This window comes from Streptomyces sp. NPDC057623, from assembly GCF_042800355.1.
In the GTDB taxonomy this organism is placed as follows: Bacteria; Actinomycetota; Actinomycetes; order Streptomycetales; family Streptomycetaceae; genus Streptomyces.
This window is the reverse complement of sequence record NZ_JBHVGZ010000070.1, coordinates 2750-52750: the sequence shown is the minus strand read 5'-3', so window position 1 is coordinate 52750 and position 50001 is coordinate 2750. Positions and strand designations below refer to the sequence as shown.

The 50001-nt window shown below is 71.4% G+C and carries 44 protein-coding genes and 3 pseudogenes; 33 read left to right on the top strand and 14 right to left on the bottom strand.

All coding sequences use genetic code 11. The annotated features are described in order from the left end of the window. The 10 genes from ACFU95_RS41595 to ACFU95_RS41550 form a co-directional block, all read left to right on the top strand. The coding region (locus ACFU95_RS41595) for an ABC transporter ATP-binding protein (protein ID WP_383839867.1) at window positions 1-129 on the top strand (129 nt) is incomplete at its 5' end. A 46-nt stretch (window positions 130-175) separates the two neighbouring features. After that, the gene (locus tag ACFU95_RS41590; RefSeq protein ID WP_383839859.1) at window positions 176-1033 is read left to right on the top strand and encodes a sugar phosphate isomerase/epimerase family protein; all 858 of its coding nucleotides are present in this window, start codon (window positions 176-178) and stop codon (window positions 1031-1033) included. 149 nt (window positions 1034-1182) lie between these two features. After that, on the top strand, window positions 1183-2151 hold the full coding sequence (gene iolC, locus ACFU95_RS41585) for a 5-dehydro-2-deoxygluconokinase (RefSeq protein ID WP_383839857.1): 969 nt from the start codon (window positions 1183-1185) through the stop codon (window positions 2149-2151). Window positions 2152-2158: 7 nt separating this feature from the next. Beyond that, window positions 2159-3028 (top strand): aldolase, encoded by an 870-nt coding sequence (locus tag ACFU95_RS41580; RefSeq protein WP_383839854.1) that lies wholly within the window; start codon window positions 2159-2161, stop codon window positions 3026-3028. Beyond that, window positions 3025-3930 carry a 5-deoxy-glucuronate isomerase gene (gene iolB, locus ACFU95_RS41575; protein ID WP_383839851.1) on the top strand — a complete coding sequence of 302 codons (906 nt, stop codon included), beginning with the start codon at window positions 3025-3027 and terminating at the stop codon, window positions 3928-3930. Before ACFU95_RS41580 ends, iolB begins: the two co-directional genes overlap by 4 nt. Next, window positions 3930-5813 carry a 3D-(3,5/4)-trihydroxycyclohexane-1,2-dione acylhydrolase (decyclizing) gene (iolD, locus tag ACFU95_RS41570; RefSeq protein WP_383839848.1) on the top strand — a complete coding sequence of 628 codons (1884 nt, stop codon included), beginning with the start codon at window positions 3930-3932 and terminating at the stop codon, window positions 5811-5813. Before iolB ends, iolD begins: the two co-directional genes overlap by 1 nt. Window positions 5814-5826: 13 nt before the next feature. After that, window positions 5827-7317 carry a CoA-acylating methylmalonate-semialdehyde dehydrogenase gene (locus tag ACFU95_RS41565; protein ID WP_383839845.1) on the top strand — a complete coding sequence of 497 codons (1491 nt, stop codon included), beginning with the start codon at window positions 5827-5829 and terminating at the stop codon, window positions 7315-7317. A 34-nt stretch (window positions 7318-7351) separates the two neighbouring features. After that, on the top strand, window positions 7352-8794 hold the full coding sequence (locus ACFU95_RS41560) for a sugar porter family MFS transporter (RefSeq protein WP_383839842.1): 1443 nt from the start codon (window positions 7352-7354) through the stop codon (window positions 8792-8794). 27 nt (window positions 8795-8821) lie between these two features. After that, window positions 8822-10018, top strand: coding sequence for a Gfo/Idh/MocA family protein (locus ACFU95_RS41555; RefSeq protein WP_383839839.1), 1197 nt, complete (start codon window positions 8822-8824; stop codon window positions 10016-10018). 175 nt (window positions 10019-10193) lie between these two features. Continuing rightward, window positions 10194-11207 carry a sugar phosphate isomerase/epimerase family protein gene (locus tag ACFU95_RS41550; protein WP_383839836.1) on the top strand — a complete coding sequence of 338 codons (1014 nt, stop codon included), beginning with the start codon at window positions 10194-10196 and terminating at the stop codon, window positions 11205-11207. A gap of 86 nt (window positions 11208-11293) precedes the next feature. Here the strand turns inward: ACFU95_RS41550 and ACFU95_RS41545 are convergent, their stop codons facing one another. Next, on the bottom strand, window positions 11294-12634 hold the full coding sequence (locus ACFU95_RS41545) for a glycoside hydrolase family 43 protein (protein ID WP_383839864.1): 1341 nt from the start codon (window positions 12632-12634) through the stop codon (window positions 11294-11296). A 267-nt stretch (window positions 12635-12901) separates the two neighbouring features. Between ACFU95_RS41545 and ACFU95_RS41540 the strand changes: the two genes are divergently transcribed. The 4 genes from ACFU95_RS41540 to ACFU95_RS41525 all read left to right on the top strand — a co-directional run bounded on the left by ACFU95_RS41540 (window position 12902) and on the right by ACFU95_RS41525 (window position 16704). Next, window positions 12902-14326: an amidase gene (locus ACFU95_RS41540; RefSeq protein WP_383839833.1), complete on the top strand. Its 1425-nt coding sequence runs from the start codon at window positions 12902-12904 to the stop codon at window positions 14324-14326. 41 nt (window positions 14327-14367) lie between these two features. After that, window positions 14368-14586, top strand: coding sequence for a hypothetical protein (locus ACFU95_RS41535; RefSeq protein WP_383839830.1), 219 nt, complete (start codon window positions 14368-14370; stop codon window positions 14584-14586). Window positions 14587-14720: 134 nt separating this feature from the next. Beyond that, entirely contained in the window at window positions 14721-16190 is a 1470-nt protein-coding gene (locus tag ACFU95_RS41530) for an SPFH domain-containing protein (RefSeq protein WP_383839828.1), read from the top strand. A gap of 43 nt (window positions 16191-16233) precedes the next feature. Beyond that, on the top strand, window positions 16234-16704 hold the full coding sequence (locus tag ACFU95_RS41525) for a type II toxin-antitoxin system PemK/MazF family toxin (RefSeq protein ID WP_383839825.1): 471 nt from the start codon (window positions 16234-16236) through the stop codon (window positions 16702-16704). Here the strand turns inward: ACFU95_RS41525 and ACFU95_RS41520 are convergent. After that, entirely contained in the window at window positions 16689-17513 is an 825-nt protein-coding gene (locus tag ACFU95_RS41520; protein WP_383839822.1) for a TIGR02452 family protein, read from the bottom strand. The two genes, ACFU95_RS41525 and ACFU95_RS41520, sit on opposite strands and share 16 nt — an antisense overlap. Before the next feature lie 297 nt (window positions 17514-17810). Here ACFU95_RS41520 and egtA point away from each other — a divergent pair, with 297 nt between their 5' ends. The 5 genes from egtA to ACFU95_RS41495 all read left to right on the top strand — a co-directional run bounded on the left by egtA (window position 17811) and on the right by ACFU95_RS41495 (window position 22475). Then, on the top strand, window positions 17811-19115 hold the full coding sequence (gene egtA, locus ACFU95_RS41515) for an ergothioneine biosynthesis glutamate--cysteine ligase EgtA (RefSeq protein WP_383839819.1): 1305 nt from the start codon (window positions 17811-17813) through the stop codon (window positions 19113-19115). Next, window positions 19112-20428, top strand: coding sequence for an ergothioneine biosynthesis protein EgtB (gene egtB, locus ACFU95_RS41510; RefSeq protein ID WP_383839816.1), 1317 nt, complete (start codon window positions 19112-19114; stop codon window positions 20426-20428). Before egtA ends, egtB begins: the two co-directional genes overlap by 4 nt. Continuing rightward, the gene (gene egtC / locus ACFU95_RS41505; RefSeq protein ID WP_383839813.1) at window positions 20428-21234 is read left to right on the top strand and encodes an ergothioneine biosynthesis protein EgtC; all 807 of its coding nucleotides are present in this window, start codon (window positions 20428-20430) and stop codon (window positions 21232-21234) included. The genes egtB and egtC overlap by 1 nt, the downstream gene beginning before the upstream one ends. Next, window positions 21231-22193 (top strand): L-histidine N(alpha)-methyltransferase, encoded by a 963-nt coding sequence (egtD, locus tag ACFU95_RS41500; RefSeq protein ID WP_383839810.1) that lies wholly within the window; start codon window positions 21231-21233, stop codon window positions 22191-22193. Before egtC ends, egtD begins: the two co-directional genes overlap by 4 nt. A gap of 66 nt (window positions 22194-22259) precedes the next feature. Continuing rightward, window positions 22260-22475 (top strand): dodecin, encoded by a 216-nt coding sequence (locus tag ACFU95_RS41495; protein ID WP_383839808.1) that lies wholly within the window; start codon window positions 22260-22262, stop codon window positions 22473-22475. A gap of 46 nt (window positions 22476-22521) precedes the next feature. Here the strand turns inward: ACFU95_RS41495 and ACFU95_RS41490 are convergent, their stop codons facing one another. Further along, window positions 22522-23013, bottom strand: a complete 492-nt coding sequence (locus ACFU95_RS41490; protein ID WP_383839805.1) for a hypothetical protein — start codon at window positions 23011-23013, stop codon at window positions 22522-22524. 98 nt (window positions 23014-23111) lie between these two features. Between ACFU95_RS41490 and ACFU95_RS41485 the strand changes: the two genes are divergently transcribed. From ACFU95_RS41485 to ACFU95_RS41455, 7 genes are all read left to right on the top strand, one after another. Next, window positions 23112-24338 (top strand): right-handed parallel beta-helix repeat-containing protein, encoded by a 1227-nt coding sequence (locus tag ACFU95_RS41485; RefSeq protein ID WP_383839802.1) that lies wholly within the window; start codon window positions 23112-23114, stop codon window positions 24336-24338. A gap of 288 nt (window positions 24339-24626) precedes the next feature. Then, window positions 24627-25076, top strand: a complete 450-nt coding sequence (locus ACFU95_RS41480) for a DUF485 domain-containing protein (RefSeq protein ID WP_383839799.1) — start codon at window positions 24627-24629, stop codon at window positions 25074-25076. Window positions 25077-25078: 2 nt separating this feature from the next. Continuing rightward, entirely contained in the window at window positions 25079-26674 is a 1596-nt protein-coding gene (locus ACFU95_RS41475) for a cation acetate symporter (protein ID WP_383839862.1), read from the top strand. A 14-nt stretch (window positions 26675-26688) separates the two neighbouring features. Continuing rightward, the gene (locus ACFU95_RS41470; protein ID WP_383839796.1) at window positions 26689-27096 is read left to right on the top strand and encodes a (2Fe-2S) ferredoxin domain-containing protein; all 408 of its coding nucleotides are present in this window, start codon (window positions 26689-26691) and stop codon (window positions 27094-27096) included. Between the two features lie 85 nt (window positions 27097-27181). After that, window positions 27182-27352, top strand: a complete 171-nt coding sequence (rpmF, locus tag ACFU95_RS41465; protein ID WP_030052879.1) for a 50S ribosomal protein L32 — start codon at window positions 27182-27184, stop codon at window positions 27350-27352. Between the two features lie 6 nt (window positions 27353-27358). Beyond that, the gene (locus tag ACFU95_RS41460) at window positions 27359-28537 is read left to right on the top strand and encodes a GTP-binding protein (RefSeq protein WP_383839793.1); all 1179 of its coding nucleotides are present in this window, start codon (window positions 27359-27361) and stop codon (window positions 28535-28537) included. 60 nt (window positions 28538-28597) lie between these two features. Next, complete coding sequence (locus ACFU95_RS41455; protein WP_383839790.1) at window positions 28598-29596, top strand: LLM class flavin-dependent oxidoreductase; 999 nt, start codon at window positions 28598-28600, stop codon at window positions 29594-29596. A 25-nt stretch (window positions 29597-29621) separates the two neighbouring features. On the opposite strand, the gene ACFU95_RS41450 is transcribed toward ACFU95_RS41455, so the two are convergent. Continuing rightward, window positions 29622-30938 (bottom strand): phytase, encoded by a 1317-nt coding sequence (locus ACFU95_RS41450; RefSeq protein ID WP_383839787.1) that lies wholly within the window; start codon window positions 30936-30938, stop codon window positions 29622-29624. Window positions 30939-31108: 170 nt separating this feature from the next. On the opposite strand from ACFU95_RS41450, the pseudogene ACFU95_RS41445 reads away from it, so the two are divergent. Both ACFU95_RS41445 and ACFU95_RS41440 read left to right on the top strand, forming a co-directional pair. Then, window positions 31109-33468, top strand: a pseudogene (locus tag ACFU95_RS41445) (ATP-binding cassette domain-containing protein). A 157-nt stretch (window positions 33469-33625) separates the two neighbouring features. Then, window positions 33626-34363: a hypothetical protein gene (locus ACFU95_RS41440; protein ID WP_383839784.1), complete on the top strand. Its 738-nt coding sequence runs from the start codon at window positions 33626-33628 to the stop codon at window positions 34361-34363. A 249-nt stretch (window positions 34364-34612) separates the two neighbouring features. Here ACFU95_RS41440 and ACFU95_RS41435 read toward each other — a convergent pair. From ACFU95_RS41435 to ACFU95_RS41415, 5 genes and pseudogenes are all read right to left on the bottom strand, one after another. Continuing rightward, window positions 34613-35233 (bottom strand): annotated as a pseudogene (locus ACFU95_RS41435) (lysophospholipid acyltransferase family protein); the annotation flags it as partial. 13 nt (window positions 35234-35246) lie between these two features. Then, window positions 35247-36017 carry a GNAT family N-acetyltransferase gene (locus ACFU95_RS41430; protein WP_383839781.1) on the bottom strand — a complete coding sequence of 257 codons (771 nt, stop codon included), beginning with the start codon at window positions 36015-36017 and terminating at the stop codon, window positions 35247-35249. A 238-nt stretch (window positions 36018-36255) separates the two neighbouring features. Then, the gene (locus ACFU95_RS41425; protein ID WP_383839778.1) at window positions 36256-37002 is read right to left on the bottom strand and encodes a succinate dehydrogenase/fumarate reductase iron-sulfur subunit; all 747 of its coding nucleotides are present in this window, start codon (window positions 37000-37002) and stop codon (window positions 36256-36258) included. Next, entirely contained in the window at window positions 36999-38948 is a 1950-nt protein-coding gene (locus ACFU95_RS41420; protein WP_383839776.1) for a fumarate reductase/succinate dehydrogenase flavoprotein subunit, read from the bottom strand. Before ACFU95_RS41420 ends, ACFU95_RS41425 begins: the two co-directional genes overlap by 4 nt. 2 nt (window positions 38949-38950) lie before the next feature. Next, window positions 38951-39622: a succinate dehydrogenase gene (locus ACFU95_RS41415; RefSeq protein ID WP_383839773.1), complete on the bottom strand. Its 672-nt coding sequence runs from the start codon at window positions 39620-39622 to the stop codon at window positions 38951-38953. 131 nt (window positions 39623-39753) lie between these two features. Here ACFU95_RS41415 and ACFU95_RS41410 point away from each other — a divergent pair, with 131 nt between their 5' ends. Beyond that, window positions 39754-40638, top strand: a complete 885-nt coding sequence (locus ACFU95_RS41410; RefSeq protein ID WP_383839771.1) for a LysR family transcriptional regulator — start codon at window positions 39754-39756, stop codon at window positions 40636-40638. Window positions 40639-40674: 36 nt separating this feature from the next. On the opposite strand, the gene ACFU95_RS41405 is transcribed toward ACFU95_RS41410, so the two are convergent. From ACFU95_RS41405 to ACFU95_RS41390, 4 genes are all read right to left on the bottom strand, one after another. After that, complete coding sequence (locus ACFU95_RS41405) at window positions 40675-41685, bottom strand: alcohol dehydrogenase catalytic domain-containing protein (RefSeq protein WP_383839768.1); 1011 nt, start codon at window positions 41683-41685, stop codon at window positions 40675-40677. A gap of 205 nt (window positions 41686-41890) precedes the next feature. After that, a complete protein-coding gene (locus ACFU95_RS41400) occupies window positions 41891-44026 on the bottom strand; it encodes a putative bifunctional diguanylate cyclase/phosphodiesterase (protein WP_383839765.1) in 2136 nt (711 codons plus the stop codon). Continuing rightward, window positions 44023-44835, bottom strand: coding sequence for an SAM-dependent methyltransferase (locus tag ACFU95_RS41395; RefSeq protein ID WP_383839762.1), 813 nt, complete (start codon window positions 44833-44835; stop codon window positions 44023-44025). The genes ACFU95_RS41400 and ACFU95_RS41395 overlap by 4 nt, the downstream gene beginning before the upstream one ends. Window positions 44836-45212: 377 nt before the next feature. After that, entirely contained in the window at window positions 45213-46202 is a 990-nt protein-coding gene (locus ACFU95_RS41390; protein ID WP_383839759.1) for an SCO0930 family lipoprotein, read from the bottom strand. A gap of 797 nt (window positions 46203-46999) precedes the next feature. On the opposite strand from ACFU95_RS41390, the gene ACFU95_RS41385 reads away from it, so the two are divergent. The 3 genes from ACFU95_RS41385 (at window position 47000) to ACFU95_RS41375 (ending at window position 48629) form a co-directional block, all read left to right on the top strand. Continuing rightward, window positions 47000-47128 (top strand): hypothetical protein, encoded by a 129-nt coding sequence (locus ACFU95_RS41385; protein WP_383839756.1) that lies wholly within the window; start codon window positions 47000-47002, stop codon window positions 47126-47128. A 24-nt stretch (window positions 47129-47152) separates the two neighbouring features. Then, window positions 47153-47917: a hypothetical protein gene (locus ACFU95_RS41380; RefSeq protein WP_383839753.1), complete on the top strand. Its 765-nt coding sequence runs from the start codon at window positions 47153-47155 to the stop codon at window positions 47915-47917. A gap of 202 nt (window positions 47918-48119) precedes the next feature. After that, entirely contained in the window at window positions 48120-48629 is a 510-nt protein-coding gene (locus tag ACFU95_RS41375; RefSeq protein ID WP_383839750.1) for a hypothetical protein, read from the top strand. 116 nt (window positions 48630-48745) lie between these two features. Here ACFU95_RS41375 and ACFU95_RS41370 read toward each other — a convergent pair whose 3' ends face one another. Then, complete coding sequence (locus tag ACFU95_RS41370; RefSeq protein WP_383839747.1) at window positions 48746-49240, bottom strand: hypothetical protein; 495 nt, start codon at window positions 49238-49240, stop codon at window positions 48746-48748. Window positions 49241-49571: 331 nt separating this feature from the next. Between ACFU95_RS41370 and ACFU95_RS41365 the strand changes: the two are divergent. Next, window positions 49572-50001 (top strand): annotated as a pseudogene (locus tag ACFU95_RS41365) (sortase domain-bontaining protein); the annotation flags it as partial.

The window sequence follows — 50001 nt, the reverse complement described above, 5'->3', positions numbered from 1 at the left end:
GCCGGCGGCACCGAACTGGCCGCGCTCAAGCACGAGCTGAGCCAGGTCCGCGGCGTCGACGTCGAGGAACTCCCCGAAGAGGAAGACCTCACCGCAACCGCGGCGACCGCGGCCGGCCGCTCGGCCTGACCGCAGCACCCGATCCACCTTCTCCTACTGACCGAAGGCATTCCCCATGAAGATCGCCCTCGACCCGTACATGATCCGCGACGTGCCGTTGCTCGAACTGCCGGCCGTGGTGGCCGAGTTGGGATACGAGTGGATCGAGCTCTCCCCCCGGGAGGACTTCATCCCCTTCTTCCGGCACCCACGCGTCGACGACGCGACAGTACGGAAGTTCCGCAAGGCCCTGGACTCGGCGGGTGTCGGCATCTCCTCCCTGCTGCCGCTGTTCCGCTGGTCCGGCCCGGACGAGGACGCCCGCCAGGCCGCCGTACGCTACTGGAAGCGGTCCATCCAGATCGCCGCGGACCTCGGCGTGGACAGCATGATCTCCGAGTTCAACGGCCGCCCCGAGGAGGCGGACCGCAGCGAGGCGCAGTTCTGGAAGTCGTTGGACGAACTGCTCCCGGTCTTCGAGCGCGAGGGCATCAGGCTCACTCTGGAGCCCCACCCGGACGACTTCATCGAGAACGGGTACGACGCGATCAACCTGATCCGGGGCATCAACCACCCCAGCGTCAGCTTCCTCTACTGCGCGCCGCACACCTTCCACATCGGCAACGACGCCCCCGGCATCATCAAGTACGCGGGCGACCTCCTCACCCATGTGCACCTCGCGGACGCCTTCGACCACACCGCGTCGTCCGGTCTGCGGTACATCCTCAACCCGCCCGGCACGACGGCGCGGGTCCACCAGCACCTGGACATCGGCCAGGGCGAGGTCGATTTCGACGAACTCTTCCGTGAACTCGATGCCAACGGCTTCGACGGCACCCTGACCGCCTGCGTCTTCGCGTGGGAGGAGCGCGCCAAGGAGTCGTCCCTGTTCATGCGCGAGAAGATCGCCGAGTATCTGGCGTGCTCGCCCTGACGAGGTATCGCCTCGCACGCGAAAACCCGTCGTAACAACCTATTGACATGACATTTGAGTGGGGGGCATCGTTCTCCATGAGGTGCTTTTAAAGCGCTTTAAGCCCCCCACTCCACACCCGGAGTCTCCGGAGCGAAAGGAAACCAGCAATGCCGTTCGACGTGCTGACCATCGGCCGGGTCGGGGTGGATGTGTACCCGCTCCAGACAGGCGTGGGGCTCGCGGAGGTCACCTCGTTCGGCAAGTACCTCGGCGGCAGCCCGACCAACGTCGCCGTGGCCGCCGCCCGGTACGGGCACTCCGCGGCCGTGATCACCAAGACGGGCCGGGACCCGTTCGGCGCCTTCGTCCGCAACGCCCTGGACGGCTACGGCGTCGACCCCCGTCTCGTCGGGACGTCGGACATCGCGCCGACGCCGGTGACGTTCTGCGAGATCTTCCCGCCGGACGACTTCCCCCTGTACTTCTACCGGCTTCCGAAGGCCCCCGACCTGGACATCCGGCCCGAAGAGCTGGACCTGGACGCGGTACGGGACGCGGCGGTGTTCTGGTTCACCGGCACGGGCCTGAGCGAGGAGCCGAGCCTCTCGGCGACCCTCGCCGCCCTGGCGCACCGGGCGAAGGCGGGCACGACCGTGTTCGACCTGGACTGGCGGCCGATGTTCTGGACCGACCCCTCCGAGGCCCGTACGTACTACGCCGAGGCACTGCAGCACACCACCGTCGCCGTCGGCAACCTCGACGAGTGCGAGGTCGCGACCGGCGAGCGCGCACCCTACGCCGCTGCCAAGGCGCTGCTCGCCGCCGGCGTGGAGCTGGCCGTGGTGAAGCAGGGCCCCATGGGTGTCCTGGCGATGGACCGGGACGGCTCGGTCGCCGAGATCCCGCCGGTGCCGGTGGACGTCGTCAACGGCCTCGGTGCAGGGGACGCGTTCGGCGGGGCGCTGTGCCACGGGCTGCTGTCCGGCTGGGACACCCGCACCACGGTCACCTTCGCCAACGCCGCCGGCGCCATCGTCGCGGGCCGGCTGTCCTGCTCCGACGCGATGCCCACCCAGGCCGAGGTCGAGGACAAGCTCCGCGAGGCGAGCGCCTCCCCCACCGAACGAAAGGCGTGACGACCTGATGTCCGACAACCTGAGCCGGATCGTGTCCGCCCGGGTGGGCGACCCCGGCGCCGTCGCGGCAGCCGCCGCCCGCCGCGTCAAGGCCACCTCGCTGCTCGGCGAGCACGGCAAGGCGATGATCATCGCCGCCGACCACCCCGCCCGCGGCGCCAACGGCGTCGGCGGCGACCCGAACGCCATGGCCGACCGCGGCCGGCTACTCGACCGGCTCTGCGTCGCGCTGGAGCGGCCGGGTGTGACAGGTGTGCTGGGTACGGCCGACATCCTCGAAGATCTGCTGCTGCTCGGTGTCCTGGACGGCAAGAGCGTCTTCGGGTCGATGAACCGCGGTGGTCTCGCGGGCTCGGTCTTCGAGATCGACGACCGCTTCACCGGCTACGACGCCGAGACCCTCGCCGCGATGGGCTTCGACGGCGGCAAGATGCTCACCCGTATCGCCCTGGGCGACGCGGCGACGCCCTCCGTGCTGGAGAACACCGCCCGCGCCGTCGACGAACTGAACGACCGTCAGCTCATCGCCATGGTCGAGCCGTTCCTCTCCGCCTGGCAGGACGGGAAGATCCGCAACGATCTCTCGACGGACGCCGTCATCAAGTCGATCACCATCGCCTCGGGACTGGGCCGCCGTACCGCGTACACCTGGCTGAAGCTGCCGGTCGTCGACGACATGGAGCGCGTCCTCGCCTCCTCCACCCTGCCCGCGCTGCTGCTCGGCGGCGAGGTCAGGGACCCCGACGCCGCCTTCGCCTCCTGGGGCAAGGCCCTGAAGCAACCCACCGCACAGGGCCTGGTCGTCGGCCGCTCCCTGCTCTACCCCTCCAGCGGCGACGTCGCCGGTGCCGTGGACCGGGCGGTGAGCCTGCTGTGACGAACGCGAGCCGCACGAGCAAGTACCACCTCCCGGCGGGGACTTCGGCCGACGGCCCCTACGACCTGCTGGTCACGCCCGAGTCGGCGGGCTGGGGATACTCCGGGCTCAGGATCCTGACCCTGCGGCCCGGGGAGGCGCACGCCCTGTCCACCGGGGAATCCGAGTTCCTGGTCCTGCCGCTGACGGGCTCCTGCACCGTCACCACGGACGGCAGGGTCTTCGAACTCGCCGGCCGGACAGGCGTGTTCGCCTCGACCACCGACTTCGCCCACCTCCCCCGCGAGTCGGAGGCACTGATCAGCAGCGCGGCCGGCGGCCGGTTCGCGCTGCCCTCCGCCCGTACCGAGCAGGGAGGTCAACCGGCTCGGTACGGGCGCAAGGAGGACGTGTCCGTCGAACTGCGCGGCGCCGGGGCCTGCTCCCGGCAGGTCAACAACTACTGCCTGCCGGGGACGTTCGAGGCCGAGCAGCTGCTGGTGTGCGAGGTGCTCACACCGGGTGGCAACTGGTCGTCGTACCCACCGCACAAGCACGACCAGGCCCGCGCGGACGAGCACGGCGAGCCGGTCGAGTCCGAGCTGGAGGAGATCTACTACTTCGAGGTCTCCGGCGGCGAGAACGGCTTCGGCTACCAGCGGGTCTACGGCACCGAGGACCGGCCCATCGACGTGCTCGCCGAGATCCGCTCCGGCGACACCGTCCTCATCCCGCACGGCTGGCACGGCCCGTCGATCGCCGCGCCCGGCTACGACCTGTACTACCTCAACGTCATGGCCGGCCCCGGACCGGACCGCGCCTGGCTGATCTGCGACGACCCCGCCCACGGCTGGGTGCGCGGGACCTGGGACGCCCAGGACATCGACGACCGGCTGCCGTTCGCGGCCGAGGAGAACGAGTGATGGAAACGATCAGGCTCACCACCGCCCAGGCCCTGGTGCGCTTCCTGGCGGCCCAGTACAGCGAGCGCGACGGCCAGGAACAGCGACTGATACCCGGCGTGTGGGGGATCTTCGGGCACGGCAACGTGGCCGGCGTCGGGCAGGCACTGCTTCAGGCCGCCGTCACCGAAGAGGCCGACCTGCCGTACTACCTGGCCCGCAACGAGCAGGGCATGGTGCACGCGTCGGTGGCGTACGCGAAGATGCGCGACCGGCTGGCCACCTTCGCCTGTACCGCGTCCACCGGCCCCGGCTCCACGAACATGATCACGGGCGCCGCGCTGGCCACCACCAACCGCATCCCGGTGCTGCTGCTGCCGTCCGACATGTTCGCCACCCGCGCCGCCGACCCCGTCCTCCAGCAGCTGGAGGACACCCGCGGCGGGGACGTCACCGTCAACGACGCCTTCCGCGCCGTATCGAAGTACTTCGACCGGATCCAGCGCCCCGAGCAGCTCGTCCCGGCGGCGCTCGCGGCGATGCGGGTGCTGACCGACCCCGTCGAGACCGGTGCCGTCACCCTCGCGCTGCCGCAGGACGTGCAGGCCGAGGCCCACGACTGGCCCGTCTCCTTCTTCCGGCGCCGGGTGTGGCACGTGGGCCGCCCGGTGCCGGAGCCGGTCGCGGTCGAGCGTGCCGCACGCCTGCTCCGAGGCGCGAGGAAGCCGCTCATCGTGGCCGGCGGCGGCAGCGTCTACTCCGGTGCCGAGACGGAGCTGCGGGCCTTCGCCGAGGCCACCGGCATCCCGGTCGCGGACACGCACGCAGGCAAGGGCGCGGTGCCGTGGGACCACCCCTACGCCGTCGGCGGCATCGGCTCGACCGGGTCCTACGCGGCCAACGAGCTCGCGAGGGACGCCGATGTCGTCCTCGGCATCGGGACCCGGTACTCCGACTTCACCACCGCCAGCCACACCTTGTTCGGCAACCCCGACGTCACGTTCGTCAACCTCAACGTGGCCCGCCTGGACGCCGTGAAGCATTCCGCGGAGCCGCTGGTGGCCGATGCCCGGCTCGGCATCCAGGCCCTGGCGGGAGCGCTGTCGCAGTGGGAGGTGGAGCCGGCGTACCGTGCGCGCACACGGCAACTCATCGCCCGGACAAGGCAGATCGAGGAGGAGTGCTTCTCCCCGGACCGCAACAGCGGTGAGCTGCCTGCCCAGACGCAGGTTCTCGGCGCCCTGAACGACGTGCTCGACGACCGTGCTGTGGTCATCAATGCTGCGGGATCCATGCCGGGTGATCTGCAGCAGCTGTGGCGGGCGCGGGATCCGAAGGCCTACCACGTGGAGTACGCCTACTCCTGCATGGGCTACGAGGTCGCCGCGGGCGTCGGCGCGAGGATGGCCGACCCTTCGCGTGAAGTCGTCGTCCTGGTCGGTGACGGTTCGTATCTGATGATGGCTCAGGAGATCGTGACCATGGTCTCCGAGGGACTGAAGGTCATCATCGTCCTGGTCCAGAACCATGGCTTCGCCTCGATCGGCGCGCTGTCGGAGTCGCTCGGGTCGCAGCGCTTCGGCACCAAGTACCGCTTCCGCGACGACGCTTCGGGCCGGCTCGACGGCGGCATCCTGCCCGTCGACCTCGCCGCGAACGCCGCCAGTCTCGGCGCGGACGTCCTGCACGCCACCTCCGTGGAGGAGTTCCGTGCGGCGATGGAGAAGGCCAAGGCAGCCCAGTACACCACCGTCGTGCACGTCGAGACCGACCTCTACGGCCCCAATCCGCCCGGTCACGGCTGGTGGGACGTCCCCGTCAGTCAGACCTCCGCCCTCGACTCCACCCGTGCGGCCTACGAGACCTACGCCGCACACAAGCAGGCCCAGCGCCACTACCTGTAAGGACGCGTTTCCCGTGAAGACCATTCAGCACTGGATCGGCGGCTCGACCGTCCCCGGCACCGACACCCAGCCGGTGTTCAACCCGGCCACCGGCGCCGAGCAGGCCCAGGTGGTCCTGGGCGGCGCCACCGACGTGGACACCGCCGTCGTCGCCGCCGCGCAGGCCTTCGAGACCTGGTCGGAGTCCTCACTGACCCAGCGCACCCAGGTGATGTTCAACTTCCGCCAGCTCCTCGTCGAGCACGAGGAGGAACTCGGCCGGATCATCTCCGCCGAACATGGCAAGACCGTCGACGACGCACGCGGCGAGATCACCCGCGGCCGCGAGGTCGTCGAGTACGCCTGCGGCCTCGGGGACGTGCTGAAGGGCTCCTTCTCCGACCAGGTCTCGCGCGGCGTGGACGTGCACGACTTCCGCCGGCCGCTGGGCGTCGTCGCGGGCATCACGCCGTTCAACTTCCCGGCGATGGTGCCGCTGTGGATGCACCCGACCGCCATCGCCACCGGCAACACCTTCATCCTCAAGCCGAGCGAGCGCGACCCGTCGGCCGCCAACTTCGTCGCCGAGCTGTACAAGAAGGCCGGTCTGCCCGACGGCGTGTTCAACGTCGTCCACGGCGGCAAGCCCGCGGTCGACGCCATCCTGACCCACCCCGGCATCAGCGCGGTCTCCTTCGTCGGCTCCACCCCGATCGCCAAGTACGTGCACGAGACGGCCACCGCCCACGGCAAGCGCGTGCAGGCCCTCGGCGGCGCCAAGAACCACGCCGTCGTCCTGCCCGACGCCGACCTGGAATTCGCCGCCAACCACCTCACCGCCGGCGCCTACGGCTCGGCCGGTGAGCGCTGCATGGCCGTGTCGGTGGCCGTGGCCGTGGGCGACGCGGCCGACGCCCTGGTCGAGGTGCTGGAGCGCAAGGCCCGCGAGGTCAGGGTCGGCCCCGGCGACAAGCCCGGCACCGAGATGGGCCCGCTGGTCACCAAGGCCGCCCGGGAACGCGTCGAGAACGCCGTCGGCACCGCCGCCACGCAGGGCGCCACCGTCGTCGTGGACGGCCGTGGGCTGAAGGTCGACGGCCACGAGGAGGGCTTCTTCACCGGTCCGTCCCTCCTGGACCACGTCACCACCGAGATGGACGCCTACAAGGAGGAACTCTTCGGTCCGGTCCTCGCGATCGTCCGCGCCGAGAGCCTCGACCAGGCCATCGACCTGATCAACGCCAACCCGTACGGCAACGGCACCGCCCTGTTCACCGGCTCCGGCGAAGCCGCCCGCCGCTTCCAGCGCAAGGTCGACGTCGGCATGATCGGCGTCAACGTCCCGGTGCCCGTCCCGATGTCGTACTACTCCTTCGGCGGCTGGAAGGACTCCCTCATCGGCGACTCCCCGGTCCACGGCCCCGAGGGCATCCGTTTCTACACCCGCCCCAAGGTCGTCACCAGCCGCTGGCCCGAACCGAAGCAGCAGGTCACCGCGGGCTTCAACTTCCCCACCTCCTCCTGAGATCCCCCCACCCATCAACCGCTAGGAGGTGGCCATGGACGTCAGGGACGACGCCCTCCAGGCCTCCACACCGAGCAACCCCGCCACAGGCACCGCCTCCCCTCACATCTACCGGCGGCTGCGGACCATCACCGTGATCGCCACGTTCGGCGGGCTCCTCTTCGGCTACGACACCGGCGTCATATCCGGTGCACTCCCCTTCATGTCCCTCTCCCCCGGCGAAGGCGGGCTGGGGCTCACCCCGCTGACCGAGGGGATCGTCGCCTCGTCGCTGGTGCTCGGTGCCGCCTTCGGGGCGCTTTTCGGTGGCCGGCTCTGCGACCGTTACGGGCGCAGGCGGACCATTCTCGGGCTCGCCGTCCTGTTCTTCGCCGGGGCGCTGGGCACCGCGCTCGCGCCGGGCCTCGAAGTGATGGTGCTGTTCCGGGTGCTGCTCGGGCTGGCCGTCGGCGGTGCGTCCGCCACGGTGCCGGTGTTCATCGCCGAGCTGGCGCCGGCCGACCGGCGCGGCCGGCTGGTGACCCAGAACGAACTGATGATCGTGACGGGCCAGTTGCTGGCCTACACCTCGAACGCGGTCATCGCCAGGACCGTGGGCGAGGGTGGCGTGTGGCGCTGGATGCTCGTCATCGCCACGGTCCCGGCCGTGCTGCTGTGGATCGGGATGCTGTTCGTGCCCGAGTCGCCGCGCTGGCTCGCCTCGCGTGGCCGTTTCGACGACGCACGCGGCACCCTGGGCCGGATCCGGGACGCCCGAGACGTCGACGCGGAGTTCGCCGAGATCAAGGAGCGTGTCACCGCCGACGCCGCGGAGCCGCGTGCGGGATGGCGTGACCTCGGCACACCGTGGGTGCGACGCATCGTGATCTTCGGGTTCGGACTGGCGTCCCTGACCCAGCTCACCGGCGTCAACTCGATCATGTACTTCGCGCCGACGATCCTGCTGGACACCGGCCTGGGCACACAGGCGGCCCTGACCGCCACCATCGCCAACGGTGTCGTGGCCGTGCTCGCGGTCTCGACCGGCATGTGGCTGCTGGGCCGGTACGGCCGGCGTCCCATGCTGCTGACCGGGCAGGTCGGCGTGACCGTGTCGCTGCTGCTGATCGCCTTCTGCTTCCTGGTCCTGCCCGAGTCGACCGCGCGCAGCTATCTCGTGCTCGCCTCGATGCTGACCTTCCTGCTGTTCATGCAGGGCTGTATAGCGACCGTGTTCTGGCTGATGCTCTCGGAGATCTTCCCGCTCCGGCTGCGCGGCTTCGCGATGGGCACGGCCGTCTTCGGCACCTGGATGGCCAACTTCGTGGTCACGCTGGTATTCCCGCCGCTGATCGACGCGGTCGGCGGCGTCACGTTCCTGCTCTTCGCCGCGATCAACGCCGTCACGTTCTTCTACTACCTGCGCACGGTCCCCGAGACCCGCGGCCGCTCGATGGAAGACATCGAGTCCCACTTCCGACGGCAGTTCGCCGCCTGACCACTCGTTCTTTTGAAAGGCACCGCCATGACCACCTCCGCCAAGCCCCTCTCCGTCGCGGTGATCGGAGCCGGTATGGCCGGCCGCAGCCACGCCGCCGGATACCGCAACGTCAGCACCGTCTTCGGGGCCGGTCTGCCGCCGGTCCGCCTCGCCGCGATCGCCGACGCCAACCTCGCGCTCGGCGAGGACGCCGCCCGTCGCTACGGGTTCGACAGGGCCCTCCCGAGCTGGGAGGCCGTCGTCGAGGACCCGACGATCGACGCGGTCAGCATCGTCGTCGGCAACGCTCTGCACCGACCCATCGCGGAGGCGCTGGTCGCGGCCGGCAAGCACGTGCTGTGCGAGAAGCCGCTGGCCGGTTCGCTGGAAGACGCCCGCGCGATGGCCGAGCTGGAGCGCACCACCGAGGTCGTGACGTCCGTCGGCTACACCTTCCGCCGCTCCCCCGCCATCGCCGCGATCCGCGAGCATGTGCGGGCCGGCGAGCTGGGCGATCCGACCCTGTTCAGCGGTCGTTACTGGTGCGACTACGCGACCGACCCGAACGGGCCGCTGAGCTGGCGCTTCAAGGGCGGCCCGGGTTCGGGCGCGCTCGGGGACGTCGGCTCGCACGTCATCGACGCCGCCGAGTACGTCGCGGGCCCCATCGCCTCCGTCTCCGGTGCCGCGCTGTCCACGCAGATCACCAAGCGGCCGCTGCCGCTGGGCGCGGTCGTCGGGCACAACGCCGCCCCGGTCTCGGACGAGTTCGGCGAGGTCGAGAACGAGGACACCGCGACCTTCACCGCCCGCTTCGAGTCCGGCCTCGTCGGCACCTTCTCGGTGACCCGCACCGGCTTCGGTCTGCCCAACGGGCTCGCCTTCGACGTCCTCGGCGTCGGCGGCCGGGCCGCGTTCGACCAGCACCGGCCCGCCGAGTACCTCTTCGACGACGCGCAGCCCGAGGCCCGTACGCGCGGCGCCCGGCAGGTCATCGCCGGTCCGCAGCTGCCGTACTTCGCGGGCGGTGTCCCGATGGAGGCGCCGGGTGTGGGTGCCAGCAACGGCGACAACTTCACCTACCAGGCACGGGCGTTCCTCGACCAGGTCGCGGGTGTCGCCGAGCCGCTGCCGGCCTGCGCCACGTTCGCCGACGCGCTGCGCACGATGGAGATCATCCGCGCCGTCGTCGAGTCCTCGCAGAACGGTGGCGCCGCCGTCACGGTGCCGCCCGCCGCCTGACCGTCCGTACAGCAGGAACCGCATCCATGGTCCTCAGGCGCGGCGCCACGAACGCGCGCGGCCACTGAGAGACCGGCTTTCGAGGCGGGCCCAGGATCCGGGTGACGGACCCGTCCTCGGCGCCCGCCTCCCCGCACCCGCCGCCACCCCCCGAGAAGGACAGAGGAAACACACGATGAAGCTGGGCCTCTACAACGCGATCCTGCACGACCGCCCGCTGCCGGAAGCGATCAAGGTCGTCGCCGACCTGGGCCTGACCGGTCTGGAGGTCAACACCGGTGGCTTCCTGCCCGCGGTGCACGTGCCGACGTTCGACGACATCCTGGTCAGCGACACCGCCCGGGACGACTTCCTCGGCCTCTTCGAGGGCACCGGCGTCTCCGTCGCCGGCCTCAACGCCAACGGCAACCCTCTGCACCCGAACCCGGTGATCGGCCAGAAGCACGCCGAGGACATCCGCCGCTCCATCCGCCTGGCCGGACGTCTGGGGCAGCACCGTCTCGTGACCATGTCCGGGCTGCCCGGCGGCGAGCCCGGCGCGACGCGTCCGAACTGGATCGTCAACGCCTGGAACTCCGGCGCCCTGGACGTGCTGGACCACCAGTGGAAGATCGCCGCGGAGTTCTGGCGCGAGACGGACCGGCTCGCCCGTGACCACGACGTCAAGGTCGCCCTGGAACTGCACCCGCAGAACCTCGTGTTCAACTCCGCCGACGTGCACAGGCTCATCGAGCTGACCGGCGCCACGCACGTAGGCGTCGAACTGGACGCCTCCCATCTGTTCTGGCAGCAGATGGACCCGGTCGCGGTCGTCCGCCACCTCGGCGAGCTGGTGTTCCACGCCGCCGCCAAGGACGTCCGCGTCAACCCCGGGTACGCCGCCCTCAACGGAGTGCTCGACAACAGCTTCCGACGCCTTTCGCCTGACGAGCCGCGTACCAACCTCGGCGGCGACGAGTGGGCCAACGAATGGCCCAAGGAGTCCGCGTGGGACTTCGTCGCCCTCGGCAAGGGCCATGACGTCGCCTACTGGACCGAGTTCCTGCGCGCCCTCCACGAGGTCGACCCGGACATGCTGGTCAACATCGAGCACGAGGACACAGAGCTCGGCCGTGTCGAGGGTGTCGCCGTGGCCGCAGGGGTACTGAAGGCGGCAGATGCGGCGCTTCAGGAGTCCCTGCAGCCGTAGTCACGCGATCCGGGGAGAATTCACCCCGCCGGACGCACCCTCGCCACCTCCACACGGCCGGCGCTCATGTCCCCGTCCAGCGGTGGTCAGGCCCAGGCCGTCACCGGCACGAACGAACTGTCCTGCCGGAACAGGTCCGTCCCGTTCGACCGTTCCACCCGCAGTTCGTAGTTGTAGTGCCGCAGGTAGTACCCGGGGTAGTTGTACGACTCGAAGCGGAGCGACCCGCTCGACGTGCCCGTGCGGGCGACGAACGTGGCGTCCTTGGCGAACGTCGAGGTGCCGTCGTTGGTGTCGAAGCGGGCCCGGAAGTCCCAGTGGCGCAGGTAGCGGCCGGAGGAGTCGCGGAAGGAGTAGCCGTTCGCGTCGGCGAGGCCGGGCACGACCGTGAACGTCGCGGCCTGCTTCTCGGCGGTCGTGCTGGAGCTGGTGACCACCGGCAGGTTGAGCAGGGAGGACTGCACCTGCCAGTGGCGGGTGGAGTAGTTGGCCGACTGGAAGGAACGGGTGACGTTCTTCGCCAGGGTCGGGCCGCCCGAGACGGTCTCCTTGATGACCGTGAAGTGGCGGGCCGTTCCCGAGACCGCGGGCAGGGCGGCCGGGGCGGACCAGGTGGCGAAGGTGTCGTAGCTGTCGCTGTAGTAGTACGTGCCGTCGCCGTAGCCGTCGAAGAAGAGCCGCCAGCCGCCGTTGTCCAGCTGCACCAGGGCAGGACCCTCGCGGTAGCTGCCCCAGCCCGCCCAGTTGCCGGTGCGGGAGATCGTGTAGGGGCCGGTGACGTTCGACGCGGTCGCGTACTCGATGTACTTCGTCGTCTCGTTCTTCGTGAAGGCGTGGTAGGTCGAGCCGATCTTCACGAGGAAGGTGTCGATGTGGTTCGCGCCGATACCGGACAGCGCCACCGGTGAACTCCAGGCCGTCAGCGCGGAGTTCGTGGCCTTGAGCAGGTACGGGGTGAAGATCCACTCGTCGTTGGTGGTCGAGCAGGACACGATGACGTTCACGCTGCCGTCGCTGTCGACGAACCACTCCGGCGCCCAGGCCCGGGAGAGATTGGCGATGGGGACCGTGTAGTCGTACAGGAACGTCCAGTTGACCCGGTCGGTGCTGCGGGCGAAGCCGATGGTGGTGCTGGTGTCCTGCCAGGTGTGGGTCGTGTAGGTGATGTAGTAGGAGCCGTTGGTGTGCTTGAAGATGCTCGCGTCGCGGATGCGGTTGCTGGGCGGCGTGTAGGCGGAGGCCTTGGCCAGACGGAAGTCGGTGGCGTCGTCCGACTGGTAGACGTTCACGGTCCCGTCGTTGCTGTTGAGGAACGGCACGATCGTGTAGCGGGTGGCCGAGCCGCTCGGCGGTGCGGCCGCCAGCGCCGTGCCGAGCAGGCCGGGGGCCTCGCCCAGGACCAGCGCCGAGGCGGGCAGGACGGCCATCGCGCGCAGCAGGGTGCGGCGGGACGGGGTGTGGGGTCTGGTCACGGGCGGCTCTCCCTCAACGTTCGTTCGACATGTCGAACGCAGTTCGGAAATTCGATCAGAAGGTAGAGGTGGGATCCGTGCGCGTCAATGGTTTGGACAGCGGGAGGCGGGACCTGGGAGAAACCTGTGGTGAACCTGGGAGCCGCACCGGGCGAAACCGTTCCGCAGCTGCCCCCTGGAGGTTACCGTTCGGTAGACAATGTCGTCCCGGAGGTGCCCCGCATGACACCCGACCGTGCCGCAGGCCTCGCCGAGTCCGCCCGAGCGCTGGCCGACGGGGAGGTGACGTCGCGGGCGCTGGTCGCGGAGGCGCTGGCGCGGATCGAGGCGACCCAGGACACGCTCAACGCCTTCCGGGTGGTCCGGGCCGAGGCCGCCCTCGCCGAGGCGAAGGCCGCCGACGTGGAGCTCGCCGCCGGGGTGCGCAAGCCGCTGCTGGGCGTCCCGGTCGCGGTGAAGGACGACATGGACGTGGCGGGCGAGCCGACCGCGTTCGGCTGTCGCGGTGAGTTTCCGCCGGTCGCCGCGGACGGCGAGGCGGTACGGCGGCTGCGCGCGGCCGGGGCGGTGATCGTCGGCAAGACCAACACCTGCGAGCTGGGGCAGTGGCCGTTCACCGAGGGGCCGGCGTTCGGCGCGACCCGCAATCCGTGGCAGCCGGACCATACGCCGGGCGGCTCGTCCGGCGGGTCGGCAGCCGCCGTGGCGGCCGGTCTGGTGCCCGCCGCGCTGGGCTCGGACGGCGCCGGTTCGGTGCGCATCCCGGCCTCGTGGACCCATCTGATCGGCATCAAGCCACAGCGCGGCCGCATCTCCACCTGGCCGCGCGGCGAGTCCTTCCAGGGCATCACCGTCAACGGCACCCTCGCCCGTACGGTGGCCGACGCGGCCCTGCTGCTGGACGCCGCCGCCGGCAACCACGACCTCGACCCGCACCGGCCCCCGTCGGTCGACGCCGCCGCGGCGGTCGGCCGCGACCCGGGCCGGCTGCGGATCGCGCTCTCCCTCAAGCCGCCGTTCACCGCCGTGCCCGCCCGTCTGCAGCCGGAGGTGCGGGCCCGGGTCGTCCGGCTCGCCGAAAGACTGGCCGCGTTGGGGCACTTCGTCGAGGAGGCCGATCCGCCCTACGGCCAGATCGGGCTGGCCTTCGTCCCGCGCGCCACGGTCGGCATCGCCGAGTGGGCGAACGACGCGCCCTTCCCCGCACTGCTGGACCCGCGCACCCGGGGGGCCGTGCGGCTGGGCAGGCTCCTCGGCGGGGCCCCGCTGCGGGCGGCCCGGCGCGCGGAGGCGGTGCTGCACCGTCGGATCGGCGCGTTCTACGAGTCGTACGACGTGATCCTCGCGCCCACAACGGCCGCTCCCCCGCCCCGAGTCGGCGCGCTGCTCGACCTCGGCGGTTTCGCGACCGACCGGGCGATGATCGCCGCCTGCCCCTACGCCTGGCCCTGGAACGTGCTGGGCTGGCCCGGCGTCAACGTCCCCGCCGGGTTCGTGGACGGCCTGCCCGTCGGCGCCCAGCTGCTCGGGCCGGCGAACAGCGAGCCGCTGCTGATCTCGCTGGCCGCGCAGCTGGAGGCGGAGCTGCGCTGGCACGAGCTGTGGCCGCCGCAGCAGGGCGAGCACGTGCCGGCCCCCGTCGTCTGAGACGCCGCCTGCCCTGCCCGGTCAGCCTCTACCCTGTGACGATGGACGATGCGTCGATGGTCGGGCTCATGGGGCGGGTCACCGGCACGGTGGGGCCCGGGCTGGTCGGCGAGGTGATCGTGCGGGTGCGCGGCGGCGCCGAGCATTTCCTCGCCTATCCGGCCACCGGCACCGGGCGCGTCGAACGCGGCACGGTGGTGATGGTGGTGGAGTACCAGCCCCCGCGCACCGTCTACGTCCAGCCCGCGTACGACAGTTGAGCCCGCTCGTTCGCAGGTGAGAGCCGTCCGCGTCAAGGTTGCGGCAAGGATCCGTCAACGCCTGTACGTCCGGGTCGCCGAGGCGCACACTCCCCTTCGTCCGGTGCCGAAAGGGCACCATGCAAAGGGGGCGAATGCCGATGGTTGTCGGCGTCGTTGCGGGGGTGGCGGTAGGGGCCGTCCTCGTTCTGATCGGTCTGTTCAAGATGATGTGGCGGGTCGCCGAACCCAACGAGGCCCTGGTCATCTCCGGCTCCAAGCACCGCACGGAGGGCCTGGAGGAGGGCATGGGCTTTCGCATCGTCACCGGGCGCGGCACGTTGGTGCTCCCCGGTGTGCAGGCGGTGCGCAGGCTGTCGCTCGACCTGAACGAGACCGAGCTGCACGTGGACTGCGTGACGCACCAGGGCATTCCGCTGAAGGTGCGGGGCGTCGTCATCTTCAAGGTGGGCGACGACTTCGTGTCGATCGCGAACGCGGCCCGTCGTTTCCTGGACCAGCAGAAGCTGATGTCGGAGCGGGTGCACAACGTCTTCGCCGGCCATCTGCGGTCCATCGTGGGCGGGTTGACGGTGGAGGACATGATCCGCGACCGGGAGAAGCTCACCGGGCAGACACGGGCGGCGTGCGGTACGGAGATGGAGAAGCTCGGGCTCATCGTCGACTCGCTCCAGATCCACGAGATCGAGGACCCCACCGGGTACATCCAGAACCTGGCCATGCCGCACGCGGCGGCCGTGCAGCGGGACGCGCGGATCGCGCAGGCGGAGGCGAACCGGCTGGCCACGGAGGCGGAGCAGCAGTCGTACGCGCGGATGGCGGAGGCGACCCGGGACAGCGAGATCCTCCAGGCCGGCTACCAGGCCGAGCGCGACAAGGCGGGCGCCAAGGCCCGGCAGGCCGGTCCGCTCGCCGACGCGGCCGCCCGGCAGGAAGTGGTCGTCCAGGAGACGCGGGTCGCCGAACTGGAGGCGCATCGGCGCGAGCAGCAGCTCCAGGCCGATGTCCGCAAGCCCGCGGACGCGACGGCCTACGAGAAGCGCACGCTGGCGGAGGCCGAACGCGACGCGCGGATCTCGGCGGCGCAGGCCAAGGCGAAGGAGACGGAACTGGCGGCCGCCGCCGAGGCGACCCGGGTCAAGACGGCCGCGGGAGCGGAGGCGGAGGCGACCAGGACGCGCGGCACGGCCACCGCGGCGGCGACCCGGGCCACCGGTGAGGCGGAGGCCGCGGCGGCTCAGGCCAAGGGTCTCGCCCAGGCCGAGGCGGCGAAGGCCAAGGGGCTGGCGGAGGCCGAGGCCATCAAGGCGCGGGCCGCCGCCCTCGCCGAGAACCAGGAGGCCGTGGTCGCCCAGCAACTCGCCGAGAACTGGCCCGAGATCGTCCGCGCCGGGGCGTCCGCCTTCGGCAGCGTCGACAACATGGTGCTGCTCAACGGTGCCGACGGGATGGCGGACATGTTCGCCAAGGCCCTCACCATGGGCGGCACGGGGCTGGGGCTGGCGCGTCAGCTGCTCGCCTCGATGAACCAGAACGGGCAGGTCACGAAGGAGGCTTCGCCGATCGACGGGCTCGCGCAGAAGGTGCCGGTGGACGAGAAGTGACCCTTCACGCGTAGCTCACGGGGGCAGCCCCTAAGGTGCCCCCGTGAGCACGTTTACCGACCAGAACGTCCCGGGCCGCCACGGCCCCACCGCCACCACCGAGGCCGACCCCCGCGCGGTCGGCAAGGTGCGCACCGAGTACTCGCCCGCGCACGACGGCGACCCCGACCCCGGGGAGGTCGTCTGGACCTGGGTTCCCTTCGAGGAGAACGACGGACGGGGCAAGGACCGCCCGGTGCTCGTGGTGGCCCGGGAGGCCGCCGACACCTTTTTGGCCGTGCAGCTGTCCAGCAAGCGGCACGACGCCGGGCGGGTGGGCGGGGGAAGAGGTGCCCGCGAGTGGGTCGCCATCGGCAGCGGGCCGTGGGACCGGTCGGGGCGCGACAGCTGGGTGGATGTGGACCGCATCCTCCGGCTGCACGAGCAGGGCATGCGCCGGGAGGCGTGCGCCCTGGACCGCGGGCGGTTCAACCTGGTCAGGCACCGGCTGCACGAGCGCTACGGCTGGACCTGACGCTCCGCGAACGCCCGGGCGAACGCGGCTCGCACCGGGCTGTCGGGCGTGCGGTCCAGGATGGCGAACACCACGTGCTCGAAGGCTCCGGCGAACCGTCCGCCGGGCCCGAGCAGCCCCCGGAACGCGCCCGCCACCTGCGCCGGGTCGTTCTGGAACACCCCGCAACCCCAGGCGCCCAGCACCAGCCGCCGGTACCCGTGCGCCGCGGCCGTCTCCAGTACGCGTTCGGCCCGTACGGCCAGGGCGTGCGACAGCTCGGCCGTGCGCTGCGGGGCCGTACGCCGTATGACGCCCGCGTTCGGCGCGGCGGCGGTCAGGAAACCGGCGAGGTACGGCTCGTCGAGCAGACGGCCCCGGTCGTCACGGAAGACGGGCACGCCGGGTGAGTGGATGACACGGTCCGTGTAGAGCGGGTCGCGGTGGGCGCGGTGGTGGTCGTAGAACGCGCGGGCTTCGAGCAGGCAGGTGTACAGCGCGGAGGCACGGCACAGGGCCTCCTCCTGGGCCTGTGCGCCGTTCAGGAAGCCGCCGCCGGGGTTACGGGCCGAGGCGAAGTTCAGTACGGCCGTGCCGGCGCCGAGGCGGCGGGCCGCCTCCAGACTGCTCTCGCCGGTGACCTCGAAGAACGTCTGGTCATCGGAGGTCCGCGGCACCAGAACCGGGTCCGGCCCGTACATCCGCGTGCCCTGCCGGGCGGTCCGCACGGCCGCCGCGATCGACACCTCGCGCCCGTCGGACGCGCGGTAGGCCCCCGCCGCGACGATCTGTTCCGTCTGCTGTGCGACACCGCGCAGACGCGCGCTCATGGCGCCACCCCCGTGCGCGCCATGAACGCGCTCCGCGCGATCTCCCCCGTCGTGCTCATGCACCGATCGTGGGTGATGCTGGTGATGCGGTGCAACGGAGTTTCCCGGCTGCTCCGCCGAGGACGAACGTCCGGGAAATCCCCTGCCAACTCCCGGAGAGCGGAGGTTACCGACCCGGAACGTGCCGGTACGCACCCTTGTGCGAAGCCACGCGAAGGTCTTGGGTGGGACGAGTGTGCCGGCCCGCCCACAAGATCCGGGCCGGGCGGCATCGTGGACTCTCAGGAGGATCCCGACATGTCAGATTCGGTGAGTGACTGTACGGAGCAGCCCCGCACCGTGGTCACCGAAGCCGAGGTGGAGGCCCTGGTCAGGGGCATCTGCTTCAAGACCGGCCCACCCCGCACCCTCGGGGTCGAAGTGGAATGGCTCGTCCATGAGCTGCGCGGGCCGCAGCTCCCCGTGACACCCGAACGACTCGAAGCGGCCTACGCCGCACTACGGACCGTGCCCCTGAGGTCGGCGCTCACCGTCGAGCCCGGCGGCCAGCTGGAGCTGAGCTCGCCGCCCGCCGCCTCGCTGATGGAGTGCATCGGTACCGTCTCCGCCGACCTCGACGCCGCCCGCGCGGTACTGCGCGAGCACGACCTCGGGCTGGTCGGCCTGGGCAATGACCCCTGGCACTCGCCCCGCCGGTTCCTGCGCCAGCCGCGCTACGACGCGATGGAGGCGTGCCTGGACCGGGCGGGCCCGGCCGGCCGCGCCATGATGTGCACCTCGGCCTCCGTGCAGGTGTGCCTGGACTCCGGATACGAGGAGCCCGGTCCGCTCGGACACGGACGGCGCTGGTGGCTGGCGCACCAGCTGGGCGCGGTGCTGGTCGCCGCCTTCGCGAACTCCCCGCTGGCCGGGCGCGAGCCCACGGGCTGGCTGTCCACCCGGCAGTTGCTGTGGATGGAGATCGGCGCGGGCCGCGCGGGCGCGCCCCCGCTGGACGGCGATCCGCGGCGCGCCTGGGCACGGCATGTCCTGGACGCGCCGGTGATGTGCGTACGGCGCGAGGGCGGACCGTGGGACGTCCCGGACGGGCTGACGTTTAGGGAGTGGACCCGGTCGGGAGCGCCGCGGCCGCCGACGCGGGAGGACCTCGACTACCACCTCACGACACTGTTTCCGCCGGTCAGACCGCGTGGCCATCTGGAGCTGCGCATGATCGACGCACAGCCCGGCGAGGACGGCTGGATCGTGCCGCTGGCCGTGACGACCGCGCTCTTCGACGACCCGGAGGCCGCGGAGACCGCGTATCGCGCGGTGAAGCCGCTGGCCGAGCGCGCCCTGTCGGTGCCCGCGCCGCACAATCCGCTGTGGATCGACGCGGCCCGCTCGGGTCTGAGCGACCCCGAGCTGCGCGAGGTGGCGGACACCTGCTTCGCGGCGGCGCTGGAGGCGCTGCCCCGGCTGGGCGCCACGACCGGGGTCACGGACGCCGTGGCCGCGTACCGGGACCGCTACGTGAGCCGGGGCCGCTGCCCCGCCGACGACCTGCTGGACGAGCTCTACGGCACGGACCGCACCCTGCACGGGAAGGACGACCGGACATGACCGACCCCGCCCACGACGCCGAAACGCTCCGCGAGCGGGCACTGACCACCCTCACCACCGCCCGTGCCCGGACGACCCTGCTGACCAGTTGCGTCGAGGACCCCGACCTCACCGCCCAGCACTCGCCGCTGATGTCCCCACTGGTGTGGGACCTCGCGCACATCGGCAACCAGGAGGAGCAGTGGCTGCTCCGGACGGTGGCCGGGCGGGAGGCGATACGGCCCGAGATCGACGGCATCTACGACGCCTTCGAGCACCCGCGCGCCGAACGCCCCTCGCTGCCGCTGCTGGCGCCGACCGAGGCCCGGCACTACGCGGCCGAGGTGCGCGGCCGGGTCCTGGACCTGCTGGGGAGCACCGCGTTCCACGGCACGCGGCTGACCGAGGCGGGCTTCGCCTTCGGGATGATCGCGCAGCACGAGCAGCAGCACGGCGAGACGATGCTGATCACCCATCAGCTCCGCAGGGGCCCCCAGGCCCTGCACGCCCCCGACCCGGAACCGGCCCCCCTGCTCACGGGTCCGTCCGAAGTGCTGGTCCCCGGCGGCCCGTTCACCATGGGCACCTCGACCGAGCCGTGGGCGCTGGACAACGAACGCCCGGCCCATGTGCGCGAGGTCCCGCCGTTCTACATCGACACGACCCCGGTGACGAACGCCGCGTACCAGGCGTTCATCGAGGACGGCGGCTACGACGACGACCGCTGGTGGACGGCGGAGGGCTGGGCGCACATCCGGCAGCACTCCATCCACGCCCCGCTGTTCTGGCGCCGGGACGGCAGGCAGTGGCTGCGGCGCCGCTTCGGCGTCACCGAGGCCGTACCGCCCGACGAGCCCGTGCTGCACGTGTGCTGGTACGAGGCCGACGCCTACGCCCGCTGGGCCGGGCGCCGGCTGCCCACCGAGGCCGAGTGGGAGAAGGCGGCCCGGCACGACCCCGCGGGTGACCGCTCGACGCGCTACCCGTGGGGCGACGCCGACCCCGCGCCGGAACACGCCAACCTCGGCCAGCGGCATCTGCGCCCAGCGCCGGCCGGCAGCTACCCGGAGGGTGAATCACCCCTCGGCGTACGGCAGTTGATCGGTGACGTGTGGGAGTGGACGGCGAGCGACTTCCTGCCGTACCCGGGGTTCCAGGCGTTCCCGTACAAGGAGTACTCGGAGGTGTTCTTCGGGCCCGAGCACAAGGTGCTGCGGGGCGGTTCGTTCGCCGTGGACGCGGTGGCCTGCCGGGGCACCTTCCGCAACTGGGACTACCCGATCCGGCGGCAGATCTTCTCCGGGTTCCGCACGGCCCGGTCGGCGGACGTCTGATGTGCCGTCACCTGGCCTACGTGGGCCCCGAGGAGGCGCTCGGCACGCTCCTCGTGGAGCCGCCGCACGGCCTGTACCGCCAGTCGTGGGCGCCCCGGCGACAGCGGCACGGGACGGTCAACGCCGATGGCTTCGGGGTCGGTTGGTACGCCGCCGGGGACCCGGTGCCGGCCCGGTACCGCCGGGCCGGGCCCATCTGGGCGGATCTGTCCTTCGCCGATCTGGCCCGGGTGGTGCGGTCCACCGCGCTGCTCGCCGCCGTACGGGACGCGACGCTGTCGGGTGCCGACGCGGAGGCCGCGGCGGCCCCGTTCGCCGCGGGCCCCTGGCTGTTCAGCCACAACGGCGCCGTGAAGGGCTGGCCGGGTTCGCTGGCACCGCTGGTGCCGACCCTGCCCGCGGTGGACCTGCTGTCGATGGAGGCCCGCAACGACTCGGCGCTCGTGTGGGCGCTGGTTCTAGCGCGGCTGCGCGGCAGCGACACCACGGCCATTCAGGACGAGGGCCAGGCCCTTGCCGACACCGTTCTGGAGGTCGCCGAGGCGGCTCCCGGCTCCCGGCTGAACCTGCTGCTCACCAACGGCGAGACGATCACCGCGACCGCCTGGGGCGACACCCTCTGGTATCTGACCCGCCCCGGCGGCGGCACCGTCGTGGCATCCGAGCCCTACGACGACGATCCGCACTGGCAGGAGGTCCCCGACCACACCCTCCTCGCGGCGAGCGGCACCGATGTGCTGCTCACCCCGCTGAAGGACCCCAACGACGCCCTGGCCCCCGCACAACCGAAGGAGCCCAGCACGTGAGTCCGTTCCTTCTCACCCGCACCCTGCCCGAGGACGCCACCGACGCCGCACTGCGCGCCGACGTCCTGAAGGGCCTGAACGGCACACCGAAGACGCTGCCGCCGAAGTGGTTCTACGACGCGCAGGGCAGCGAACTCTTCGAGAAGATCACCGAGTTGCCCGAGTACTACCCGACGCGCGCCGAGCGCGAGATCCTCGTCGACCGGGCCGGCGAGATCGCCGCGGCCACCGGCGCCCGCACCCTGGTCGAGCTGGGCTCCGGCTCCTCGGAGAAGACGCGGTACCTCATCGACGCGCTGACCGGGCTGCGCACGTACGTCCCCGTCGACGTCAGCGAGAGCGCGCTCACCCAGGCCGGTCAGGCGCTGATCGAGGAGCGGCCGGGGCTGGACGTGCATGCCCTGATCGCCGACTTCACCGGCGGGCTGGCCCTGCCGGACACGCCGGGTCCCCGGCTGGTGGCGTTCCTCGGCGGCACGATCGGCAATCTGCTGCCCGCCGAGCGCGCCGCGTTCCTCGCCGCCGTCCGGGCCCTGCTCTCCCCCGGTGACGCGCTGCTGCTCGGCACGGACCTGGTCAAGGACGAGAAGGTCCTGGTCGACGCGTACGACGACGCGGCCGGGGTGACCGCCGCGTTCAACAAGAACGTGCTGACCGTGATCGACCGGGAGCTGGGCGCCGACTTCGATCCCGGTGCCTTCGAACACGTCGCCCTGTGGGACCCGGACAACGAGTGGATCGAGATGCGGCTGCGCTCGCGCACCGCGCAGACGGTGAAGGTGCCCGCGCTGGAACTCGCCGTCGACTTCGCGGCGGGCGAGGAGATGCGCACCGAGGTGTCGGCGAAGTTCCGCCGGGACGGTGTCCGCGCGGAACTGGCGGGGGCCGGGCTGGAGCTGGCGCACTGGTGGACGGACGGTCAGGGCCGGTTCGCGCTGTCACTGAGCGTGGCGCGGTGACGGACGGCTCGCGCGTTGCCCCGCCTTGGGGCACCGTGGAGTGACGCGTGTGAGAGGAGCACCCACATGTCGAACCACACCTACCGGGTCACCGATATCGTCGGCACCTCGCCGGAGGGCGTGGACCAGGCCATCCGCAACGGGATCGAGCGTGCCTCGCAGACCCTGCACAACCTGGACTGGTTCGAGGTGACCGAGGTACGCGGCCAGCTCGAAGAGGGGCAGATCGCGCACTGGCAGGTGACCATGAAGGTCGGCTTCCGCCTGGACGACGCCGGGTAGCGCGCCCGGAGATCCGGGTAGTCACGCCGGTACGGTCTTACGGTCCTCAGGTCCGCCCCTCCCGCTCCTGCGCCTCCTTCAGCGCGGCGGAGGGGGCGGTCCAGCGCGCCCGTACGACGGTGAAGCCGGCCCGTTCGGCGTCCTCGCAGACCAGTTCGTCGTCGTCCACCAGGACCCGGATCTCACGGGTGCGGGCGAGGCGGCGCAGGATCTCGAGCTTGGTGCGCCGGGCGGGCCTGCGGTCGTCGTTGCGCCGCATGTACACGCGCCCGTCCGGCAGTGCCTGCGCGGCGAGCCAGTCCAGCGTGTCCCGCCGGCAGCGCTCGGGCCGCCCGGTCAGATAGAGGACCTCGCACTCCTCGGCGCTCTCCCGCGCCAGCGCGACGCCCTTCGCGAGGGGCGGGTCCTGGGGGACGGCCGCGAAGAAGCCGTCCCAGTCGCGCGGCTTGCCTTCCAGGAAGTGCTGCCGGTGAGCCGTGTCGGCGAGGGTGTTGTCCAGGTCGAACACGGCGAGCGGGCGTGTGCTGCTGTCGGTCACACGGCTCACCCTAGACGGACCCCGCGCCCCGGCAACCTCCGCACGCCGGGCGGCCACTGCTGTGCGACATGGCACGCAGGCGGAGGCGGGAGGCCCCGATGGGCGACACAGCGAGCGGCATGCGCGGTACGGCGATCCGGACGGCGGCGGTGGTGGTGAGTACGGCCCTGGCGGCCGTGCTGGGGGCGGCAGGCGAGGCGTCCGCCGCGACGACCCTGGTCGTGGCGACCGGCGGGAACGACTCGGCGCCGGGCACGCTGGCCCAGCCCCTGCGGACCATCCAGCGGGCCGTGGACCTGGCGCGGCCCGGTGACGTCATCGCCGTACGCGGCGGCACGTACGCCCTGACCGACAACATCACCATCACCACCTCGGGCACCGCCTCCCAGCCGATCGGCCTCGGCGCCTACCAGGGCGAGCGGGTGGTCGTCGACGGCGAGCGACTGCCCGCCAGTCACACGCCGGTGGGCGGCAGCATCCCCCGGGCCGAACGCGGGGCGATCCACATGGAGGCCTCCCACTGGCGGATCTTTGGCCTGGAACTCGTCAACGGCCCGTACGGCGTCTACTGCGACGGCTGCGACAGCAACGTCTTTTCCAGGATTTCCACACATGACAACTACGAGTCCGGTTTCCAGCTCCAAGGGTCCTCCAGCGACAACCAGATCCTGAACCTGGACAGTTACGGCAACCGTGACCCGCGCAAGAACGGTGAGAGCGCCGACGGACTGGCCATCAAGGAGGGCAGCGGAAGCGGCAACGTGGTGCGGGGCGCCCGATTGTGGAACAACGTGGACGACGGGTTCGACGCCTGGAAGTTCGCCTCGCCGATTCTGATCGAGAACACGATCGCGTACGGCAACGGCTTCAACCGCTGGAACTTCCCCGACTTCGCGGGCGACGGCAACGGCTTCAAGATGGGCGGCGGCACCCCGGCCCCGGCGGTGGGGCACACCCTGCGCAACTCGATCGCGTTCAAGAACGCGGCACATGGCGTCACGGACAACGGCAATCCCGGCGCGCAGACCCTCACCCGCAACACGAGCTGGGCCAACGCCGGCACCGGCTTCGACGCCGACGTCTCCGGCGGCACCGCCACCCTCACCGGCAACCTGTCGGTCGCCGACACCCGCGCGGCGGCGGTCGGCTCGGGGACGACCGCCAGCGGCAACTCGTGGAACCTGGGCGGGACCTGGAACGCCGCCTCGGTCCTCAGCACCGACCCGGGCGCCGTCACCGGCCCGCGTTCCGCCGACGGCTCACCGCCGGCGGCCCCGGCCTTCCTCGTGCCCCGCAACGGCGCTGCTGTCGGCGCCCGGTTCTGAACCGCCCGGCCGGGCTGTCCCTGTGCGTCACATTTGAGACAGTCCGGCCGAAAGAAATGGTCCGGACTATTTCCGGGAGGGGTCTTTTCGCAGGCCCCGCAAGGCGGGGGTCGTATCACGAGGGGCACGAATGCGCCACCGGGGTACCGCAATTCACTCCTGCGGTTGATTGTTCAAAGAGAGCGCTGACATACTCCGGCTTCCGGCTTTGGCCGTCACCGCATCCGTCCCCCCACCAGCCCGCACCCACCAGTGTGTTCGGCATGACGCAGCAAAGAAGGTGCGCCTGTGCCCGAGTTTTCACCATGGCACGACAATTCGCTCACATACAGTCCGCCGAATAACGAACCCGCGCCGTCCCGGCGCATATCCGAAGATCCCGAATTTCACTCCCTGCGCCGCACCCAACGCCGGTTCGGCGTCCGTGCGACGCTCCTCTCGGTAGGTGGATTCCTCCTGTACGTCCTGCTGTCGCACGCGTTCCCGGGCCTGATGAACCAGCGCCTGCTCGGGAACCTCACGCTCGGCCTCGCCCTGGGGCTCGGACAGTTCGCCGTGATGGGCGTGACCGCTTGGTGCTACGTCAGGCACATGCGCACCCGGGTCGACCCGATAGCCCGCGGCCTGGAGTCGCGACTGCACCAGCACGAAGCCAACTCGCTCCGCTCCGCCGCGCCGAACGGCCAGGCCGGGCATGCCTTCCGCCCCGGCGGCTCCAGGGGGTACCGCACGTGGTGACCATGTCCGAAGGCATCGTCGACAGGTTCAGCCTGAACCTGACGTTCGTGCTGTTCCTGTCGGTGGTCGTGGTCACCCTGTTCATGGCGCTGCTGACGGCCCCTCAGCGCGACGAGATCAGCGAGTTCTACCTCGGCAACCGCACCATGTCGCCGCTGCGCAACGGCCTCGCCATGTGCGGCGACTACCTGTCGGCCGCGACCCTGCTGGGCAGCACCGGGCTGGTCGCCCTGACCGGGTACGACGGGCTGCTCTACCTCGGTGGCACGGTCGTCGCCTGGATGATGGTGCTGCTCCTCATCGCCGAACCCCTGCGCCGCGCGGGCAAGTACACGCTGGGCGACACCCTGGCCCTGCGCCTGACCCGGCTGCAACGGCCGGCCCGGCTCGCCCTGGCCGTGTGCACCCTCGCCATCACCACCCTGTACCTGGTGGCCCAACTGGTCGGCAGCATGGCCCTGTTGACCCAGTTCACCGGCGAACCGAGCGCCGCGACCCGCACCCTGTGCGTGATCGTGATCGGCACCGTCGTCATCGTGTACGCCGCGATCGGCGGCGCGCCCGGCGCCACGGTGATCCAGATCATCAAGGCCGTGATGCTGGTGGCGGGCGTGACGGTCACCGCGGTCATGGTGCTGCACCACTACGACTGGAACCCGGGCGCCCTGCTGTCCGCGGCCGCGAACCACAGCGGCACCGGCACGCAGTTCCTCGAACCGGGGCTGCGCTACGGCGTCAGCACCACGAGCAAGATCGACTTCTTCAGCCTGGAACTGGCGATCGTCCTGGGCCTGGCCGCGCTCCCCCACGTCCTGATGCGCCTGCTCGCCCCGCGCAAGGTCGACGTGCTGCGCTCCTCCCTCGTCTGGGCGGTGGGCCTGGTCGGCCTGGTCTGCCTCGCGGCCGGCATCCTCGGCCTCGGCGCCACGGCCGTCGTCGGCCGCGAGACCATCGCGGAGACGGACCACAAGGGCGACTCCGCCGTCCTGCTCCTCGCCAACGCCCTCGGCGGCGGCATCCTCACGGCCCTGCTGTCCTGCCTCGCGTTCGTCACCCTGCTCGCCGTCGCGGCCGGTCTCACCCTCGCCGCCGCCACGTCCCTCGCCCACGACCTGTACGGCGAGGTGATCCGCAAGGGCCGCGCGAGCGAGACCGAGGAGTTGATGGTGGCCCGGCTGTCCGCCGCCGTCATCGGCGTTCTCGCCATGATGCTCGCCCTCGTCTCCTGGGGCGCCAACACCGCGACGCTGGCCTTCCTCGCCTTCGCCATCGCGGCGTCCGCGATCCTGCCGACGATCGTGTACACCCTCTTCTGGCGGCGCTTCACGGGCGAGGGGGCGCTGCTCAGCCTCTGGGGCGGCCTGACCTGCTCGGTTCTGCTGGTGCTGTTCTCCCCCGTGGTCTCCTCCACCGCCGGCTCCTTCTACCCGGACGCCGACTTCGCCTGGTTCCCGCTGCAGAACCCCGGCATCGTCTCCATCCCGGCGGGCTTCTTCCTCGGCTGGCTCGGCACGGTGCTCAGTGAGCGGCAGGGACCCCAGGAGGATGCCGCCTACGAGGAGTTCGAGGTGCGGATGCTGGTGGGCGCCAAGGAATAGGACATGCTTTCGCCATGTCTACTCGTACGTTCCTGATCGGCGCCGCCCGCGAGCGCCCGTGCACCCTCGTCGTCTGCCGGGGCTGCTGCTGCGGCGATCCCCGCAAGCACCCCGGCACCGACCACGCCTGGCAGCTGGAGCGCCTGCGCGCCGCCGGGTCCGAGCACGGCTTCCAGGTCCGTACGACCGACTGCCTGGGGCCCTGCGACCAGGCCAACGTGATCGTCGTCCAGCCGTCGGCCACCGGGCGCCGGGCCGGCGGCCGGGCCACGTGGGTCGGCTTCGCGATGGACGACGACTGCACGGAGGAGATCGTGCGCTGGGCGGCCGCGGGCGGGCCGGGCATCGCGGCGCCGCCCGCGACGCTGGAGCTCCAGTTCATCCGGCCGCCGCGGGACGCACGGGTCCGGTCCCGCCGCTGACGCCCGGCCAGGACTCCGAGCCAATTGTTAATGGGATCCATTTTCATGTAGCGTCCTCGGTGTTCACCCACCGAGGAGGTCCGTCATGGCTGTCCCCAAGCGGAAGATGTCCCGCAGCAACACCCGCCACCGCCGCGCCCAGTGGAAGGCGAGCACGCCGCAACTGGTACCCGTCACCATCGAGGGCGTCAGCCACCTCGTGCCGCAGCACCTGGTGAAGGCGTACGAGCGCGGGCTGCTGCGCCCCGAGGGCTGACCGGAGATGACGTACGACCGCCGTCTGCCCGTCACCGTCCTGTCCGGCTTCCTCGGGGCCGGCAAGACGACCCTGCTCAACCATGTCCTCGGCAACCGCCAGGGCCTGCGTGTGGCGGTGATCGTCAACGACATGAGCGAGGTCAACATCGACGCCGCGCTGGTGCGCGGCGGTCAGGCCGCCCTGTCGCGGACCGAGGAGCGCCTGGTCGAGATGACCAACGGCTGCATCTGCTGCACCCTGCGCGACGACCTCCTCCAGGAGGTCGACCGGCTCGCCCGCGAGGACCGCTTCGACCATCTCCTCATCGAGTCGTCCGGCATCTCCGAACCCATGCCCGTCGCGGCCACCTTCGCCTTCGCCCGCGACGACGGCGCCACCCTCGGCGATCTCGCCCTCCTGGACACCATGGTCACGGTCGTCGACGCGGCCAACTTCCTCTCGGAGCTGGACAGCGGCGACGAGCTCGTCGAGCGCGGCCTCGACCAGTACGAGGACGACGAGCGCACCGTCAGCGATCTCCTCGTCGACCAGGTCGAGTTCGCCGACGTCATCGTGCTCAACAAGCTCGACCTGGTGGACGCCGTGACGGCCGACCGGCTGCGTGCCGCACTGGGCCGGCTCAACCCCGCCGCGCGGATCGTCGACGCCGTGCGGGGGCGGGTGGCGCTCCAGGAGGTGCTCGGCACCCGGCTGTTCGACCTGGAGCGCGCCCAGCAGGCGCCGGGCTGGGTGCGCGAGCTCAACGGCGACCACGTTCCGGAGACCGAGGAGTACGGCATCTCCTCCACGGTGTTCCGCGCCGAAACGCCCTTCCACCCCGGGCGGCTGTGGACCTTCGTCACGGACGATCTCGACAGCGGCGCGTACGGGAAGGTGCTGCGCTCCAAGGGGTTCTTCACCCTCGCCAGCCGGCCTCGGGTGACGGGGTTGTGGTCGCAGGCCGGTTCCGTCGCCCGCTTCGAGCCCAGCGCCGCACGGGACGGCGACGCGCCCTACGCCCAGGAGCTGGTCTTCATCGGCACACACCTGCGCGCGGACGCGCTGCGGGCAGCCCTGGCGAAGTGCCTGCTGACCGACGACGAGGGCGTCCCGGCCACCGACCCGTTCCCGGCCTGGGACACCTTCGGCATCGACGACGCCTGCGACCACGAGCACGCCGCCTCGCTCCCGGCGGGGATCTGAAGCCGCGCTACGACATCGCCCCGTGAGGAATCCTGCGGGCTCCCCGGTGTTGAACCCTGTATGAGCTCCGTGATCGCTTCGACCCGCTTCTCCGTCCTGGACCGCTCCCGCACCCGCGAGGGCCACTCGAACGCGGAGGCGCTGCGCGACACCGTAGGGCTGGCACGCGAGATCGAGGCGCTCGGCTACCACCGCCTGTGGGTCTCGGAGCACCACGGCGTACCCGGCGTCGCCGGTTCCGCCCCCACCGTGCTGGCCGCCGCCGTCGCCTCCGCGACCCGCACGATCCGGGTCGGCACCGGCGGCGTGATGCTGCCCAACCACCAGCCGCTGGTCGTGGCCGAGCAGTTCGGTGTGCTGGAGTCCCTCTTCCCCGGCCGCATCGACATGGGGATCGGACGGTCCGTCGGCTTCACGGACGGCGTGCGCAGGGCGCTCGGGCGGGACAAGGGGGACGCGCGGGACTTCGCGGCGCAGATCCAGGAGCTGCTCGGCTGGTTCGCCGGCACCTCGCCCACGGGCGTGCGCGCGCGGCCCGCCGAGGGCCTGACCGTGCCGCCGTTCGTGCTGGCCATGGGCGAGGGAGCGGACATCGCGGCGCGCGCGGGACTGCCGATGGTCATCGGTGACCTGAGGAACAGGGAGAAGATGCGGCGCGGCATCGACCACTATCGCGACAGCTTCCGTCCCTCGCCCTGGGCGAACGAGCCGTACGTCGTGATCTCCGGCACGGTCGCGGTGGCCGCGACCCCCGAGAAGGCCCGGCGGCTGCTCGTGCCCGAGGCCTGGTCGATGGCCTACTCGCGCACGCACGGCACGTTTCCGCCGCTGCCTCCGGCCGAGCGCGTCGAGGCGATCGCGATGACCGGCAAGGAGCGCGGCTTCTACGAGGGCGGCCTCGCCGGACACATCGCGGGCACTCAGGAGCAGGTCGCGCACGAGCTGGAGACGGTACTGAAGGAGACCGGGGCGCAGGAGGTGCTGGTCACGACCAGTACGTACGACCGTGCGGCCCTGGCGGACTCCTACCGGCGGCTCGCCCGGATCGTCAACGTCTGATCCGGGCGAGTCGCGGGACGACGGGTCAGTCCGTGTCGCGCGGGTCGAACGACTCGGTGTCGATCGTCAGCGGCTTCGGGAAGGCGGTCGCCACCGACTCCCAGCCGGTGAACTTGAAGTTGGTGCCCTCCCGCTCCCCGTCCGCCGGCCTGGCCTCACCGTCGTGGGTGACCAGCAGACCCTTCGGGAACGACCGGCCCAGCGGGACGTTGACCACGGCGGCCCCGTCGGAGTGCTGCACCGAGTCGGTGGCGGCGCTGTCGGTGACGGCGAAGGAGCCGAGGTAGGCGCCCTCGCCCCGGCGCTCGTACACGGCGAAGGTGTTGTCGCCCTGGCTGGAGGCGAGCAGGTATCCCCTGCCGTCGGCGGCGTGGTAGATCGCGGCGCCCTCGGCATCGGCGCTCAGGTGCTCCCCGCCGAAGCCGGGGTCGTGGGCGGTGTCGATGACGCATTCCTCTTCCTCGGCGTCATACGTCCACGGCGTGCCGTACTCGCGCACCCGGTCGATCAGCTTCGGCCGCTCGAACTCCTCGTCGTCGAGGTCGATCCGCCACAGCCCGACGTCCTCCTGGGCGGCGTACAGGACGTGTTCCTCCTGGTCGACGACCATGCCCTCGACCTGCGCGTGATCGCCGGGGTCGGCGCACGGCGTCCAGCTCTGCCCGTTCGGCAGCGTGAAGGAGCCGGGCAGGTCGAGGGTGTCCTCGGTCCGGTAGCCGACGCGCCCATTCCGGTCCTGAAGCCTCAGGAGCCGTACCCGGGTCTCCGAGCGGCGCGAGACCACCGCGTACGCGTGGTCGTCGTCGCTGAAGGCGGCCAGCCCGTAGGCGGTGCGCTGGTCGTCCACCTCGGCCTCGCTCGCGGCGAAGACCGGCGCGGCGTCGGCCGCCGTCACGTCCTTCAGCGGGGGCCTGCCCGCCGCCACGGCGGCCGGGTCGATGGCGTAGGCCCGGACCCGGTCCCGGCCGCGGTCGCTGACCAGGGCCAGATCGGTCTTCCGGCCGCCCAGTGCGAAGCCGTAGACGACGTCCACGTTGTTGAAGCGGCCGGGCGCGGCGTCCTCGCCCGGCGCCGCGGGGGCGGCGATGTGCTGGAGCCGGGTGCCGTCGAGGCCGTAGACGTCGAGGCCGGCCTCCTTGAGGGTGCCGATGACGAGGCTGCGGCCCGGGTGGTGGGGGTCCACCCAGACGGCCGGGTCGTCGGCGTCGGCGTTGCCGCCCGCCTCGTCGTCGTGGACGGCGGGGGTCTCCACGCGGGCGGAGACGGAGACCGGCTGCGGGGCGGACGCGCCCGTGACCATCAGCAGCGCGGCGGTGAGAGTGCTCAGAGCTGAGGCGCTCACGATACTCCTCGGTAGGAAGAGAGACTGGCGAGACGCTATGGGCGGCCGGTGTGGGTGAGCCGACAGCCTCGTGAACAACGGGTGGCTCGTACGGTCCCGGGGTCCCCTTCGCTTAGAATCGCGGGGTTTGCCCACACCCACCGACCCGCCCGTCTCGGAGCCTCTACCCCATGCACTCGCCGCACGATCCGTACGTCCGTGTCCGTGGCGCCCGTGAGCACAACCTCAAGGGCGTGGACGTCGACATTCCGCGGGACGTGTTGACCGTGTTCACAGGCGTGTCCGGTTCCGGGAAGTCGTCGCTCGCCTTCGGCACGATCTACGCGGAGGCCCAGCGCCGCTACTTCGAGTCGGTCGCGCCCTACGCGCGCAGGCTGATCCACCAGGTCGGCGCGCCGAAGGTCGGCGAGATCAGCGGACTTCCGCCCGCCGTGTCGCTCCAGCAGCGCCGCTCGGCGCCGACGTCCCGTTCCTCCGTCGGCACGGTCACCAACCTCTCCAACTCCCTGCGGATGCTGTTCTCCCGCGCGGGCGACTACCCGCCGGGCGCCGAGCGGCTCGACTCGGACGCCTTCTCGCCGAACACGGCGGCCGGGGCGTGCCCCCAGTGCCACGGGCTGGGCCAGGTGCACCGTACGAGCGAGGAGTTGCTGGTCCCCGACCCGGCGCTGTCGATCCGGGAGGGCGCGATCGCCGCGTGGCCGGGCGCCTGGCAGGGCAAGAACCTGCGCGACATCCTCGACGCGCTCGGCCACGACGTCGACCGGCCCTGGCGCGAGCTGCCCGCCGAGCAGCGGCGGTGGATCCTGTTCACCGACGAGCAGCCGGTCGTCACCGTGCACCCGGTGCGCGACGCGGACCGCATCCAACGGCCGTACCAGGGCACGTACATGAGCGCCCACCGGTACGTCATGCTGCATCATTGGCGCCTCCGGCGCGGGCCTTCTCCGACTCCAAGAGCGCGACGCTGAGGGCCAGGGCGGGGCGGTTCCTCGCCGCCGCGCCCTGCCCGGCGTGCGGCGGCAGCAGGCTGCGCCCCGAGCCGCTGGCGGTGACCTTCGCCGGCCGGACGATCGCCGAGCTGGCCGCGCTGCCGCTGACGGAACTGGCGGGCACGCTGGACGGGGAAGCCTCGTCGGAGTCGGCCCGTGTCCTCACCGAGGACCTCAGGTCCCGGATCGGGCCCGTCGTCGAGCTCGGCCTCGGCTACCTCAGCCTCGACCGCGCCACGCCCACGCTCTCCGCGGGCGAGCTGCAGCGTCTGCGGCTCGCGACGCAGCTGCGGTCCGGGCTCTTCGGTGTCGTGTACGTCCTCGACGAACCGTCCGCGGGACTGCACCCGGCGGACACGGAGGCGCTGCTGAGGGTGCTGGCGCGGCTGAAGGCGGCCGGGAACACGGTGTTCGTGGTCGAGCATCACCTCGACGTCATGCGGGGCGCCGACTGGCTGGTCGACGTGGGGCCGGACGCGGGCGAGCACGGCGGGCAGGTGCTGCACAGCGGGCCGGTGGCGGAGCTGGCGACGGTCGCGGAGTCGGCCACGGCACGGTTCCTCTTCGACGACTCCCCCGCCGCCGTACGCCAAGTACGGTCGCCGCACGGCCAGTTGAAGGTCGGTCCGGTCACCCGGCACAACCTGCGCGGGGTGACCGCCGAGTTCCCGCTCGGTGCGTTCACGGCCGTCACCGGGGTCTCGGGTTCGGGCAAGTCCACGCTGATCGGTGCGATCTCCGAGGAGCTGACGGGCGTGGGGCGCCTGGTCTCGGTCGACCAGAAGCCGATCGGGCGCACCCCGCGCTCGAACCTCGCCACCTACACCGGCCTCTTCGACGTCGTACGCAAGGTGTTCGCGGCCACCGAAGAGGCGCGGGCCCGTGGGTACGGTGTCGGGCGCTTCTCCTTCAACGTCACGGGCGGGCGCTGCGAGACCTGTCAGGGCGAGGGGTTCGTCAGCGTGGAGCTGCTGTTCCTGCCGAGCACGTACGCCCCGTGCCCGGACTGCGGCGGGGCGCGCTACAACCCCGAGACGCTCCAGGTGGCGTACCGGGGACGGAACATCGCGCAGGTGCTGGACCTCACGGTCGAGGCGGCCGCGGACTTCTTCGCGGACACCCCGGCCGTCGCCCGCAGCCTCGGCACCCTGCTCGACGTCGGCCTCGGCTATCTGCGGCTCGGCCAGCCCGCCACCGAGCTGTCCGGCGGCGAGGCCCAGCGCATCAAGCTGGCGAGCGAGCTCCAGCGCGCTCGCCGCGGCCACACCCTCTACCTCCTCGACGAGCCGACGACCGGCCTCCACCCGGCCGACGTCGAGGTGCTGATGCGCCAGCTGCACGGGCTCGTCGACGCCGGGCACACCGTCGTCGTGGTCGAACACGACATGTCCGTCGTCGCGGGCGCCGACTGGGTGATCGACCTGGGGCCGGGCGGCGGTGACGCGGGCGGACGGATCGTGGCGGCGGGCCGCCCGGCGGAGGTGGCGGGTGCGCGGGGGAGCGCCACGGCGCCGTATCTGGCGCGCGTGATGCCCTGAAAAGCCCTTGGGGACCCGGCACTCGGGCCTCGTAGAATCGCCGTGTGCGCTGATCCTCCGCGCGACGGCGGGTGCCGTCGCGGACCGTGTGGGCGCCCGGGACATGCCGTGGCCGCCCCGGCAGGCATACCCGTCGCCGTCCCACCGGAGATCACGCATGACCACGCAGCAGTCCCTCACCTACGACGCGTTCGTCGCGTTCGCCACGGCCGACCCCGCCGTGGTCGGTCTCGTCCTCAAGGGCTCGCGGGCCCACGACGGCATGGCCACCGAGCACTCCGACCACGATCTGTACGTCGTCCTCGCGGACGGCGCGGCGTCGGGCCTTCGTCGCCTCACCGGCCACCGCACGGCCCGGCTGGACCTGGTGATCGTCTCTCTCGCCGAGTTCCGGGCCGCCGGAATGCCGGGGCACGAGCGGTACGCCCTCGCCCGCGCACGGGTCGTGCTCGACCGGCTGGACGGGGGGATCGCACAGATCCTCGCCGCCAAGGCGCGGCTCGGCGCCGACGAGGCGTTCCGGGCCGCCGGCGGATGGCTCGACGCGTACGCCAACTCCGTCTACCGCTCGGTCAAGAACGACCGTGACGGCGAGCCGCTCGCCGCCCGGCTCGACGCGACCGACGGTCTGGGGCACCTCCTGGAGCTGCTCTTCGCCCTGGACCGGCGCCCTCGCCCGTACAACAAGTACCTACGCTGGGAGCTCGCCCGCCATCCGCTGCCGGGCTGGGACGGCCCCGCCCTGCTGCGGGACGTGGACCGTGTCTCGGCGAGCGGCGATGTGGCGGTCCAGCGGCGGCTGTTCGCCCGTGTGGAGGCCGCGGCCCGCCGGGCGGGGCACGGGGCGGTGCTGGATGCCTGGGGCGAGGATCTCCGGCTGATGCGGCCCCGGTAGCGCGGAGCGTTCGGCGGCGCGGGCCAGGGCGCGGCGGTCGGTGTGCGGGCCCGGCGCGATGGCCTCCCGCACCTCGACGTCGGCGACCAGCTCGCGTGCCCTGACCACCCGCCACACCGACGTCAGCAGCGCGTCCTCGCCGACGAATGCGGCCGTCGTGCTGGGCGCGCCCCGCGCGGTCCGGTACCGCAGCCGGACCGGCTGGACGGGGACGTCCGCGTCGAGGGCTGCCTGGAAGGCGGCCCGGCGGAAGTGGCCCTGGGCGCGGCCGCACCAGGTGCTGCCCTCGGGGAAGAGGGCGACCGCCTGGCCGGCCCGCAGTGCCTCGGCGATCCGGGCCACGGTGCCGGGCAGGGCACGGATCCTGTCGCGGTCGATGAAGAGGGTGCCGCCGCGGGCGGTCAGCCACCCCGCCACGGGCCAGTCCCGGATCTCCGACTTGGCGAGCATCCGGGCCGGGCGGACGGCGGCGAGCAGCGGGATGTCCAGCCAGGAGACGTGATTGGCGACGAGGAGCAGCCCGCCTTCGGGCGCGGCGCCGCCGTCGATCCGTGCCCGGACCCCCGCGGCCCGCACGACCCAGCCGCACCAGCGCCGGATCAGGACCGCGGGTATCCGGGTGCTCAGCGGGCAGGCCAGGAAGCCGACGAGCAGCAGGAGCAGGACGGCCGTGAGCCGCAGGGCGGCCAGGGGTACGGCTCTGCCGGGTCCCCGCGCGTCCACGCACGCCCGCGGGGTGCAGGGCGCGTGGGGCCGCCAGAGGTTCGCCGCCTCGACGGGGTGGGCCCACGCGATCGGTGTGCCGGTCGTGCCGGCCTGGGGAGCGGTAGCCGTGGGGACGTGCACGGCACCGAGGGAGTGGGTGCTCATGGCCGCCCGTCCGTCACGCCGGGGCGAGGGAGAGGAAGTGCCGCAGATAGCGCGAGTTGACCCGGCGCATCGACAGCAGCACGTACAGGTCGGCGACGCCGAACTCCGGGTCGTGCGCGGGCTCGCCGCAGACGAGGGCGCCGAGGCGGAGGTAGCCGCGCAGCAGGGCCGGGAGTTCGGTGCGGGTGGCGGGGGCGGCGGTGGCCGGCTGCCAGGGGCGCAGGGGTCGTACCCGGTACTCCTCCGGGGCCAGGTGCTTGGCCTGCACCCGGTCCCAGGTCGCGGCCGCGAGCGTGCCGCCGTCGGCCAGCGGGATCGAGCAGCAGCCGGCCAGCCACTCGTGGCCGCGGTCGACCATGTAGCGGGCGATGCCGGCCCAGATGAGGCTGATGACGGCGCCGTCGCGGTGGTCGGGGTGGACGCAGGAGCGGCCGACCTCGACCAGGTCCGGGCGCAGGGCGTCGATCCGGGTGAGGTCGAACTCGCCCTCGGAGTACAGCCGGCCCGCGACGGCGGCGCGCTCCGGCGGCAGCAGCCGGTAGGTGCCGACGACCTGCCCGGACACCTCCTCGCGGACGAGCAGATGGTCGCAGTACGCGTCGAAGGCGTCGATGTCGTGACCCGGCTGCGGGGTGGTCAGCAGGGCCCCCATCTCACCGGCGAAGACGTCGTGCCGCAGCCGCTGGGCGGCGCGCACGTCCTCCTCGTCGCGGGCGAGGCCGACGGTGTAGCGGGTGGGGGCCGTGGGCTGCGGGGGACGGTCGACGGTCAGTACGCCGGTCATGGCTTACTCCTGGTCACGGGCCGGGGACGGCGAGCGGAGGGCGGTGGCGAGCGGTGCCGGTCCTGTTCTTCCGATGCCGGTTGGCGTACGCGTGACCTGTGCCAGGAGAGCGGATGTGCGGATGTTGAACTTGCCGCGTGCGCCGAACGCGAGACGGGGCCGGGGAGCACCTCCCGACCCCGCCCGTCCGCACATCACGGCGAACGTCTGTTGCCACGCCCTCAGGGGCGCGCCGGCGCTACCGCTTCACCTTCCGCGCGGCCCGCAGCCACTCCTTGTTCATGCCGGTGATGGACATGAGCGGGATGCCCTTGGGGCAGGCGGTCGCGCACTCCCCGGCGAGGGTGCAGCCTCCGAAGCCCTCCTCGTCCATCTGCGCCACCATGTCGAGGACCCGTGTCTCCCGCTCGGGCGCGCCCTGCGGCAGCACGTTCAGATGGTTGATCTTGGCGGAGGTGAACAGCATCGCCGCCCCGTTGGGACACGCCGCCACACACGCCCCGCACCCGATGCACTCGGCGTGTTCGAAGGCGAGGTCGGCGTCCGGCTTCGGCACCGGCGCGGCGTGGGCCTCGGGAGCCGCACCCGTCGGCGCGGTGATGTACCCACCGGCCTGGATGATCCGGTCGAACGCCGTCCGGTCGACGACCAGGTCCTTGATCACCGGGAACGCCGACGCACGCCAGGGCTCGATGTCGATCGTGTCGCCGTCCTCGAAGGACCGCATGTGCAGCTGACAGGTGGTGGTGCGTTCCGGCCCGTGCGCATCGCCGTTGATCACGAGCGAGCAGGCGCCGCAGATGCCCTCACGGCAGTCGTGGTCGAACGCGACCGGGTCCTCACCGCGGAGGATGAGCTCCTCGTTGAGGGTGTCGAGCATCTCCAGGAAGGACATGTCGGTGGAGATGCCGTCCACCTCGTACGTGGACATGGCGCCTTCGGCGTCGGCGTTCTTCTGCCGCCAGACGCGCAGGGTGAGCTTCATGCGTAGCTCCGCTGGGTGGGGTGGACGTACTCGAAGACCAGGTCTTCCCTGTGCAGGACGGGAGCGGCGCCGGTCTCGGTGAACTCCCAGGCCGCCGCGTAGCCGAACTCGTCGTCCTTGCGGGCGGCCTCTCCGTCCGGTGTCTGCGACTCCTCGCGGAAGTGGCCGCCGCAGGACTCGTCGCGGTGCAGTGCGTCGAGGCACATGAGCTCGGCGAGTTCCAGGTAGTCGACGACGCGGTTGGCCTTCTCCAGTGACTGGTTGAACTCCTCGCCGACACCGGGGACCTTGATGCGCCGCCAGAACTCCTCGCGGATCTGCGGGATGCGGCTCAGCGCCTTGCGCAGTCCGGAGTCCGTGCGGGCCATCCCGCAGAACTCCCACATCAGTTCGCCGAGTTCGCGGTGGAAGGAGTCCGGCGTACGGTCGCCGTCCACGGCCAGCAGGAGGTTGACGCGGTCCTGGGTCTCGGCCAGCACCTCCTGGACGACCGGGTGTTCGCCGGTGACCTTCTCGTGGTGCGGGTTGCGGGCGAGGTAGTCGTTGATGGTGGCCGGCAGTACGAAGTAGCCGTCGGCCAGGCCCTGCATCAGGGCGGAGGCGCCGAGGCGGTTCGCGCCGTGGTCGGAGAAGTTGGCCTCGCCGATCGCGAACAGGCCGGGGATGGTGGTCTGGAGGTCGTAGTCGACCCACAGGCCGCCCATCGTGTAGTGCACGGCCGGGTAGATCCGCATCGGCACCTCGTACGGATCCTCGTCGGTGATCCGCTGGTACATGTCGAAGAGGTTGCCGTACCTGGCCTCGACGGCCCCCCGGCCCATCCGCTTGATGGCGTCCGCGAAGTCGAGGTAGACGCCCTGTCCGCCCGGGCCCACTCCCCTGCCCTCGTCGCAGACGTTCTTCGCGGCGCGGGAGGCGATGTCGCGCGGCACGAGGTTGCCGAAGGACGGGTAGACGCGCTCCAGGTAGTAGTCGCGCTCGTCCTCGGGGATCCTGTTCGCGGGACGGTCGTCGCCCTTCGCCTTCGGCACCCAGATCCGGCCGTCGTTGCGCAGCGACTCGCTCATCAGCGTCAGCTTGGACTGGTGGTCGCCGGTGCGCGGGATGCAGGTGGGGTGGATCTGGGTGAAGCAGGGGTTGGCGAAGTGGGCGCCGCGCCGGTGGGCCCGCCAGATCGCGGTGGCGTTGGAGTTCATGGCGTTCGTCGACAGGTAGAAGACGTTGCCGTAGCCGCCGCTGGCGAGTACGACGGCGTCCGCGAAGTACGTGTCGATGCGGCCGGTGATGAGATCGCGCGCCACGATGCCGCGCGCCTTCCCGTCGACGACGATCAGGTCGAGCATCTCGGTACGGGGGTGCATCTCGATGTTCCCCGCGGCGATCTGCCTGCTGAGGGCCTGGTAGGCGCCGAGCAGCAGCTGCTGTCCCGTCTGGCCGCGGGCGTAGAAGGTCCGGGAGACCTGTACGCCGCCGAAGGACCGGGTGTCGAGCAGACCGCCGTACTCGCGGGCGAACGGCACGCCCTGCGCGACACACTGGTCGATGATCTCGACCGAGATCTGCGCGAGGCGGTGCACGTTGGACTCCCGGGCCCGGAAGTCGCCGCCCTTGACGGTGTCGTAGAACAGCCGGTGGACGGAGTCGCCGTCGTTGCGGTAGTTCTTGGCCGCGTTGATGCCGCCCTGCGCGGCGATGGAGTGGGCGCGGCGCGGGGAGTCCTGGTAGCAGAACTGAACGACGTGGTAGCCCTGTTCGGCGAGGGTGGCGCCCGCGGAGCCGCCGGCCAGCCCGGTCCCGACCACGATCACCGTGTGTTTGCGCCGGTTGGCGGGGTTGACCAGCTTGGCCTCGAAGCGGCGCTTGTCCCAGCGCTCGTTGACGGGGCCGGAGGGGGCTTTGCCGTCGACGACGGGTTCGCCGGTCGTGTAGTCGGTGTACGCGTTCATGGTCAGCTCACCACTCCGGTCATGACACCCACGGGTACGGCGATGAAGCCGGCCGTGAGCAGCAGCGCGAGGACGTTGGCCGTGGCCTTCAGGGTGCGGTCGCGGGTGCGGCTGCCGGCGCCGAGGGTCTGGGCGGCGCTCCAGAAGCCGTGCCGGACGTGCAGGCCGAGCGCGAGCATCGCGACGATGTAGACGACGTTGCCGTACCAGGTGGAGAAGGTGTCCACGACGTTCTGGTACGGGTGGCCCTCCTGGAAGCCGCCGGAGTGCACGGTGCCGGTCGTCAGGTCCAGGATGTGCCAGACGATGAACAGGCCGAGGATGATGCCGCCCCAGCGCATGGTGCGCGTGGCATAGCTCGCCCGCGGCTTCCTGTGCACGTACTTGCTGGGGCGCGCCCTGATGTCGCGGCGGCTGAGCTGGTACGCCGAGGTGGCGTGCGCGACGACGGCGACGACCAGCACGACCCGGACGAGCCAGAGCGTCCACTCGTAGTGCATGAACGGCTCGCCGACGATGCGCAGCCAGTGCGCGTAGTGGTTGAACTCGCCCGCCCCGAAGAAGATCTTCAGGTTGCCGATCATGTGGGTGACCAGGTACAGCAGCATGATCAGCCCGCTGACCGCCATCACGGTCTTCTTGCCGACGGTGGAGTCCCACACCGTGCGTGCCATGGACGGCCGTCGATCCGTCCGCGTTGCCAGAGCCATGGAACAGGACGCTATGGCCGGACACCCTCATCGGTCCAAGACATGGTCCGGCTCGTTTCGATAGGCATACTCTATGGTCGCCGTATGCTGGGAGGATGCAGTTCCAGCAGCTCCAGTACTTCGTGGCGGTCGCCGAGACCCGGCACTTCACCCGGGCCGCCGACCTGGTGCATGTCGCGCAGCCCTCGCTGTCACAGCAGATCAAGGCGCTGGAGCGGGAGTTGGGCGCGGACCTCTTCCTGCGGGCGCGCGGCAACATCACGCTGACGGACGCCGGCGAGGCCCTGCTGCCCCTGGCCCGGCGCATCCTGGCCGACGCGGACACCGCACGGCACGAGGTGCAGGAACTGGTGCAGCTGCGCCAGGGCCGCGTCCGGCTGGGCGCCACCCCGAGCGTGTGCACGGGCCTGCTCCCGGACGTGCTGCGCGCCTTCCACGACCGCTACCCCGGCATCCAGCTGCTGATCGAGGAGGGCGGCTCGCACGACCTGGTGCGGGAGCTCGCCCGCGGCGCCCTCGACCTGGCCCTGGTCGTCCTGCCCCTGCCGACCCCCTCCCCCGCGCTGACCACGGTGGAGCTGCTCCGCGAGGACCTGGTGGTCGTCTCCTCGCCGGAGGCGCCCCATCCGGGCGGGAACCGGCGCACCGTGCGGATCGCCGACCTGGAGGGCGAACGCCTGGTGATGTTCCGGCACGGCTACGACCTGCGTGAACTGACCGTGGCCGCCTGCCGCGCCGAGGGCTTCGAACCGGACTTCGCGGTCGAGGGCGGCGAGATGGACGCGGTGCTGGGGTTCGTGCGGGCCGGGCTGGGGGTGGCCGTCGTCCCGCGCATGGTCGCGGCACGGTCGGGCCGGGGTCTACGGGTCACCCCGCTGGCCCGGCCCGGCCTGCACCGCACGATCGCGCTCGCCCACCGCAGCGACGTGGCTCCGCCCCGGGCCGCGCGGGAGCTTCAGCGGATGCTGTTGGAACGGTGAGCGGCGCTTGAGGGCCGCCCGCGCGGACCCGGCAGGTCAGCCGAAGGTGATCACGCTGCGGCCGTGCGCGGATCCGTCGGCCATCGCGTCGAGGACCGCCGGAGCCTGGTCGAGGGCGATCGGTGTGACCTCGGGCAGGATTTTGTGAGCCGCCGAGAAGGCGAGGGTGTCGCGCAGATCGTGCGGGGAGCCGGACGGGGACGCGGCCACGTGCAGGCGGTTGAGGATCATGGGCTGGGTGGGCAGCGTGAGCGGTTGTGGACCGTAGCCGAGGAGGAGGAGTGTGCCGTCGGGGGCGAGGCCGCCGACGGTGGCGGTGGCGGCCGCCGTGGACGGGGCGGCGTTGAGCACCAGGTTCGCGCCCCCGTCCCAGGCCCTGAGCGCGTCGGCCGGGTCGGACTCGTCGGTGGCCACGTGCAGTTCGGCGCCCAGGCTCTTCGCCTGCTCCTCGCCGCGCCGGGAACGGCCCACGACCGCCACCCGGGCGCCCATGGCGACCGCGTAGCGCACGGCCAGGGCACCCACTCCGCCCAGTCCGACGACGGCGACCCTGGCTCCGGCCCTGGCGCCGCCCTGCCGCAGACCGTTGAAGGCGGTCAGGCCCGCGCACATCAGCGGGGCCGCGGCCACGGGGTCGAGGCCGTCCGGCAGCGGGGTGACGAAGTCGGCCTTGAGCAGGGCGTACTCGGCGTAGCCACCGTCGGTGACGACGCCGGTGACGCGCTTGCGGGGACACAGGATCTGGTCTCCGCGCACGCAGTGGTCGCAGTGCCCGCAGGAGTCGTACAGGAACTGGGCTCCCACCACGGTCCCGACCTCGGGCCAGGCCACGCCCTCGCCGACCGCGGTCACCACCCCGGTGATCTCATGGCCGGGGACGACGGGATACCGGGCGAAGGGGTAGTGACCGCGCAGGAGGTTCAGGTCGGAGAAGCAGACGCCGCAGGCGGTGACCTTGACCAGGACCTCGCCGGCGGCCGGCTGGGGGACGTCGAGCTCGTCGAGGGCGAGCGGAAGGTTCGCGCCGGTGGCGACGGCAGCACGCATCGCGGGCTCCTGGGGGTTGAGGAGAGGCCCTCCGGGTTGTCCGGTTGCCCGGTGTCCTTCGGGTCTTCGGGTCCTCAGTGTCCCCGCCCCATGCCTCTTTCCGCGCGATCGCCGCGGCCGGTCCCGCCCTTGCGCCGACCCACTCGGCGAGAGCAGCCGTACGGGACAGGACGCGCCCCGCCCCGCCCCGTACGGCCACCGGGCTTCAGCCCGCGGCGTCCACCAGCGCCAGTTCGTGCAGTCGGTCCGGCGGGCCCGGACGGGCGTAGTACCAGCCCTGGGCCGTGTCGCAGCCCAGGATCCGCAGCTGCTCGGCCTGGGCTCCGGTCTCCACGCCCTCCACCGTGACCGTGAGGTCCAGACCGTGGGCGAGGGAGACGATCCCCTCGACGATCTTGAGGTCGACGGGGTCGGCCGGGAACCGCTGCATGCTCTGGGTGAAGGAGCGGTCCAGCTTGAGGATGCTCACCGGCAGCCGACGCAGGTTGGCGAGGTTGGAGTAGCCGGTGCCGAAGTCGTCCAGGGCGATGTCGACGCCCATCTCGGCCAGGCGCCGCAGGGGCTTGAGCAGATCGTCGTCGGCGCCGATGAGGGCCGACTCGGTGACCTCCAGGCAGAGGGCGTCGGGTGCCACGCCCGCGCGCTCCAGGATGTCCACCGTGTCCTGGACCAGCCCGGGGTGGGTGAGCTGACAGGGCGAGAGGTTGACGTTGATGCGGAGCGGGCCGGTGTCGTCCAGGCGTTCGCGCCACTCGCGCGCCTGACGCACCGACTGCTCCAGGACCCAGCGGCCGAGCGGAACGATGAGTCCCGTGTGCTCGGCGAGCGGGATGAACCGGTCCGGGCCGAGGATGCCGTGCTGCGGATGCAGCCAGCGCACCAGCGCCTCCGCGCCGCGCACACTGCCGTCGCCGAGGTGGACCAGCGGCTGGTACTCGATGAAGAACTCGCCCCGCTCCAGGGCCATCGGCAGCGCCGTGGTCAGTCCGTGCCGGGTGATGGCGCGGGCGTCGGCCTCCTCGTCGGCGAGCTCGAAGCGGTTGCCGCCCGCCGACTTGGCCCGGTACATGGTGATGTCGGCGCTGCGCAGCACCTCCGCCGGGCTGCGTTCCCCGGACGGCCCCTCGACGATGCCGATGCTGCCGCGCACGGTCAGCTCCCGGCCGTCGACGCTGATCGGGGCGATGAGCGCGTTCATGATGCGGGCGGCGAGTTCGTCGACCTCGTGCTCGGTGTCGGGGCCGGTGGTCAGCGCCACGAACTCGTCGCCGCCGAGCCGCGCGACCATCTCGCCGGGCGCGGTGGCGCAGGACTGGAGCCGGTCGGCGACCTCCACGAGCAGCCGGTCGCCGGCCGCGTGGCCGAGGCTGTCGTTGACGGTCTTGAAGCCGTCCAGGTCGAGGTAGCACAGGCCGAAGCGCTGGCCTTCCCCGGCGCCCAGCGCCTTCTCCAGGCGCTCGAAGAAGAAGGTGCGGTTGGGCAGACCGGTGAGCGCGTCGTGCGTGGCCTCGTAGCGCAGCCGCAGATTGAGCAGGCGGCGCTCGGTGGTGTCCTCCATGAGGGCCAGCTGGTACTGCGGTTCGCCGTCGGCATCACGCAGCAGGGAGACCGTGAGGTTGGTCCACAGGACCGTTCCGTCAGGGCGGGAGAACGCCTTCTCGACGTGGTAGTGCTCGCGCTCGCCGCGTACCAGTTCGTCGTAGAGCTTCCAGGTCTGCGGCGCGTCCTCGGGGTGGGTCCACTGCATGACGTTGCGGCCGTGCATGGTCTGCTCGGAGACACCGAACATCCTCAGCAGCGCGCCGTTGACCTGGAGGACGTTGCCCTCCAGGTCGGCGATGCCGATTCCTATGGCCGCGCCCTCGAAGACCGCGCGGAAGCGGGCCTCGGTGGCGTGCAGGGCCTGGGCGACCACGCCCTGCGCCTTGAGGGCGGCCGCGGAGATCGCCTCCTGCTCGGCCAGCGTGCGCTCGCGCAACGCCTGGGCGAACCCGGCGGCCATGGCGTGCTGAAGCCGCGCCGAGCGGGCCCGCAGGTCCTCCTGGTCGCCGTCGGCGCCGCAGTAGAGCACGAGGTAGGCGTCGACGCAGTCCAGCGAGCGGCTGAGCGCCTCGGGGTCGGTGCAGTGCGCGCCGACGAGGGCGGCGCCGACCGCCTTGCCCTCGTCCGCGTCGAAGGTCCTGGACCTGAGCGCCTCGCTCAACCGCCTGGCCAGCGGGAGCAGCTGCTCCTCGAACTCCGGCCGGGTCGACGACGTCGAGGTCACCGGGAAGACCGCCCGGCTCCAGATCGTCGCGAACCGGCGCAGTCTGTCCTCCGGCCCGTCCGGCCCCGCGCTCACGCCGTACGCCCCACGCCGGCGAACCCGGAGAAGGCCCACGGATCCTCGTCGTCCGGTGCGGTGTCCGGTCGCCAGAGCGGCATCGGCACCAGTCCGGGTTCCACCATGTCGTACCCCTCGAAGAACCGCGCGATGGTGTCGCGCGAGCGCATGATCAGCGGGTTGCGAATGTCCTTGTACACGTCGACCGTGCCCTTGGCCCGCTCCTCGGACAGCGGGATTCCCTCGTACGAGGCATGCGTGAGCACCAGCAGGCTGCCGGGCGCGAGCGCGTCGCGCAGTTGTGCCACCACGTCGTACGGGTCGTCCTCGTCCTCCACGAAGTGCAGTATGGCAACGAGCAGCAGCGCCACCGGCCGGTTCAGGTCGATGAGGCGCTCGACCTCGGAACTGGCGAGGATCTCCCGGGGCTTGCGCAGGTCCCCGGCGACGATGTCCGCGCCCTCGTTGCCCTCCAGGACCGCCTGGCTGTGCGCGACGGCGACCGGGTCGTGGTCGACGTACACCACGCGTGCGTCGGGACTGGCCGTCTGGGCGACCTCGTGGACGTTGCCGAAGGTCGGGATCCCGGAGCCGATGTCCAGGAACTGGGTGATGCCCTCGTCGACCGCGTAGCGCACCGCGCGGCGCATGAACGCCCGGTTCGCCTGCATGATCTTGGGCAGTCCCGGCATGAACTCCATGGCCTTGCGGCCGGCTTCCCGGTCGACCTCGAAGTTGTGCGAACCGCCCAGGTAGTAGTCGTAGATCCGCGAGACGCTGGGCACCGAGATGTCGATGCTCCGAGGGGCCCAGGCGGGACGCTCCATCTGTCTCTCCATGGCGTAGGCGATCCGGTGTTCGAGCTGAGGCTACTGATCGCCCGCCAAAGGAGCGAGCAGAAACGGAAATTGACCATCCGTTCCCGGTCACTGCCTGTGGCACGTGCCGGATGGACGCCCCACGCACTCTTCACGAAAGCATCCGAAGCATTCCACAGAGTTCCGAACCATGGTGAAACAGGCTGATGAACCGGGGTGCATCACGGCAAACCGGTCCGCCCCCCCGCGCGTTGAGCCGCGGGGGGGGGCGGACCGGTGGATCGGCGCGCCGTCCGTTCGTCCGGCACTCTCGCTGTGTCTCCCCCTCCCTTCCCTGGTCCGTGCTCGACTGGGTGAGGCGATCAACCCTGGGGAGGTGTGATCCTCTACTGCTCCGGCGCGCCGACCGGCTTGCCGTCGGGACGGATGGCGAACCAGGTTCCGCCGACGCCCTGACCGTTGGTGTCGCCGGGCTTCTTGTCACCGGCGAAGGTGTAGATCGGCACACAGTCGATGGTCTGCTGCTTCAGCCCGTCGGGCCGGTCGAAGACCACGTAACCCTGACCCCGGGGACCGGACCCCTTCAGGTCGATGCCCTTGGTGTCCTTGGCGTCGACCGGCTCGATGACCGGCCACTTCTCCAGGCACTCGCCGGTGCACGCCGTCTTCATCGGCCAGGGCGAGTCCTTCATGAAGCGGTAGACCGTGTGGCCGTTCTTGTCGATGACGATCTCGCCCAGCTTGGCGTCCTTGCGCGTGGACAGACCGGGCAGGTCGCCCGCCTCGGCCTCGGCCCCGCCCTGTGCCTTCTTGCCGTCGGGGGCGAGCGCGTACCAAGTGCCGCCCACGCCCTGGCCCTTGACGTCACCGGCGTTGACGTCCTTGGCGAAGCGGTACGCCGGCCAGCCGTCGACCGTCAGCTGCTTGGTGCCGTCGGACCGGGTGACCGAGCCGAGCAGCGCCTTGTCGATACCGGCACCGGCCGTGGCATCGTCCGCGGGGACCGGCGGCCACTTCGCGGCACAGTCGCCGTCGCAGTTCGACTTGGGCGGATCCACGGTGTCCTTGTCGAAGCGGTAGAGCGTCACACCGGCGCTGTCGGTCAGCACCTTGCCGAGTTCCTCGTTGGTGGAAACGGACAGCTCACCAGCGGAGTTCGCCTGCGTGGCGGCGCTCTCCTGGCCCTCCGCGCCGGCGTCGTAACCGGATCCGTTCCCCAGACCGGTACCAGCGGTTCCGTAGTCACCGGCCGCGGCCGTGGCACCGACGTTCTGACTGCTCGCCGGCGGGGCCGCTTCCTCCCCACATGCCGTCGTCAGCGCCAGTACCGCTACGGCGCTCACCACGAGCGAGGCGCTCCGCCACGAGGTCTTCATCGTCAACTCCCCAATATCACAAGGATGTTGCAGCGCCCTGCTGCGCCGCCGCACGACAGGAGGTACGCACGGGAGCCACGCTCGTGTTCAACCGGCGCACAAATTTCTTTCCGGAACCTGTGGCGCCGCCCGCGTCACACCTGTGAATCCTCCGGGCCCCGCCTGTCCCGCCCACCCCTCCGCCCACTTTTCATCGCACACGCGTGCGCCCCTCGCGGTTACGCGTCCGCCGGCGGATCAAACCTTTCGTGGGTCATCTGTCGCCCGTTCGGGGCAATCAACTCACTCTTCGGCGTATGGTCACGCGAACTGGGCTCAAGATCTTCGTCGTGCATGGACACGAACCGACCCAATCCACCCTCACCACACGGGTGTTGACGGTGCTGACACTGACCTGGCTCCTGGTGTCGGCACCGGCCGGCATGGCCGAGGCGACTGTCTGCGCGTACGCCGACACCGGCCCGGACGGCGCGAGGGCGGTCGCGGTCGCCGGGACCTTCACCTGGCCGACTCCCTCGCAGTGCCCGACCCCGAGCCCGACCCCCACCCCGACACCGACGCCGTCGCCCACTCCGTCGCCCACGCCCAAGCCGTCGCCCTCGCCGGATCTCACGCCCACGCCGACACCGAAACCCACGCCCACCCCGAGACCCGAGCCGCCGCCTCCGCCACCACCCCCGGCGACTGCGGCGCCCCCGGCTCCGAGGCCCGCGCCACCCCGCCCGCGGCCGGCCCCCACTCCGGCGCCGGCACCCGAGCCGTCGGTCAGGCCCACCCCGAGTCCGTCCGCGACCCCGGTGCACTACCCCCCGTACCGCGCCACCCACCACCGGCGGGCGGCGGACGACGCCCCGTCGCCCCTCACCTTCGTCCTGCTCATCGCGGTGCCCGCCATCGCCGCCGTGGCCGCGCTGCGTCCGCGCTGAGCCCGCTGAACCTGGAGGCATCTCTTGCCGGAATGGCTTGTTCTCACCCTCGCGATGCTGGCCGCCTGCTCCGTGGTGGTCATCATCACCCTCCTGCGACACCGCACGGCCCCCGACGACGAGGACCCCTCCGAGACGCCGGACGTCATCGAGTACATGACGATGTGGATCGGCGTGGTCTACGCCATCGTCCTGGGCCTGGCCATCGCCGGCGTGTGGGAGGGCCGCAGCGCCGCCCAGGACCACGTCCAGGCGGAGGCCGTGGCGCTGCACGAGATCTCGGAGCGGGTCCGGATCTATCCCGCCGACGTCCGCGACCGCATTCGGGAGGATGTCAACGCCTATGTCGGACACGTCGTCAACACCGAGTGGAAGACGATGGCCGACGACGGCCGGATGACCGAGCGCGGCACCGAGCTTCTTCAGCGCGTCCGCGAGGACGTCACCGACTACGAGCCGAGGACGGACTTCGAGGCACAGGCCTACCAACCGGTCCTCGACCAGGTCACCGCCGCCGACCAGGCGCGCAACGCCCGGGCGAACTCGACCGGGGAGACCATGCCGGGCGTGGTGTGGTTCGGGCTCATCGCGGGCGGCCTGGTCACCATCGGGATGATCTTCGCCCTGCAGATCCGGCGCACACCCCGCGAACTGGTCCTGGCCGGGCTCTTCTCCGCGCTGATCGCCTTCCTGCTCTTCCTCATCTGGGACTTCGACGCGCCGTACAGCCGGGGCGTGACGGCATCGGCGGAACCGTTCCTCGAACTCTTCCCACACATCAAGGGCTGACAGCCCCTCACCCGACGGGCCGACGGGCCGACGGGCCGACGGGGGACGCCGTCCCCTGAGCGGCCCACACCGTTGACCCATTCGTACGACAGCGATCGCGCAGGTGGACGCACCTTCCTAGCGTTTCGACCATCGAGGTGCATGTCCGTCGCGAGCGGAAGAGGTCCGCAGCTGCTCCTCGGGGAACCCGGAGGAACCACCCATGCGCGCGATACGCGTCACTTCGGCCGCCCTGCTGAGTGCCACCGCCCTCGCCATGACCGCCCCGGCCGCCCGGGCGCACGACGACGACTCAGGATTCTGGGCCAGGGTCCTGCCCACCACCGTCGCGGCCGGCGACCCGGTCATCCTGCGCGCGACCGGCTGCGAGCAGAGCGTGACCGTGGCCTCGGCCGTCTTCGACACCGTCACCATTCGCCGGGGGCGCACGACGGCCAGGGTCATGGTCGACCGGGACGCCAGGCCGGGTGCCGTGTACGAGGTGTCGTTCTACTGCGGCACCTTCTGGCAGAGCGTCGACCTCACCATCGCCGGCGGCCGGCCCGCACCGGTACGGCCCGCGCACCCGCGGAAGGGCGTGCACGCGGGTGACGGGGGCAGCCTCGCCGGACTGAACCTCAAGGAACTCGGTCTGGGCGCCGCGCTGATCACGGGCGCGCTCGGGACGGCGTACCACCTCTCCCGGCGTCGCACCGAAGGGGACGACGCCTGAGAGCACCGCCCGCCCCGCCCACGACTGCGCTCAGGTCTTCGCCCCGGATCCCCACGAGGGGGCCGGGGCGAAGACCTGGGCACGTGAGCGGCGGAGCCTTCTCCGCGGGCGGCGCGTCAGATCCGCTTCTCCGCACGACGCCGCATCCAGAACACCCCGCCACCGACGAGGGCCACGGCGATGAGCCCGCCCCCGATGGCCATGTCGGTCGGTGTCGCCCCGGTGGAGCTGCTGCCGCCCAGACCGCCCTGGACGCCGCCGATGACGGTGAAGGCGGCCGGGTTGGTCAGCGTCCTGGAGTCGCAGCTGACCGTGATGCTGTGGGAACCCGGCCGCGCGTTCCTGTCGACCGTCGCGGTGCCCCGCGCCGTGTTGCTGCCGCGCACGGGACTCAGGTGCGTGGGCCGGAACGCGTCCGAGGTCGCGGTGCCGCCCCGCGGGCAGTTGTCGACGGTGATGGTGAGCTGCCCGCCGCGGGCGATGACGCTCGGCAGAGCCACGATGTTGCTCGGGCCGACGGGCATGCCGTCGCGTGCGACGGCCGCGGGGGCGGCGAGGCTGAGAGCGGCGACCGCGGTGGCAGCGGCCGCCATGGCACGTGAAGTACGCATGTGATCCTCCGCGGAAGACGCCCCGGGAACCGTCCCCGGTCGATCGGCGAGAAAGCGCCTCCCAGAAAGACCCTCAGATGCCGTGCGCGAGGCCGCATTTCGGCGATGGTCCGTCCTGGTGAGAGGACACACCGACCGACAACCCCACAATCGGAATTGCCGCAGGTCACGGACCGTCAGAATTTTCCTGTCGGCGGCAACTCGGATGGCGCACCGAAAGGAGAGCGGGCCACCCGTTCGTATCTGTGCCGTCGCCGGTTGCGCGCGCGGGACTTAGCGTTCACGTATGCGCGAATGACGTGGCGACGGCCGCGCCGAGAGGGGAAGGCGAATGTCTGCGTCCGAGGCGGCCGAACTGGCCGAAGAGGAGGAGCGGCGGAGGAAGCGTGCTCCTTGGGGTGTGATAGCGCTTGTCCTGCTGACCGGTCTCGCGCTCGTTCGCAACGGCTCGGGCGAGTTCGACGTGGGTCCGCCGCAGCCCGCGTCGGCGGCCGCCGCGGACCGCCAGGTGCCAGGCGGCCTCTTCGCCGGTGCCGCTCAGCCGCTGCCGTACGCGCTGCCGGAGCGGGTCAGGATCCCCGGGATCCAGGTGGACGCGCCGGTCATCCCGGTCGGCCTGGACGTGGACGGCTGGGTCGGCGCGCCGCCGCCGGAGGACCCCAATCTGGCGGGCTGGTTCACCGGCTCCGTGTCCCCCGGCGAGAAGGGCACCGCGGTGGTCGTCGGCCATGTCGACAACACGCAGGGCCCCGCCGTGTTCT

Bases quoted from the DNA above. Each gene is read 5' to 3' on its own strand.
- ACFU95_RS41590 (WP_383839859.1), top strand. From the start codon at position 176: ATGAAGATCGCCCTCGACCCGTACATGATCCGCGACGTGCCGTTGCTC.
- iolC (WP_383839857.1), top strand. From the start codon at position 1,183: ATGCCGTTCGACGTGCTGACCATCGGCCGGGTCGGGGTGGATGTGTAC.
- ACFU95_RS41580 (WP_383839854.1), top strand. From the start codon at position 2,159: ATGTCCGACAACCTGAGCCGGATCGTGTCCGCCCGGGTGGGCGACCCC.
- iolD (WP_383839848.1), top strand. From the start codon at position 3,930: ATGGAAACGATCAGGCTCACCACCGCCCAGGCCCTGGTGCGCTTCCTG.
- ACFU95_RS41560 (WP_383839842.1), top strand. From the start codon at position 7,352: ATGGACGTCAGGGACGACGCCCTCCAGGCCTCCACACCGAGCAACCCC.
- ACFU95_RS41555 (WP_383839839.1), top strand. From the start codon at position 8,822: ATGACCACCTCCGCCAAGCCCCTCTCCGTCGCGGTGATCGGAGCCGGT.
- ACFU95_RS41550 (WP_383839836.1), top strand. From the start codon at position 10,194: ATGAAGCTGGGCCTCTACAACGCGATCCTGCACGACCGCCCGCTGCCG.
- ACFU95_RS41545 (WP_383839864.1), bottom strand. From the start codon at position 12,634: ATGGCCGTCCTGCCCGCCTCGGCGCTGGTCCTGGGCGAGGCCCCCGGC.
- ACFU95_RS41540 (WP_383839833.1), top strand. From the start codon at position 12,902: ATGACACCCGACCGTGCCGCAGGCCTCGCCGAGTCCGCCCGAGCGCTG.
- ACFU95_RS41535 (WP_383839830.1), top strand. From the start codon at position 14,368: ATGGACGATGCGTCGATGGTCGGGCTCATGGGGCGGGTCACCGGCACG.
- ACFU95_RS41530 (WP_383839828.1), top strand. From the start codon at position 14,721: ATGCCGATGGTTGTCGGCGTCGTTGCGGGGGTGGCGGTAGGGGCCGTC.
- ACFU95_RS41520 (WP_383839822.1), bottom strand. From the start codon at position 17,513: ATGAGCGCGCGTCTGCGCGGTGTCGCACAGCAGACGGAACAGATCGTC.
- egtA (WP_383839819.1), top strand. From the start codon at position 17,811: ATGTCAGATTCGGTGAGTGACTGTACGGAGCAGCCCCGCACCGTGGTC.
- egtB (WP_383839816.1), top strand. From the start codon at position 19,112: ATGACCGACCCCGCCCACGACGCCGAAACGCTCCGCGAGCGGGCACTG.
- egtC (WP_383839813.1), top strand. From the start codon at position 20,428: ATGTGCCGTCACCTGGCCTACGTGGGCCCCGAGGAGGCGCTCGGCACG.
- ACFU95_RS41495 (WP_383839808.1), top strand. From the start codon at position 22,260: ATGTCGAACCACACCTACCGGGTCACCGATATCGTCGGCACCTCGCCG.
- ACFU95_RS41485 (WP_383839802.1), top strand. From the start codon at position 23,112: ATGGGCGACACAGCGAGCGGCATGCGCGGTACGGCGATCCGGACGGCG.
- ACFU95_RS41475 (WP_383839862.1), top strand. From the start codon at position 25,079: ATGTCCGAAGGCATCGTCGACAGGTTCAGCCTGAACCTGACGTTCGTG.
- ACFU95_RS41470 (WP_383839796.1), top strand. From the start codon at position 26,689: ATGTCTACTCGTACGTTCCTGATCGGCGCCGCCCGCGAGCGCCCGTGC.
- rpmF (WP_030052879.1), top strand. From the start codon at position 27,182: ATGGCTGTCCCCAAGCGGAAGATGTCCCGCAGCAACACCCGCCACCGC.
- ACFU95_RS41460 (WP_383839793.1), top strand. From the start codon at position 27,359: ATGACGTACGACCGCCGTCTGCCCGTCACCGTCCTGTCCGGCTTCCTC.
- ACFU95_RS41455 (WP_383839790.1), top strand. From the start codon at position 28,598: ATGAGCTCCGTGATCGCTTCGACCCGCTTCTCCGTCCTGGACCGCTCC.
- ACFU95_RS41440 (WP_383839784.1), top strand. From the start codon at position 33,626: ATGACCACGCAGCAGTCCCTCACCTACGACGCGTTCGTCGCGTTCGCC.
- ACFU95_RS41430 (WP_383839781.1), bottom strand. From the start codon at position 36,017: ATGACCGGCGTACTGACCGTCGACCGTCCCCCGCAGCCCACGGCCCCC.
- ACFU95_RS41425 (WP_383839778.1), bottom strand. From the start codon at position 37,002: ATGAAGCTCACCCTGCGCGTCTGGCGGCAGAAGAACGCCGACGCCGAA.
- ACFU95_RS41420 (WP_383839776.1), bottom strand. From the start codon at position 38,948: ATGAACGCGTACACCGACTACACGACCGGCGAACCCGTCGTCGACGGC.
- ACFU95_RS41415 (WP_383839773.1), bottom strand. From the start codon at position 39,622: ATGGCACGCACGGTGTGGGACTCCACCGTCGGCAAGAAGACCGTGATG.
- ACFU95_RS41410 (WP_383839771.1), top strand. From the start codon at position 39,754: ATGCAGTTCCAGCAGCTCCAGTACTTCGTGGCGGTCGCCGAGACCCGG.
- ACFU95_RS41405 (WP_383839768.1), bottom strand. From the start codon at position 41,685: ATGCGTGCTGCCGTCGCCACCGGCGCGAACCTTCCGCTCGCCCTCGAC.
- ACFU95_RS41395 (WP_383839762.1), bottom strand. From the start codon at position 44,835: ATGGAGCGTCCCGCCTGGGCCCCTCGGAGCATCGACATCTCGGTGCCC.
- ACFU95_RS41390 (WP_383839759.1), bottom strand. From the start codon at position 46,202: ATGAAGACCTCGTGGCGGAGCGCCTCGCTCGTGGTGAGCGCCGTAGCG.
- ACFU95_RS41375 (WP_383839750.1), top strand. From the start codon at position 48,120: ATGCGCGCGATACGCGTCACTTCGGCCGCCCTGCTGAGTGCCACCGCC.
- ACFU95_RS41370 (WP_383839747.1), bottom strand. From the start codon at position 49,240: ATGCGTACTTCACGTGCCATGGCGGCCGCTGCCACCGCGGTCGCCGCT.